This window comes from Umezakia ovalisporum Ak1311 (assembly GCF_029891685.1).
Lineage (GTDB): Bacteria > Cyanobacteriota > Cyanobacteriia > Cyanobacteriales > Nostocaceae > Umezakia > Umezakia ovalisporum.
The window spans coordinates 1-57,671 of the sequence record NZ_JANQDJ010000085.1 but is presented as its reverse complement, the minus strand read 5'-3'; the positions used below and the strand labels follow the sequence as shown (position 1 = coordinate 57,671).

46 protein-coding genes and 1 riboswitch (1 of these 47 running past the window's edge) are annotated in these 57,671 nt (G+C 40.8%); of the genes, 19 read left to right on the top strand and 27 right to left on the bottom strand.

The window, feature by feature from the left end:
- On the top strand, positions 1 to 1,524 hold the 3' portion of the coding sequence (locus NWP25_RS16845) for a DEAD/DEAH box helicase (RefSeq protein WP_280699837.1). The gene continues 51 nt to the left of window position 1, outside the view; 1,524 of the gene's 1,575 nt are visible here — the last part of the coding sequence; its start codon lies beyond the left edge, outside the window; the stop codon is at positions 1,522 to 1,524.
- A gap of 104 nt (positions 1,525 to 1,628) precedes the next feature.
- On the opposite strand, the gene cobJ is transcribed toward NWP25_RS16845, so the two are convergent.
- The 4 genes from cobJ to cobG all read right to left on the bottom strand — a co-directional run bounded on the left by cobJ (position 1,629) and on the right by cobG (position 6,414).
- On the bottom strand, positions 1,629 to 3,347 hold the full coding sequence (cobJ, locus tag NWP25_RS16840) for a precorrin-3B C(17)-methyltransferase (protein ID WP_280650519.1): 1,719 nt from the start codon (positions 3,345 to 3,347) through the stop codon (positions 1,629 to 1,631).
- Positions 3,348 to 3,472: 125 nt separating this feature from the next.
- Positions 3,473 to 4,177 carry a precorrin-2 C(20)-methyltransferase gene (locus NWP25_RS16835; protein ID WP_280650518.1) on the bottom strand — a complete coding sequence of 235 codons (705 nt, stop codon included), beginning with the start codon at positions 4,175 to 4,177 and terminating at the stop codon, positions 3,473 to 3,475.
- Between the two features lie 2 nt (positions 4,178 to 4,179).
- Positions 4,180 to 4,806 (bottom strand): precorrin-8X methylmutase, encoded by a 627-nt coding sequence (locus NWP25_RS16830; RefSeq protein ID WP_280656363.1) that lies wholly within the window; start codon positions 4,804 to 4,806, stop codon positions 4,180 to 4,182.
- A 45-nt stretch (positions 4,807 to 4,851) separates the two neighbouring features.
- Positions 4,852 to 6,414, bottom strand: coding sequence for a precorrin-3B synthase (gene cobG, locus NWP25_RS16825; RefSeq protein ID WP_280699835.1), 1,563 nt, complete (start codon positions 6,412 to 6,414; stop codon positions 4,852 to 4,854).
- Positions 6,401 to 6,511, bottom strand: a riboswitch (adenosylcobalamin-variant (AdoCbl-variant) riboswitch). Its footprint overlaps the gene before it by 14 nt.
- A gap of 454 nt (positions 6,512 to 6,965) precedes the next feature.
- On the opposite strand from cobG, the gene cbiE reads away from it, so the two are divergent.
- The 3 genes from cbiE (at position 6,966) to pgmB (ending at position 13,858) form a co-directional block, all read left to right on the top strand.
- The gene (gene cbiE, locus NWP25_RS16820; protein WP_280650515.1) at positions 6,966 to 8,177 is read left to right on the top strand and encodes a precorrin-6y C5,15-methyltransferase (decarboxylating) subunit CbiE; all 1,212 of its coding nucleotides are present in this window, start codon (positions 6,966 to 6,968) and stop codon (positions 8,175 to 8,177) included.
- A gap of 247 nt (positions 8,178 to 8,424) precedes the next feature.
- Positions 8,425 to 10,881, top strand: a complete 2,457-nt coding sequence (locus NWP25_RS16815) for a sucrose synthase (protein ID WP_280650514.1) — start codon at positions 8,425 to 8,427, stop codon at positions 10,879 to 10,881.
- Positions 10,882 to 10,924: 43 nt separating this feature from the next.
- Entirely contained in the window at positions 10,925 to 13,858 is a 2,934-nt protein-coding gene (gene pgmB, locus NWP25_RS16810; protein WP_280699833.1) for a beta-phosphoglucomutase, read from the top strand.
- A gap of 292 nt (positions 13,859 to 14,150) precedes the next feature.
- Here the strand turns inward: pgmB and crtO are convergent, their stop codons facing one another.
- Positions 14,151 to 15,857: a beta-carotene ketolase CrtO gene (gene crtO, locus NWP25_RS16805; protein WP_280650524.1), complete on the bottom strand. Its 1,707-nt coding sequence runs from the start codon at positions 15,855 to 15,857 to the stop codon at positions 14,151 to 14,153.
- 74 nt (positions 15,858 to 15,931) lie between these two features.
- Positions 15,932 to 17,347, bottom strand: coding sequence for an isochorismate synthase (locus tag NWP25_RS16800; protein ID WP_280650512.1), 1,416 nt, complete (start codon positions 17,345 to 17,347; stop codon positions 15,932 to 15,934).
- Positions 17,348 to 17,703: 356 nt separating this feature from the next.
- On the opposite strand from NWP25_RS16800, the gene menA reads away from it, so the two are divergent.
- The 3 genes from menA to NWP25_RS16785 are packed head-to-tail and all read left to right on the top strand — an operon-like array spanning position 17,704 to position 20,971.
- Entirely contained in the window at positions 17,704 to 18,609 is a 906-nt protein-coding gene (menA, locus tag NWP25_RS16795) for a 2-carboxy-1,4-naphthoquinone phytyltransferase (RefSeq protein WP_280650511.1), read from the top strand.
- Positions 18,610 to 18,632: 23 nt separating this feature from the next.
- Positions 18,633 to 19,601, top strand: coding sequence for an o-succinylbenzoate synthase (locus NWP25_RS16790; protein WP_280650510.1), 969 nt, complete (start codon positions 18,633 to 18,635; stop codon positions 19,599 to 19,601).
- On the top strand, positions 19,592 to 20,971 hold the full coding sequence (locus NWP25_RS16785) for a 2-succinylbenzoate--CoA ligase (RefSeq protein ID WP_280699830.1): 1,380 nt from the start codon (positions 19,592 to 19,594) through the stop codon (positions 20,969 to 20,971). Before NWP25_RS16790 ends, NWP25_RS16785 begins: the two co-directional genes overlap by 10 nt.
- Here the strand turns inward: NWP25_RS16785 and NWP25_RS16780 are convergent.
- From NWP25_RS16780 to NWP25_RS16770, 3 genes are all read right to left on the bottom strand, one after another.
- A complete protein-coding gene (locus NWP25_RS16780) occupies positions 20,954 to 21,400 on the bottom strand; it encodes an acyl-CoA thioesterase (RefSeq protein ID WP_280650508.1) in 447 nt (148 codons plus the stop codon). The genes NWP25_RS16785 and NWP25_RS16780 overlap by 18 nt on opposite strands.
- A gap of 234 nt (positions 21,401 to 21,634) precedes the next feature.
- Positions 21,635 to 22,723 (bottom strand): T3SS effector HopA1 family protein, encoded by a 1,089-nt coding sequence (locus NWP25_RS16775; protein WP_280650507.1) that lies wholly within the window; start codon positions 22,721 to 22,723, stop codon positions 21,635 to 21,637.
- Between the two features lie 51 nt (positions 22,724 to 22,774).
- Positions 22,775 to 24,007 carry a phosphotransferase family protein gene (locus NWP25_RS16770; RefSeq protein ID WP_280699829.1) on the bottom strand — a complete coding sequence of 411 codons (1,233 nt, stop codon included), beginning with the start codon at positions 24,005 to 24,007 and terminating at the stop codon, positions 22,775 to 22,777.
- A 794-nt stretch (positions 24,008 to 24,801) separates the two neighbouring features.
- On the opposite strand from NWP25_RS16770, the gene NWP25_RS16765 reads away from it, so the two are divergent.
- The 3 genes from NWP25_RS16765 (at position 24,802) to NWP25_RS16755 (ending at position 29,075) form a co-directional block, all read left to right on the top strand.
- Complete coding sequence (locus tag NWP25_RS16765) at positions 24,802 to 26,127, top strand: ATP-binding protein (RefSeq protein WP_280699828.1); 1,326 nt, start codon at positions 24,802 to 24,804, stop codon at positions 26,125 to 26,127.
- A 244-nt stretch (positions 26,128 to 26,371) separates the two neighbouring features.
- Entirely contained in the window at positions 26,372 to 27,625 is a 1,254-nt protein-coding gene (locus NWP25_RS16760; RefSeq protein WP_280650504.1) for a tellurite resistance TerB C-terminal domain-containing protein, read from the top strand.
- A gap of 127 nt (positions 27,626 to 27,752) precedes the next feature.
- Positions 27,753 to 29,075 carry an ATP-binding protein gene (locus tag NWP25_RS16755; RefSeq protein WP_280699825.1) on the top strand — a complete coding sequence of 441 codons (1,323 nt, stop codon included), beginning with the start codon at positions 27,753 to 27,755 and terminating at the stop codon, positions 29,073 to 29,075.
- 82 nt (positions 29,076 to 29,157) lie between these two features.
- On the opposite strand, the gene gor is transcribed toward NWP25_RS16755, so the two are convergent.
- Positions 29,158 to 30,513, bottom strand: coding sequence for a glutathione-disulfide reductase (gene gor / locus NWP25_RS16750; RefSeq protein WP_280687480.1), 1,356 nt, complete (start codon positions 30,511 to 30,513; stop codon positions 29,158 to 29,160).
- A gap of 111 nt (positions 30,514 to 30,624) precedes the next feature.
- Positions 30,625 to 31,173, bottom strand: coding sequence for a peroxiredoxin (locus NWP25_RS16745; protein ID WP_280650502.1), 549 nt, complete (start codon positions 31,171 to 31,173; stop codon positions 30,625 to 30,627).
- 173 nt (positions 31,174 to 31,346) lie between these two features.
- Here NWP25_RS16745 and NWP25_RS16740 point away from each other — a divergent pair, with 173 nt between their 5' ends.
- Positions 31,347 to 31,760, top strand: coding sequence for a Fur family transcriptional regulator (locus NWP25_RS16740; RefSeq protein WP_280650501.1), 414 nt, complete (start codon positions 31,347 to 31,349; stop codon positions 31,758 to 31,760).
- A gap of 10 nt (positions 31,761 to 31,770) precedes the next feature.
- On the opposite strand, the gene NWP25_RS16735 is transcribed toward NWP25_RS16740, so the two are convergent.
- From NWP25_RS16735 to hisG, 4 genes are all read right to left on the bottom strand, one after another.
- Positions 31,771 to 34,026 (bottom strand): hybrid sensor histidine kinase/response regulator, encoded by a 2,256-nt coding sequence (locus NWP25_RS16735; RefSeq protein ID WP_280650500.1) that lies wholly within the window; start codon positions 34,024 to 34,026, stop codon positions 31,771 to 31,773.
- A gap of 5 nt (positions 34,027 to 34,031) precedes the next feature.
- Positions 34,032 to 34,457 (bottom strand): response regulator, encoded by a 426-nt coding sequence (locus NWP25_RS16730; protein WP_280650522.1) that lies wholly within the window; start codon positions 34,455 to 34,457, stop codon positions 34,032 to 34,034.
- 17 nt (positions 34,458 to 34,474) lie between these two features.
- A complete protein-coding gene (locus tag NWP25_RS16725) occupies positions 34,475 to 37,027 on the bottom strand; it encodes a GAF domain-containing protein (protein ID WP_280650499.1) in 2,553 nt (850 codons plus the stop codon).
- A 202-nt stretch (positions 37,028 to 37,229) separates the two neighbouring features.
- A complete protein-coding gene (gene hisG, locus NWP25_RS16720; protein WP_280650498.1) occupies positions 37,230 to 37,880 on the bottom strand; it encodes an ATP phosphoribosyltransferase in 651 nt (216 codons plus the stop codon).
- A gap of 57 nt (positions 37,881 to 37,937) precedes the next feature.
- Between hisG and NWP25_RS16715 the strand changes: the two genes are divergently transcribed.
- Positions 37,938 to 38,675, top strand: a complete 738-nt coding sequence (locus NWP25_RS16715) for a response regulator transcription factor (RefSeq protein WP_280650497.1) — start codon at positions 37,938 to 37,940, stop codon at positions 38,673 to 38,675.
- Here the strand turns inward: NWP25_RS16715 and NWP25_RS16710 are convergent.
- A complete protein-coding gene (locus NWP25_RS16710; RefSeq protein WP_280650496.1) occupies positions 38,655 to 39,677 on the bottom strand; it encodes a 1-acyl-sn-glycerol-3-phosphate acyltransferase in 1,023 nt (340 codons plus the stop codon). The genes NWP25_RS16715 and NWP25_RS16710 overlap by 21 nt on opposite strands.
- Positions 39,678 to 40,108: 431 nt before the next feature.
- On the opposite strand from NWP25_RS16710, the gene urtA reads away from it, so the two are divergent.
- The 5 genes from urtA to urtE all read left to right on the top strand — a co-directional run bounded on the left by urtA (position 40,109) and on the right by urtE (position 45,289).
- Positions 40,109 to 41,416: an urea ABC transporter substrate-binding protein gene (urtA, locus tag NWP25_RS16705; protein ID WP_280650495.1), complete on the top strand. Its 1,308-nt coding sequence runs from the start codon at positions 40,109 to 40,111 to the stop codon at positions 41,414 to 41,416.
- A gap of 70 nt (positions 41,417 to 41,486) precedes the next feature.
- Positions 41,487 to 42,641 (top strand): ABC transporter permease subunit, encoded by a 1,155-nt coding sequence (locus NWP25_RS16700; protein ID WP_280650494.1) that lies wholly within the window; start codon positions 41,487 to 41,489, stop codon positions 42,639 to 42,641.
- Between the two features lie 27 nt (positions 42,642 to 42,668).
- On the top strand, positions 42,669 to 43,790 hold the full coding sequence (urtC, locus tag NWP25_RS16695) for an urea ABC transporter permease subunit UrtC (RefSeq protein WP_280650521.1): 1,122 nt from the start codon (positions 42,669 to 42,671) through the stop codon (positions 43,788 to 43,790).
- Positions 43,765 to 44,511 (top strand): urea ABC transporter ATP-binding protein UrtD, encoded by a 747-nt coding sequence (gene urtD / locus NWP25_RS16690; protein ID WP_280656353.1) that lies wholly within the window; start codon positions 43,765 to 43,767, stop codon positions 44,509 to 44,511. Before urtC ends, urtD begins: the two co-directional genes overlap by 26 nt.
- A 79-nt stretch (positions 44,512 to 44,590) precedes the next feature.
- Positions 44,591 to 45,289, top strand: a complete 699-nt coding sequence (gene urtE, locus NWP25_RS16685) for an urea ABC transporter ATP-binding subunit UrtE (RefSeq protein ID WP_280656352.1) — start codon at positions 44,591 to 44,593, stop codon at positions 45,287 to 45,289.
- A gap of 9 nt (positions 45,290 to 45,298) precedes the next feature.
- On the opposite strand, the gene arsB is transcribed toward urtE, so the two are convergent.
- From arsB to NWP25_RS16635, 10 genes are all read right to left on the bottom strand, one after another.
- On the bottom strand, positions 45,299 to 46,444 hold the full coding sequence (gene arsB / locus NWP25_RS16680; protein WP_280649937.1) for an ACR3 family arsenite efflux transporter: 1,146 nt from the start codon (positions 46,442 to 46,444) through the stop codon (positions 45,299 to 45,301).
- A 35-nt stretch (positions 46,445 to 46,479) separates the two neighbouring features.
- Entirely contained in the window at positions 46,480 to 47,742 is a 1,263-nt protein-coding gene (gene arsJ, locus NWP25_RS16675) for an organoarsenical effux MFS transporter ArsJ (protein ID WP_280649938.1), read from the bottom strand.
- A gap of 61 nt (positions 47,743 to 47,803) precedes the next feature.
- Complete coding sequence (locus tag NWP25_RS16670) at positions 47,804 to 48,814, bottom strand: ArsJ-associated glyceraldehyde-3-phosphate dehydrogenase (RefSeq protein WP_280649939.1); 1,011 nt, start codon at positions 48,812 to 48,814, stop codon at positions 47,804 to 47,806.
- Positions 48,815 to 48,899: 85 nt separating this feature from the next.
- Positions 48,900 to 49,961: a PstS family phosphate ABC transporter substrate-binding protein gene (locus NWP25_RS16665; RefSeq protein WP_280649940.1), complete on the bottom strand. Its 1,062-nt coding sequence runs from the start codon at positions 49,959 to 49,961 to the stop codon at positions 48,900 to 48,902.
- Positions 49,962 to 50,079: 118 nt separating this feature from the next.
- Positions 50,080 to 50,409 carry an ArsR/SmtB family transcription factor gene (locus tag NWP25_RS16660; protein ID WP_280649941.1) on the bottom strand — a complete coding sequence of 110 codons (330 nt, stop codon included), beginning with the start codon at positions 50,407 to 50,409 and terminating at the stop codon, positions 50,080 to 50,082.
- A gap of 31 nt (positions 50,410 to 50,440) precedes the next feature.
- Entirely contained in the window at positions 50,441 to 51,652 is a 1,212-nt protein-coding gene (locus NWP25_RS16655; RefSeq protein ID WP_280649942.1) for an aspartate aminotransferase, read from the bottom strand.
- A gap of 2 nt (positions 51,653 to 51,654) precedes the next feature.
- The gene (locus tag NWP25_RS16650) at positions 51,655 to 52,839 is read right to left on the bottom strand and encodes an iron-containing alcohol dehydrogenase family protein (RefSeq protein ID WP_280649943.1); all 1,185 of its coding nucleotides are present in this window, start codon (positions 52,837 to 52,839) and stop codon (positions 51,655 to 51,657) included.
- 341 nt (positions 52,840 to 53,180) lie between these two features.
- Complete coding sequence (locus tag NWP25_RS16645; protein ID WP_280649944.1) at positions 53,181 to 53,705, bottom strand: Ycf51 family protein; 525 nt, start codon at positions 53,703 to 53,705, stop codon at positions 53,181 to 53,183.
- 158 nt (positions 53,706 to 53,863) lie between these two features.
- Positions 53,864 to 55,153, bottom strand: a complete 1,290-nt coding sequence (locus NWP25_RS16640) for an O-antigen ligase family protein (RefSeq protein WP_280649945.1) — start codon at positions 55,151 to 55,153, stop codon at positions 53,864 to 53,866.
- Positions 55,150 to 55,992, bottom strand: a complete 843-nt coding sequence (locus NWP25_RS16635; protein ID WP_280649946.1) for a YaaW family protein — start codon at positions 55,990 to 55,992, stop codon at positions 55,150 to 55,152. Before NWP25_RS16635 ends, NWP25_RS16640 begins: the two co-directional genes overlap by 4 nt.
- A gap of 101 nt (positions 55,993 to 56,093) precedes the next feature.
- Between NWP25_RS16635 and NWP25_RS16630 the strand changes: the two genes are divergently transcribed.
- A complete protein-coding gene (locus NWP25_RS16630; RefSeq protein ID WP_280649947.1) occupies positions 56,094 to 57,104 on the top strand; it encodes an NAD(P)/FAD-dependent oxidoreductase in 1,011 nt (336 codons plus the stop codon).
- Between the two features lie 8 nt (positions 57,105 to 57,112).
- Here NWP25_RS16630 and NWP25_RS16625 read toward each other — a convergent pair whose 3' ends face one another.
- Complete coding sequence (locus NWP25_RS16625; RefSeq protein WP_280656348.1) at positions 57,113 to 57,280, bottom strand: hypothetical protein; 168 nt, start codon at positions 57,278 to 57,280, stop codon at positions 57,113 to 57,115.
- A gap of 69 nt (positions 57,281 to 57,349) precedes the next feature.
- Here NWP25_RS16625 and NWP25_RS16620 point away from each other — a divergent pair.
- Positions 57,350 to 57,671 (top strand): helix-turn-helix domain-containing protein (locus NWP25_RS16620; protein ID WP_280699823.1); only part of this gene is annotated, 322 nt, incomplete at its 3' end.

Genomic DNA, 57,671 nt, shown 5'->3' with positions numbered 1-57,671 from the left:
TATGTTATTCATCACCTGGAATCTATGCTTGTTTCCCTTGATGACCAACAACAGGAGGTTTCTGCTGGTATTCCTGATGGTCCACAACGAATTAGAGGATTAGCTGGAACCGGAAAAACAGTTGCATTTTGTCAACGTGCAGCTAAGATTCACAAAGAACATCCTGACTGGGAAATTGCTTTTGTTTTCTTTACTCGCTCTCTGTATCAACAGATAATTTATGAAAGAATTAGAACATATTACCAGGAACTTTCAGGGGTACAAAAACCCAATTGGGATAATTTAAAGGTATTTCATGCTTGGGGTGCAAGATATAGGGAAGGTTTCTATCGTCATCTGGCTCAAAAATGTAATATTACACCTCTATCTGTTGACGATGTAAACAAGAGGATGGGTCAACCTGTTTCACCAGCAGTGGCTTTTGAATTTATTTGTGATGAGTTAGAAAGACAAATTACTAATTATCCCCAGATGTATGATGCGATTCTAATTGATGAAGGGCAAGATTTGCCACCTTCTTTCTATCGGTTGGCAAGAAATACACTCAAGGAACCTAAACGTCTGTATTGGGCTTATGATGAAGCTCAAGGTATTGGTTCATTGATGGTTCCTGACCCAGAAAAAATATTTGGTAGGAATGAGGATAGATCTTTAGTAGTAAATCTACGTGGACGGGGTAAGAATTTTAATAAGTGTTATCGTACTCCTAAGCAATTATTGATGGTTGCTCAGGCTGTTAATATGGGACTTTTAAGACCCGCAGGTGTTTTACAAGGCGTGAGTAATAAAGAACAATGGGAAAATTTGGGTTATACAATATTAGAGGGCGATTTTAGTGATTCCAGTGTTAAAGCCAAAACCCAAATTAAAATTGAAAGAGTATATGATCAAACCTCCACAAAAGACCCGAAACCTCTAGTAAATATGCATCCTATAGATCAAGATGATTTTCCTTATAAAGATGCAATTGGAGATGTTTTGACAATTAAAAGTTTTAACAATGAGGAAGATGAGCAGAATTGGATCAGTGAGCAAGTGGCAAATGACCTAAAACAAGGATTACAACCCTCAGACATTATTATTACATCTCTGTGCGGCGACCAAGAAAAAAATTATTTTAGCAATATTAAAGACGCTTTAAATAACTTTGGTATTGTGGGTTATGTTGCCGGAGTGGATGACAGTCCTGATGTTTTCCAAAAGGATGACTGTGTAACCATATCTAATATTTATCGAGCTAAGGGTAATGAAGCCTATAAAGTTTATGCTTGTCGATTTCATTGGGCAACGAAGCCCTTAGATTGGAAACAAGAAAGTGAAGTGCATAAACGAAATGAAGCCTTGGTTGCCATCACCCGGGCAAAAGTTTGGTGTGTTGTGACCGGTGTAGAATCACCCATTATTACAGAACTGCGCCAATATCAGGAACAGTTCCCCTATTTAATTTTTCCCGCCTTTAATAAAAACTCTCTTAAACGAGTCACTGACGACGAGGACGAAAAGGATGAATTGATCAATGTTTAAGGAACTGTATTAGCGCGTCCTACACAATATTACTACCCTCAAGATGATATAGTCAAAGTACACAGCTTTTCCTGTCCACTTTAAAAGATTGATCACAGACAGTGTTATTCACTGTATCGCCTTGGTGTATAAACTGAAATAGTCCCATCCCGCCGGTGAATTGTCCGGGTTTGGCTGGAACCAATTAAAATCACAGTCCGCATATCCGCTGCATCTGGTGTTAACTCTTGTAGTTGAATAACTTTGACACCTTCCCCTGGTCTGCCGAGATTTCTAGCTAATACTACTGGTGTATCTGGTGTTCTATATTGCTGTAAAATTTCTCTGGCTGCTGTTAGTTGCCAAGTGCGCTCTTTGGACACAGGATTATAAAAGGCTATGACAAAATCACCTTGAGCAGCCGCAGCAATGCGTTGTTCAATAATTGACCAGGGTTTTAAAATATCAGATAGTGAAATGGCGCAGAAGTCATGTCCCAATGGTGCGCCAATGGCCGCCGCTGCGGCTTGCATGGCGGAAATACCCGGCGCAACATGAATATCTATACTTTCCCATTCCGGTTTAGGGTTTTTATCCCACACCTCAAATACCGCCGCAGCCATTGCATAGATACCAGGGTCACCAGAGGAAACTACAGCGACATATCGCCCTGTTGCTGCCAAATCCAGGGCCATTGTCGCCCTGGTGATTTCCTCCCGGTTGTCTGACTCATGGAGTTGTTTACCCTCAGCCAGAGAGCCAATTAAGTTGATATATGTTTTATAACCCACTAAGTCAGTGGCAGATTTAAGTATTTCTCTCACCTCTGGAGACATCCACTGAGAACCACCCGGCCCAGTACCAATAATCGCTAACCGCCCTCTGGCTTGACCGATGGTGCTGGTATCAATAGGGGCGGGAGCAATGGCAATTCTGACGTGAGGACATGAGGAGGATAATCCAGAGGTGCCGGTGACTAGGAAAGCCATGGCTTGGGCGGGACTATAACCTTGTGAGATGAATTTTTCTAACTGATTTGAGGTAAAAAAGCGAATAGGTACTTTAAAGGCGTTAGCAATGGGTTCTATGGCGGTATTTGCAGCCAAGGTAATATCTGCAAAAATACCCCCTACTGATGCCGGGGCTAGGGCTGCATCTGCTAAAAGCTGTTGTATTAAGCCAACATCAACAGTATCACTGATGGTAACGGCTATAGTTCCTGGGTGATAAACAAGGCGGTCGGGTGCGGGGGTGACTAAGCGTTCTGTAACTTGGATGGTCAAATTACCATCTGGGTCTATGGGTAATTGACTATTACTCAACCAAGGAGCTGTACCTTCTAGCTTAACTTGCGCCCCAGCTAATAAATCTGAGATAAATTTCTTAGCGTCATCTGGGTTAGCTAAATGATATCCAGGCGGGGGAGATAATAAAGCTGTGCAGAAGCGAAGGTCACCTGTGGTGGTAATTGCTGGTTTAACATCCAGGACTTCTGCAATGCGTCGCGCTAAATCATTCACACCATTGAGTCCACCCAACAGGGGAACCACCGCACTTCCATCTTCAGCTACTGCTAACACTGGGGGTTCCTGTTTTTTATCAGAAAGCATGGGCGCTATGGTTCTGATGAGAATACCAGCTGCACAAATCCCAATTAAGGGTGTTCCCTGTGCGAATAATTCCCGTAATGTTTCACCAAAATTCGTGAAAGTAATATCAACCTTAGATGTGCGACCTGCCAAACCGTATAATGTCCCCCCCTGTAATATGCTGATGATTTGGCGGGCTAGTGGGACGCTGTTTTGACTGAGTACCACAATGGCAGGTGCAATCTTGATCATCATTTAATTTAATTAGATGTTTTATATTAAACCACAGATGGAAACAGATAATTTGGTGGTAATAAACCAGTTATCTATTCAGAACTGAGTTTATAAATTCACGCCATGAGCAGAACTTGTTGGTAAATTTATAATCGCTTTTTGGTGGGTATGACAATCATGGAAAAATAAGGTACTTGATTTGGATCAACTTCATCCAGAGGTATAATTCTTTGCTCTGCCATTGTTGCCCGCTCAATATATAATGCCCGTGATGCCAACCCTAACTGATGTAAAATATCTCGCACTTTGGTGAAATGGCGACCTAGTTTCATAATTGCAGCCGCATCAGTTGCTACCAAGTGTGTAACCAATTCTTCTGCTGGCATGGGGGCTGGGAGAACGGTCATAATATCGTTGTAATAAGTGAATGGTACACCCAAGGCTACAGGACAAGCCATGAGTGAGGAAACTCCCGGTACAACTTCCGTTTCGTACTCCTGACACAAACGTACATAAACATACATAAAGGAACCGTAAAAAAACGGGTCTCCTTCACATAGAACCACTACATCACGTCCTGCGGCTAGATGTTCGGCAATGGGTGCAACTTCTTGGTCATAAATAGCACTTGCTGTTTCTGGTTCCAAAGCACGGGGAAGGTGAAACAGCACCTCGATTTGATTACCGAGCAGATATTTGGAGACGATGGCTCGCGCTATGCTGTCTTTATCTACTGCTGACTGATAAGCTACCACAGGAGCAGTCTGTAATATTCTCAGTGCTTTTAATGTCAATAGTTCTGGATCACCAGGACCGACACCAATTCCATAGAGACGGCCTTTAGTTTGCATATTCATTCTTCCTTTGATGCCAGAGCATTAACTGCGGCGGCTGCCATCGCACTGCCACCACGCCGACCGTGTAAAGTTAAAAAGGGTACACCTTTGCTATTTTCTGCCAGTGCTGCTTTTGACTCTGCTGCACCGACGAATCCCACTGGAAAACCTAAAATAACCGCCGGTTTCAGCACTCCTTCTTGGAGCATTTCTAGGAGTCGAAATAATGCTGTAGGTGCATTACCAATTGCTACTACTGCCCCTTCTAAATGCAATCGCCACAATTCTACAGCAGCCGCAGATCTGGTATTACCTAAACGTTTAGCCAAAGCTGGTACTTCCACATCATAGAGGGTGCAAATAACTTTGTTGTTTGCAGGTAGTCTCTTCCTAGTAATACCTTCAGCAACCATTCGGCAATCACACAAAATCGGCGCACCTGCTGCTAGTGCGGCGCGTCCCACCTGCACCACGGTTGATGAATATCCCAATTCATTGACGATATCAATCATTCCACAGGCATGGATCATGCGTACAGCCACATTTGCTACATCTGGCGGCAGCACATCCAAATTAGCTTCTGATCTGATGATTGCAAAGGATTTACTGTAAATTTCGTTAGCGTCTCGGATGTAGTCAGGCATGGGAATATAGGAAATAGTAAATGGTAAGTGGGAACAGAAATAAACCTACTTTATCGGGAAGAATAACAGCTGCAATTGGTTAATCTCATATCGATTAACAAATTCTCCAAAGGATTCATCAGGATTTCGGCATTGAACTTTATACACTTGTAACATCTGCCCTAACAATACAGGGAGTTCGGCCACAGTTACATATTGATATAGTTGACGACCAAATTTTTGGTTGCTGTCACCTTCACCAACATAAATTTGATAGGCTGGTGAGCTTCCAGTTTCTGATTCTAGGCTGACACCAAGCAAGGTAATATCACTATTACTGTGGTGGGCGCAAGATTTTTCGCAGCCGCTAAAGTGAATATGAACAGGGTGATCCAGGCTAACATGAGTTGGCAAATATTTTGCCAATGCCAAAGCATCACCTTTAGTGTCGGTGGCGGAAGCTGCACAACCTTTATTACCAGAACAGGCAACCAATGCACTATTGATATTACTGGAGGAGAAATCTAATTTTAAAGCAGTGATTTCATTCTTAACATTGGCCAGGGAGCGCTGAGGAATGTCGGTGAGGAGTAAATTTTGCCAGGGGGTGAGCCTGAGAGTTCCACTACCGAATTCCGTTGCTAAATCAGCTAAACCCTTCATTTGCTTACTTTCTAGCCTACCTAAAGGTAGAACCACACCGATATAATATAAGCCTGGCTGACGCTGGGGATGAATCCCTATATGTCCATGGTGGGAGTTTAACCTTTGTTCTTGCAGGGGAGGGAAGAATTGTGAAGAACTCGTTGTATTGAACCGTGGATGGAGGGTGAATTTAAAAGGTAGACGTTGTTCAACTTCTTGAAGATAACTTTCACAACTTAAATGATTTAACAACTCACGCAAACGCAGCTTACGTCTACTGTTAATATCAGTATGTTCGAGATAAACATCAGCCAAGGCTGGCAAAACCTGCAAACATTCCTCCGGTGACAATACAACTCCCGTATCAATAGGTGGTTTTCCTTTGACACCAACGCTAAGATACAGACGAAAGTAAACTTGACTGTCAATTAAGACAGCAGCAAACATGATATCGTTGAGGCGATCGCACACAGAGACTGCACCACCACCATCAAAGCAAACACTAAATTTTGCCGATAGTCCTGATAGAGTGGGATGTGCGGCTATGTAATTGTCCCAATCTATAACAAAGGGACGGGTATCGATTAATTCTTGACAATCAACACCAGCAGTGGGGCTGGTCATAATATTACGAATGTGGTCAACGGCAAAATTCCGAGCACCGATACCTATACTTTGTAAATCCTGGAGAACTGTGGGATCCATTCCCGAAGGTAGCTCGCGGATTTGAAGGTTAGCCCGATTGGTGACATCAACATAACCAGGTCCGTAATTCTCTGCTATATCTGCAATCCCACGACACTGTTTACTGGAAAGAATTCCACCTGGTATTCTGATGCGTGATAGTATCCCATCTTGGGCGGGTGTATCATAAAATAATCCAGGACATGAAGCAAAAACAGACAGCAAAACAGTAACTCCTTCCCTGTGCGACGCAGGTAGTAGATAGTAAATATGTCTTGAAGACACTGCTAAGGTTGGCATTCTGACTTGGCAGGTAAAAAGTGAATGTTGTTGTTTGCCTTACCATCACAGCTGCGGCACAGTCCCGGAATTTCACCGGAGTTTCCCAACTCTCAGCTTTAGTAATTTAACATGAACAGCCAGTCATCATAATAAATTTTATATTTTTCATCAAAATAAAAATATTTTCTTAAGTATAATTCACAGACGTTGACAAGTATTCCTAGAAATTCAAGATGATGGTCTAAATACTAAATCTACACCAATGATAGCTCAAGATTCAATATTTGCCATCATTAATATTTTTGAGGTAATCAGTTGGAAATAATTACAGAATTTGATTTTAGTCTGAAAAGATTTTAGAGATTTTGCGGACTAAGAGCGTGAAAAACTCTGTCTTACACCTACAGAATATGAAAACAAGCTAAAAAAATCAGGACTTACGGAACTGGCACAAAATTTCGCTGCATTAAAGGCATTTATAGTTTATCCTTAACTGGAATAAGTATATGAATTAATAGAAATTCTCACATCAAAGGAACTTAGCTAGGGGTTGCGGATATTTACAGTATATGACACAGAAATGGCTATCAGTTGTCGGTATTGGTGAAGATGGTTTGCAGGGTTTAAGTGCCATCGCTCGTTCTTTGTTCCACCGGGCAGAAGTGATCATAGGAGGCCATCGCCACTTAGCCATGTTACCCCCACATGACCAACGGGAGAAAATAACCTGGACATCACCTATTAGTACCTCAATAGCCGAAATTATCCATCGTCGAGGTCAATTAATCTGTGTATTAGCCAGTGGAGACCCGATGTGTTATGGTATCGGTGTCACCTTGACTCAACAAATTCCCCTAGAGGAAATCACGATTATCCCTGCACCTTCAACCTTTAGCCTCGCCTGTGCCAAGCTGGGATGGTCTTTAAGTGAGACAGAAACTTTGTCTTTGTGCGGTCGTCCAGCTTCTGTGTTTCAGAGTTATATCCATCCCAAGGCTAAGTTATTAATTTTGAGCGAGGGAAAAGATACTCCAGCAATTATCGCCGAAATGTTGACAAAACGCGGTTATAGTGGTAGCAAGATTACGGTTTTAGAACATCTCGGCGGCATTCATGAAAGAGTTGTGGAAGGTACAGCAGCATCTTGGAGTGAAATTGAAATTGCTGCTTTGAATGCGATCGCAGTGAATTGTGTTGCTGATTCTGGGACTATACCTTTACCGAGATTAGCAGGATTACCGGATCATGCCTATCATCATGATGGACAATTAACCAAGCAGGAAATTAGGGCGGTTACCTTAGCAAAGTTAGCGCCCACCCCAGGAGAACTACTTTGGGATGTGGGGGCGGGTTGCGGTTCAATTTCCATCGAATGGATGCGTACTCATCAACGTTGTCAGGCCATGGCAATTGAACAAAATTCCTCTAGACTGGGGTACATAGCAGACAACGCCGCAGCCTTAGGAACTCCCCACCTAAAAATTATTAGAGGTAAAGCACCAGCAATCTTGAAAAACTTACCGACACCTGATGCTATTTTCATCGGTGGAGGAGTCACAGCAGCTAATCTTTTTGATGTCTGTTGGACAGCATTGCGGCCAGGGGGGCGGTTAGTAGCTAATGTTGTCACCATAGAAGGTGAGCAAACTTTATTTCAATGGTATGAGCAGGTTGGTGGTAGTTTGACTCGTATTGCTATCCAAAGAGCAGAACCCATTGGCAAATTTTTGGGTTGGCGAGGTATGTCACCTGTGACTCAATGGATGGTGATCAAAAATTGAAACGCAAAAGAGCGGGGAGGAGTTAGTTTGATTAAAAAACTACATCTTCGTAATTTCCCATAGAAGCAACCATGTTCACAACCTTAAGGCATAGACTTTGTTGCTGAGATTTGATTCTCAAGACAGAAGTCAATAGCCTTGGCATTTATCTAGCATACAGAAGTAAAAAAGGAAAATGTACCTCTGGGAACACATTTGTTAAAGAGAAAACATGGGGTCGTGACCTGCTATTTTACTATAATTCGTTATGTATGAACTTTTTCAGACCGCCCTAGGCAGAGAAGAAAAAAACTGTCTAAGTGAATTTATTTTGGAATTAAGTGCTGCGGGCAAAAATTACCTTTTAAGAAATGAGATTTTACATACTTTTAATGAATACTGTCAGAAATCCCAAAAGCCTCCTTACTTTTATCACTCGTCTTCCATCGGCAGGTTAATTCATAACACCCACGAAATAATTTTAGAACAAAAAGGCACTTGGTTCGTTGTTCGCCCGAAGATTGCCAGCCAAGAAATATGGAGATTAAAAGCCGATTGCTCTCGATTTGAAGAGATGACACCCCAAAAGTGGTTGGATGTAAGCGATGGCCTTGTTAACCGCCACCAACCTCACATTCTGGAAATTGATTTTCAACCATTTTCGGAAAAATCGACGAGAATTAATGACCCCAGAAACATTGGTCAAGGTTTAGCTTTTCTAAATCGTTATTTATGTGAACAACTATCTAATGACGCAAATCATTGGCTAGAAATATTATTTCAAGCATTATATGAATTGACTTATGATAAAAAACCACTGCTCATTAGCGATGGCGCAAAGCCCAGGTCCGCAGGTAATAGCATTTCTTCTGGTATAGACCTAAGCCAGCAAATTAAACGAGCGCTGAAATTTTTGCATGAGCGACCTCCTGAAGAACCCTACGCCAATTTTCGCTCTGAATTGCAACAACTTGGTTTTGAACCAGGATGGGGTAACACCTGTGGGCGCATATCAGAAACCTTAGAACTTTTAGAACAACTCATTGACAGTCCCCAACCAGCTATTTTAGAAGCCTTTGTCGCCCGTGTCCCTGCTATTTTCCGCGTTGTACTCGTTTCCATACATGGCTGGGTTGGTCAACAAGATGTTTTAGGTAGAGATGAAACACTGGGTCAGGTGATTTATGTCCTCGAACAAGCCCGCAGTTTAGAAAATAAGCTCCAAGAAGAAATCAAACTTGCTGGTCTTGACTTATTAGGTATAAAGCCCCATGTAATCATTCTCACTCGGCTTATCCCTAACTGCGAAGGTACAGAGTGTAATTTAAAGTTAGAAAAAGTCCAAGATACTGAAAATGCTTGGATATTACGCGTTCCCTTTCGCGAATTCAATCCTGATATTACCAACAATTGGATTTCTAAATATGAAATTTGGCCTTATTTAGAAACCTTTGCTATGGATGCGGAAAAAGAACTATTAGCTCAATTCCAAGGTTGTCCGAATCTGATTGTTGGTAACTACAGCGATGGTAACTTAGTAGCTTCTCTACTTTCCCGCAGATTACAAATAACTCAGTGTAATATAGCCCATTCTTTAGAAAAACCTAAACATTTATTTAGTAATCTATATTGGCAAGACTTAGAAGACCATTATCACTTTTCGGCACAATTCACCGCCGATTTGATTAGCATGAATGCCGCGGACTTTATTATTACCTCATCTTATCAGGAAATTGTCGGCACACCAGACACAATAGGGCAGTACGAGTCCTACAAGTGTTTTACCATGCCTCAGCTATATCATGTAGTTGATGGCATTGATTTATTTAGCCCCAAATTCAACATGGTACCACCGGGAGTAAGTGAAAACGTCTTTTTTCCTTGCAGCGAAAAATATCGGCGAGATGGAGAATTTACCAGAAAAATTCACAATCTAATTTTTAACTGTACACAAAAGGAAATCCTAGGACATTTAGATAGTCCTGACAAGCGACCCATCCTGGCAGTTGCACCCATTACTTTCATCAAAAATTTGACTGGACTGGCTGAATGCTTCGGTAAAAATCAGCTATTACAGGAGCATTCTAACTTGATATTTTTAACTAGTAAACTGTATCCACATGAAGCGAAAAAACCAGAAGAAGCAGCGGAAATTCAAAGATTCCACGACATAATTAATCACTATAATCTCCATGGAAAGATTCGCTGTATTGGAATGCGCCTTCCCAGCCGTGACCTTGGGGAAGCCTACAGAGTAATTGCCGATGCTAGGGGAATTTATGTCCACTTTGCCCGCTTTGAGGCCTTTGGTCGGAGCATTTTGGAAGCAATGATTTCCGGCTTGCCAACTTTCGTTACTAAATTTGGCGGTGCTTTAGAAATTATTGATGAGCTAGAAAATGGATTTCATATTAATCCTACAGACTTAGAGGGAACGGCGCATAAAATTTTACATTTCATTACTAAATGTGATAGTCAGCCGCAATATTGGGAAGAAGTTTCCCAGGCAATGATCCAAAGAATTATGAATAAATATAATTGGCAGCTAAACACGAGTCAAGTACTATTGCTGGCTAAAATATTTAGCTTCTGGAACTTTGCATTGCCGGAAAACAAGGCAGCCAAACATCGCTATATTGAAATGTTATTTTACTTAATTTTTAAATCTAGAGCCGAAAAAATTTTAGAACAACATATGCAGTATTATGTTGCCATAAAAAGTTAAAACATTTTTATAGCTAATTGGGAATTTAACATAGAGATTGACCATGAACAAAAAAAGTCCCAATCACCATTTCATCTATACAGACTCCATACTGATTGAAACTGAACTTGACCCTGATCAGTTGCATTCAAAAGAAACCGTCTTCACCATCGGCAACGGATACTTGGGAACAAGGGGTACTTTTGAGGAAGGCTATATTCGTGCACTGCCGGCTACTTTCATTCACGGTGTCTATGATGATGTCCCTATAGTTTATACAGAACTAGCCAATTGCCCCGATTGGTTACCATTGGCATTAAGTTTCAATGGTCATCACTTTCGTTGCGATTACGGAGAAATATTGGGCTATGAGAGACAACTAGACTTGCGTCAAGGTCTTCTTAGCCGTTCCGTGCGTTGGCGCAGCCCCGGTGGCAAAACCATAGACATTTACTTTGAACGCTTTGCCAGTTTAGCTGACCAGCATATATTAGGGTTGCGCTGTCAGATAACGCCGGTAGATTTTGATGGGACAATTGAAATTCAGGCTAGTATTAACGGCTATCCAGAGAACCAAGGTTTTAATCATTGGGAAGCAATTGACCAGGGTAAAACGGAACAAGGAATTTGGTTACACAGCCGAACTCGGGGATCCCGGATTGATATTGGCATGGCAGCAAGGATGGTAATATCGGGAGTAAAAACAGCCTTAGAAGCGCATACTGCTCCTGGCTACCCCACCTTAAATGCAACTTTTCTCGCTACACCACAGCAGACAGTAACAGTAGAGAAAATTGTTACGGTTTTTACCTCACGGGATACTTTGCAACCAGTGGCAGCAGCTCAAGAAAAACTCGCCTATTTACCAGATTACAGTGCCTTGCTTGAAGCCAGCACTCAAGTATGGGATAAAGTTTGGCAGTACAGTGATATCTTGATTGAGGGGGATAGTAAAGCCGCTTTTGCTGTTCGCTACAATCTTTTTCAGCTGCTAATTGCCGCTCCAAGGCATGATGAGAAAGTCAGCATTCCTGCTAAAACTCTTTCGGGTTTTGGGTATCGTGGTCATGTTTTTTGGGATACAGAAATTTTTATTCTGCCCTTTTTTACCTTCACCCAACCTGCTCTAGCACGTAATTTACTGACTTACCGCTATCACACCTTAAGTGGAGCGCGACGCAAGGCATGGCATTATGGGTATAAAGGGGCGATGTATGCTTGGGAAAGTGCTGTAACAGGTGATGAAGTCACACCACGTTGGTCACTCCCCAGCGATTTTTACGGTGAAGATATCCGGATTTGGTGTCGTGATCACGAAATCCACATCAGTTCAGACATTTCCTATGCCGTCTGGTACTACTGGCAAGCAACTGCTGATGATGAATGGATGCAAAAGTTCGGTGTAGAGATTATTTTAGATACCGCCATCTTTTGGGGTAGTCGAGTTGAATTTAATTTTGAGGAAAATCGTTATGAAATTCGTGGGGTGATAGGAGCAGATGAGTATCACGAATTCGTACACAATAACAGCTTTACAAACCGGATGGTGCAATGGCATTTAGAAAAAGCCATCATAGTTGATGATTGGTTACGTCAAAGCTTCCCAGAACGAGCTAAGGAATTAGAAGATAAACTACAACTCACCCCGGAAACAAAAAGCCACTGGGAAGATATCGCCGCTAAACTCTGGATTCCTCACCACACCTCAACGGGATTAATTGAGCAATTCGAGGGATTTTTCCAATTGCAAGATGTTAATTTAAACGACTATGAACCACGCACGCGCTCGATGCAAGCCATTTTGGGCATCGAAGAAACCAACAAGTTGCAGGTACTCAAGCAGCCAGATGTATTGATGCTGTTGTATTTGATGCGGGAATCAGCAGATTTTCCCTACAATCAAAAATCATTAGAAGCCAATTGGGACTACTACGCACCCCGCACAGATATTACTTATGGTTCATCTCTAGGACCGGCAATTCATGCAATTTTAGCTTCAGATTTAGGCAAATCGGCAGAAGCTTATGAACGTTTTATACAAGCAGCAATGGTGGATCTCGAAGACAGGCGAGGTAACACCGCCGAAGGTATTCACGGGGCTAATGCTGGTGGGATTTGGCAAGCTGTGATTTTTGGTTTTGCTGGTATTCAATTGACGCAAAGTCAACCCACTGCCAATCCCCACTTACCCCAGGGGTGGACACGCCTGAAGTTTAAACTGCACTGGCGCGGTGAATGGCATGATTTTGATCTCCGTCCCAAACAAATTACCCAGAAGAAGAGCGACAAGGAATTTCTTTTATTTTCTCCTTCATCTTTCCAAACATCCTCTAACATCCGAGGGGTAATCTTTGACCTCGATGGTGTGTTAACAGATACAGCAGAATATCACTATCAAGCTTGGCAGAAACTAGCAGATGAAGAGGGTATAGAGTTTAATCGGCAAGCTAATGAAGCTTTACGGGGTATATCTCGTCGGGCTTCCCTGATGCTGATTATTAAGAATAAAAAATATTCTGAAGCAGAAATTCAGGAGATGTTAGAGCGTAAAAATAGATACTACGTGGAAATGATATCCAACATTACACCCCAGGATGTGTTACCAGGTGCGATGGCTTTACTGGATGAGTTAAGAGCAAATAACATTAAAATCGCCATTGGTTCAGCCAGCAAAAATGTGCAGATGGTTGTAGAACGGTTGGGAATTGCTGATAAAGTTGATGCCATGGCAGATGGTTATAGTACACCACAAGCAAAGCCTGCACCGGACATCTTCCTGTGTGCAGCGGACAAACTAGGACTTCCACCAAAGCAATGTGTGGTGATTGAAGATGCTGCTGCGGGGGTAGAAGCTGCTCTAGCCGCTGGTATGTGGGCAATAGGCTTAGGACCATCGGAACGAGTGGGTGCGGCTCATATTGTTTTACCTAGCCTAGCAGGTGTGAGGTGGCTAGAGTTGCAAGACCAATTGAGAGAAACTGATCCACAAAAACAATAAATTGACAAGTTTTTTCCAGGATAAGATTTTATATCTATTCAATTAAAAATATTCCTGAGCAAGCAATTAAGTATATCTTGGATACATTTACCAAAATTTTCAGCTTCACGGATGATGACCATCCAGCAACAGAGGTTCAACCTTTTGAAGGCTATCCTCTTGGCCACAGAAATAATTGAAATCATAGTTAAACATTGTTTTAACCAAGTTTATCGAGTTATCAACAATGTTAAACATTGAAGTCAGGCAAATTTTCTTGCTTCTCAGAGTTACTCTGGGTTGAGAAAAGTTTTTATTTGATAAATGTTGATTTAATAGCATCACCAGCTTCCTTAATTTTCTGCACAATCGGTTCTTGATTATGCAAAAACATACGCGCACAATTGCGTCCTGGAATTCCAGAAATTGAACCACCAGGATGAGTTCCGGCACCAGTAAGATATAAATTCTGAATGGGGGTTTGATAATTAGCTAATTCTGGCAACGGACGAAAACAAAGCATCTGTTCTAAACTCATGTCGATATGGTAGTAGTTACCCTTGTAAGATCCGAGACGTTCTGCTAATTCAGGGGGGCTTTCCACATAACTGGCAATGATTGAATGTTTGAGGTTGGGGGAATACTGAGCCAGTTTATCAATTACTCTGTCTGCAACTTTGTGTTTTAGTTCATCTGTCCAACCAGTACCTTTTAACCCTGTACCTTCTGCACCTGCAATTTGATAAGGGGCAAAAAACTCTATCCAGAGTGTATGCTTTCCTGGTGGTGCCATTGAAGAGTCTAGAGCTGTAGGCATCACGAGATACATGGAGGGGTTTTCGTCAGGAATTTTGCCAAAAGTAATTTGACTATGAGCTTGTTCCACGTGGTTGACAGAATCTGCAATCAGAACCGAACCCATGAGATAATTATCTTGGTGGTTGTGATGTATAAAATGCAATGGTGCGGATAAAGCGCAATCAATTTTGAGGATGGTTTCATTGTTGTTCACAATGCGACGATGTAATCTTGCCCGCAAATTCCCATCAGCACTATCTACATCGCCAGGATCCACTAGTTGCAGAAATAAGCGTTTGGCATCAATACTTGAGATTACCCCTTTTTTGGCTCGATATTCTTGACCACCAGTTACGCACACACCCACAGCTTTACCATTATCTACCAAAACTTTTTCTACTTTTTGTTCGGTGAGGATAACACCACGTTTATGAGTTACCAATTTTACCAAAGCTGCAATTAGTGCGCCACTACCGCCACGGGGTCTAGCCATCCCAGGATGATGACGCAACATCATCATCATTGCCCCAAAGGACATGGCTTTTTGGGAGGGAGGAGAACTGAGTTCTGCTGAGAGTCTGGCTAAAGGCGCTTTGACAAACTCAGAATCAAAATACTCGTTAATATTATCTATGGCGCTAGTAAGTAAGGTACGCAGTAAATCAAGGGTTGTATAAGATCCCCCCAACATGGAAAACAAGTCTTGCAGATGAGTCAGATTATAATTGCCAGCGATATCAACAATTGATTTGGGTGCTGCATTGAAGTAGGGAGTCACTGCTTGGATGAAACGTTGCCAAAAGTCAGCATATTCAGCGTACTTTTGAGCATCACGTTCACTATAACGGGCAATTTCCGCACAAGTCTTTTCTATAGATTTATGAGCTAAAAAATACTTACCATCAGGATGGGGGCAAAAGACCACGGGATCGCAATTCAGGTATTCTAAACCGTACTTATACAGTTCTAATTCTTGGATGACAGGCCCTAGGAAAATAAACAGATGGTTAATAGCGCAAGGGTTAAATTTAAAACCAGGTGCTTGATTAGGCATTAGTTCTTCAGTTGTGGAACCACCACCGGGGAGCCATCGCCTTTCCAATAACAAGACGCTATAACCAGCTTTCAGCAGGTAGCCAGCGCAAACTAACCCATTATGACCAGCGCCAATAATTACAACATCATAGGCTTCCATAACTACATCTAGGGAAGTAAAGTATATTTCCTGATGTTAGAAGCTACCGTAATGATCTAAATCTTTCGTGGGTTATATGATTTTTTTCTTGATAAAGAGATTTAAACCAATGCTTTTAGCAGGGCCTGTAGTTTCAGCTGCACCTCGGCAAACTCTTTATCAGGATCAGAACCCGCGACGATACCAGCACCAGCATACAGTCTAGCGCGATCGCCATCTATTAATGCTGAACGAATACCAACTATAAACTCGCAGTTACCGCTAGCATCTATCCAACCCAAAGGCGCAGCATATAACCCCCTCTCAAAGGTTTCGTAACGACGAATTTCTGCACAAGCAAAATCTCGAGTTGCACCGGCAACGGCTGGGGTAGGATGGAGTTGAGAGACTATCTTTAACGGGTGGATGTTGCCAGGAACCATGGCAGTAATTGGTGTCCATAAATGCTGAATGTTAGATAATTGTCTCAGGCGCGGTGCTAATACCTGGGGTAACAAACCTAGCTTGGTTAGACGTTGAGTAATGAAATCAATTACCAGAGAATGTTCGTGTCTTTCTTTTATACTATTTAATAAGCGATTGGCATGAGCAGCATCTTCTGCAGGTGTTTTACCTCTGGGTGCGGAACCGGCTAAAGCATCAGAGACTAAGTTTTGATTGTGAATACTAATTAATCGTTCTGGACTGGCACCAATAAAGTTTTGCCCTTTACCATTGCTGGTAGAAAAAATATAACAATTCGGATGTATTTGGCGGAGATTGTTTAATGATTGAAATAAATTAAAAAATTTGCTTGACCTCACATCTAAGGCATTTGCTAGCACAATTTTACTTAAATAGCTAGAACGAATTTTTTCTACAGCAGATCCAACTGCAAATTTAAAATCTTCACCATTAGTTACAGATTGTTTGCTAAATTTGGTTGGTAACTTTTCCAAATTTGGAGAAGAATATTCTATGGACTGAATTTGTGAAATTTTCTCATGCAACTCCTGGAGGATATTTTCCAGGTTTACACTGGGTTTGATAATTATATTGTTAACTAATATGCAGTGTTTATTTTTGACGGCTATTTGCCAACGAGGGAGAAAAATTGTAGCAGATGGAAATGGATAATCTATTTGGGAATTTTGATCAAAAAAGCTGAAATAACAAAAAAAGTGAGGTCCGGCGAAACTTGTCTCAGTTGTACCAAAGTTTATTATCTTTTTTTGACAAGATTTGATAAAATCTTCAGCTTGATTAAAACGCTCTTTTCCATCAATTTCTAACTTTGCTACAGTATCAATGGCTGCAATCGCTTCTCCTTTACCCTGATTCTCAAAGTAACAATTTATTTCATTTGGTTGCGTAAGTTTATTTAATATAAGTAAGGGATCTACCCAGTCAATAGCAAGGGAAATACTGACAATGTGCCGAGAATTATTCTTAAGGCAATTTTCCTGAAGGTTTAACAGAAAATAGTATAGTTCTTTGTGGTGGACAAAGAAGTTGCTGCGACATGGTAAAACTGTCATGGATCTAGCAATAGTAAAGTTTTTTTAAGTTAACTTTCTAAAGTGTTATTAAACGTGGTCGTATTTCTACAGGTAACACATTCAGTTGCCACTTCACCAGAGTATGGTTTGCTTTATTTATGGTGCTCCCAGAGGCTGAACAGATATGCCTAGTTTTGCTTTGCAGCTAAGACAATTTACTAACGAGAGGTTAGATAGTAGAGGATGGCGTAAATAGCACAAACATTTCCAGTGGAGCAAAAGGCTATTATATGAGCTTTTTGACTTTTGACTGCCCCCTAGGACTGGTGGTGTCTCTCGAAACTGTAAAATTTTATGTATAAGTAAAGTTACTGTAATCTCATTAATTACGACTGATGACTACAAAGCAGGTTGCAAATCCTCAAATTAAATTATGGATAGCGGCAATTAAACCGCCTATGTACAGTGTTGCTATCATGCCCATTTGGGTAGGAACAGCAGTAGCTTTTGCAGAAACAAGGAATTTTAACTTAGGAATATTTTCTACTTTTATAGCTGCGGCAATTTTAATTTTAGCTTGGGAAAATATTAGTAATGATGTCTTTGATTCAGAAACAGGAATTGACAAAAATAAACATCATTCTTTAGTGAATTTAACAGGGAATAAGCTATTAATATTTTGGTTAGGAAACTTGTGTTTAGCTGCGGGCTTATTGGGAATAATCGCCATTGGTATTTGGCAAAATGACCCCACTGTCATCGGTTTAATTTTGCTGTGCTGCCTATTGGGTTACACGTACCAAGGGCCTCCTTTTCGCTTAGGATATCAGGGGTTAGGGGAAATTATTTGTTTTTTTGCCTTTGGCCCTTTGGCGATGGCAGCAGGATATTACAGCCAAACTCAAAGTTGGTCAACCACTAGTTTGGCAGCCTCGGTGATTGTGGGCATTGCCACCAGCCTAATTTTATTTTGTTCACATTTTCACCAAGTTAAGGATGACATAGCTGCCGGCAAGCGATCGCCTGTTGTCCGTTTGGGTACGGCAAAAGCAGCCCAAGTCCTCTATTGGTTTACTGGGAGTATTTATCCCCTGATTTTGCTATTTGTTTTGTGGGGAATTTTCCCAGTTTGGACTTTAATGAGTTGGCTGAGTTTACCCTATGCTTTCCAGTTATGTCGCCACGTTCAACAAAATCATCATCTACCGGAAAAGGTAAGTAATTGCAAGTTTATTGCGGTTAATTTACATTTTTTCTGTTGTTTGCTCTTGGGTTTAGGGTTTATTTTCGTGGGTGGATAAGATTGAGTGGCAAAGAGTCAGCGATGAAAGGTTATCGGTTTGATTTTTGTCCTTATGAGCGGCGGTTTTTGCAACCACTGGTTACTCGTCACGGAACCTGGCATACCCGTGAGGGTATAATTATTCGTCTCGGTGATGCAAAGGGTAAGTGTGGGTGGGGAGAAATTGCTCCCATGAGTTGGTTTGGTTCGGAAACTCTAGAACAGGCTTTAAATTTTTGTGACCAATTACCAACAGAAATTACAGAAGAAATTATTTTTTCTATCCCCGATCATTTACCTGCTTCTCAATTTGGTTTTGAATCGGCGTTGGTAGCGGTGGGAATTGCTGGATACAAGAGATATTCTTCTCCTCTAACCCACGGCAAATTGCTGACATATAGTGGGTTATTACCAGCTGGAGAGGCAGCGTTAAATCAATGGGAAACCCTGTGGAAGCAGGGATATCGCACGTTTAAATGGAAGATTGGGGTGAATGCAATTGCTCAAGAGCTAGAAATTTTTGACTTATTGACGCGTACTTTACCCACTAGTGCCAAATTGCGATTAGATGCCAATGGTGGACTTAGCTACCAAGAGGCTAACCGATGGCTGGAGATTTGTGAGCATATTCAAGCAAATGTTGAATTTATTGAACAACCATTGCCTGTGGAACAATTTTCGGGAATGTTGAAATTGAGTGCTGATTTTAAGACTGCCATAGCCTTAGATGAATCTGTAGCTACCTTCAAGCAACTTGAGCAGTGCTTTCAACAAGGTTGGCGAGGCATTTTTGTCATTAAACCAGGGATAGCAGGTTCACCCTTTCGTCTGCGGCAATTTTGCCAAAGCCATAAAATTGATGTGGTGTTTTCCTCGGTATTTGAAACGGCAATTGGTAAACAAGCAGCACTCCAACTAGCAGCAGAATTATCTCGAGGAAACAGGGCTGTTGGTTTTGGCATCAACCATTTTTTAGAAAACCCAGAGGAAAATTTATTTAAATGTCCATAGAACAACCTATAGTTTATTTACATAAACTTGCTGCCAGTGATTTTATCATTGGTGACCACAATCATCAATTTCAGCACATAGCTTCTCAATTATATTTAGAACTAAAGCAGAAATTAGCTTTTGGAAATATTCCCAAAATCATCATAGCTGAACGTGAACCAGTGCGATTTCTCGCAGGGTTTATAGCCGCTTGTGCAGCTAGTTGTCCAATCTTTCTATGTAACCCTGACTGGAAAAAACAAGAATGGCAACAAGTTTTAGAATTAGTACAGCCTGATATCATTTGGGGGCTGGGAGAACAAGAAATAAAAATCTCCAACCATTACCTACCTTCGCCTCAATCTTCGATTATGATTCCCACAGGTGGTTCATCGGGAAAGATTAAATTTGCCATGCATACATGGGAAACTCTAATAGCATCTGTAGGAGGTTTTACAGAATATTTTCAGGTAAAGGCAGTGAATTCCTTTTGTGTTTTACCGCTATACCATGTTAGTGGTTTGATGCAATTTATGCGTTCCTTCACTACTGGGGGTAAATTGGCTGTCGTACCATTTAAGGATTTAGTATCTAGTCAAGAATATCATATTGAAACTGCCAATTTTTTTATATCTTTAGTACCCACACAATTACAACGCTTACTAGAAAAGCCAGAATTAACAGAGTGGCTATGCCTATTCAAAACTGTACTTTTAGGGGGTGGGCCAGGGTGGTATGAACTGTTAGCAAAAGCGAGATTTCACTGTATTCGTTTAGCACCAACTTATGGGATGACAGAAACAGCGTCTCAAATTGCTGCACTTAAACCCGATGATTTTTTGAATGGTAAAATTAACAGTGGTCAAATTTTGCCACATGCACAGGTAAATATTCGCAATCAACAAGGTGAAATTTTAAATAGCAATCAAACTGGAAATATAACTATTCAGGGGCAATCATTAGCCCTTGGATACTATCCGCAAACTTGGAAAAATGAAAATTATTTACAAGTAGATGACCTAGGATTTTTAGATTCACAAGGTTATTTAAACATTGTGGGACGTAGCAGCGACAAAATTATCACCGGCGGAGAAAACATCTACCCAACGGAAATTGAAGCAGCAATTAGATCAACTGAAATGGTAATTGATGTTTGTGTTATCGGCTTACCAGATCAACAATGGGGAGAAGCAGTGACAGCTATTTATGTTCCTAAACATCCGCAGAATTGCCACTTAAAACTGCAAGCAGAACTCAAGGAAAAACTCAGCAAATTCAAAATTCCCAAACGCTGGATTTCTGTAACCAAATTACCGCGAAATTCCCAAGGAAAAATCAACCGCCAACAACTGCAAAAAATAGCCACAGAATATCTACAAAATCTCTCTTAACTTTCTTCTCTCCTCCCCCTGTGATTCTCGGCGGTTCGTCTCTAACCACTGGATCATCTCATCAGATAAATTCTGCTTACTTCGACTAATTGCATCAATACAAGCATGTCTAGTAACAGCCTTAGCAACTAGGACATCTTGAACTATGATTTCATAAATAACTTCAAACTTATTCACACCTAGTTTGTGAGGAATTAAACTAATTTCCAATTTGTCCCCACAGAACAAAGGACGGAAAAAGTCCACATTGGCATGAATAATAGGAAAGGCCACAGATGGATGAGTAAAAAAAGATTTGAGATGAATACCCGATGCTTCTAGAGATGCTTCGTAAGCTTCATGACAAATACATAAAACATTAGCAAAATAAATTACTCCAGCAGCATCTGTATCTTGAAGACGAATGGCGCGATTATAAGTAAAGGACATTATTTAATAATTGGTAATTAGAAAAGCTACCTTACAAAGAAGTATTAAATTAATGGTACACAAATGCGAGCAGGATGCCTACCCCACAGGAGTTTTACCATTAATATCTGTAACTGATCTACCTGGAAACTGCTACATATCAATTTCCTATGCTAGCTTGTTTTGTACTGCCATTCAAACCTCTAACCTATGTTAATTAGGAATGATGTTAGGGAAGCTACTCTGAAAGAGAGATTATTTCAAAGGTTGGTATATATCCTCAGAACTGGGGTTGAGGTAAGGACGTTGCAAATCAATCAAATGTTTGGCAAAATGTTTGTCAATAACTTTCATGCGTTCCTCCATTGCATTTTTACCTTTTTGCCAAGCTTCCAACAAGGCATTTGCAACAATTTGACAACGGTTCATCCCAAAAGTTTCCTGTGCGACAAATTTTTGGGTTGGTTCTTCGGCTAAACTTAGTCCTGGTGCTAGAAACTTGGTAAATAAAGGTGTTTCAGCTTGGAAATGAGATTGATACTCTGTATAAATAGCTTGAAGAATTTTGCGAATTGCTGGATAGTCCTGGCATTCAAAATATAGTATCCCTGAATCATAGCGTCGGTATGCCGCAGGATTATAAAGAACCTGGAAAGTAAACGCAATATTAGATGCGTTGAGTTGCTGGGTCAGTCGATTCATGCAAGCGATCGCACCAGATGAAGTGAAGTTAAAATAGATCCTTACCGTGCCCAAATCCGCATCTGGATTACCTTGCTTTCCTTGTCCTACGTTACTTACTGCTAAGTAACAGCCCTTTTGTAATCGATTTTTAGGCATCCAAATAGCCACTGATTCCCCCACCTTGGCAGATTTTTCATTGGATTTGAGATGACAGTCTGGTTCTACATATACTGTCAAACCCCCTTTAGTTACTGCCATACTACCATCCGGTTCGAGACTCAAAACCTGCCAATTTGGGTCAAAATAACCTTTACCGTGATTGCTAGTTTGTAGTTGTTCGTAAAATTCCCAATCAACATCTAAAATAGAATAAGTTTCTAAATGTTGATGTCGCCAGCAATTAGCCGTGGGGATATTAACTGCCAAAGTGCTCTGTAGAGAACCATTATAATAGATGCCGTAAAGGAAATTTCGCAGCAATAAAGTCAGATATTTATGCTGTAAATCCGCAGAGTTTTGTTGAAATCTGTCTGCTACTTTATTGGGTAGCGCAAAAGGTTGATAATGGGGATGGTAAATACAAAAATTCGACTGAATCTCAATATTACTAGCAATATCAACCAAGGTAGTGAGCAATGAATTGGTAGAAGAATCTAGCATTAATTAAACCAGTAAAAATTAAACAAACACCGTGGCAATGGCTTCAACTAGTTAACAACCCCGCAGGCGGGTTTTTTCGTAATAAAGAGGAATCAATTGCTGCTCTTTTTCTACCTGGGGAAGTTTAGGTGTTTTTGCCAAAGGGTTGAGAATTTGTGACTGAGAAACCCCGAAAATACTTAATGCAGAATGTTCGGGCATGGTGAGGAGATTTTTAGCAACCTGAAGCATATAAATGCTAGTGTTGCCAAAGTATTTACGATACTTCATCGTTTCTTGAATTTGATTAATTAGCCCCAATCCCGTGAATTGGATAACTCTGGCAAGAAAGTCACTCCTGTACTCCAAAATAATGGGAAAGGCTTTGAGATAAGCGCGAATTAACCCCAGTAACGAAGGTTGCAGCACCTCTAAAGGTGTCATGGCTAAATGCAGAGATTCTTCTAACTCTATGGCGGGATCTACTACTAAACTGCAAAGCCAAATTCCTAAATAATCGGCGATGAGATTACCCAAATCAAAGGCGGGATCTCCCCAACCACAAGCTTCCCAATCAATCAGTCTCACTAAGCAATTATCTAGGTGATCCCAACGAGAATGAATTAAAATATTATTTAATTTCAGGTCGTTGTGAGTTAAGCAGCAAGGTTGCCATTCATAAGCCAAATCAGCGATCGCTGATTCTAAACTCTCATAACGTTGATAGAGAAGGTAAAACTTTAGCGCCTCAGTGGGAATTCTACCGAATATTTCTGCGCTAATAGAATCTACCCCTTGGGCTGGATTGTAAAAACTATAGCGAAACTGTCCTTGAGGGGCACTACACATAAAGCTACGATATTCTCGGTGCTCAAAGGTAGCACGATGTAGTCCTGCTAATGTAGTACCAATGGCAGTAGCAATTTCTAGGGGGTAAATATCGTTGTAGCGGTAAAATTCACCTAATTCCGAATATTCACTTAAGTAACTACGGACGAGGATAGAATTTTCTTCGTCAAAATGTAGTAATAATGGTGCGATTTCGGCAATATTCCCTAAAACCGGAAACTGTTGTAGCAATTTTTGAAACAACCACTCATTAAAAAAGTCATGCCAAGTTTCATCAGTATGACGTTTTTGTTTAACCAGCAGTTTTTGATTACTTCCTAGACTTACTAGTAAATTGAAATTGTGCTGGCTACTTTTTAGCAAGTGATATTTGCTTGATGCTCCATCTTCTGAGCAACACATACCTGTTTCTTGCAGATACTCGATAACGTTGTGAGAAGACAGTGGTAATAACATGTATTATGTCCTATTCCGTAAAATTATTGATAAAATTACTATTAATCGAGATAAATTTAGCTGTAGCAGTTTCGGTAGACAGCAACAGTTGCTCCAATATATTAATATCCCATCTGTTAGATTAAAACTTGCCATTATGGCAATATAACTTGGATTTTTACTTTAGATTATGCTGATAAACACTAAAAAATCTTGAAATTTATCTACCAAAAAACTGTCAAAAAAAACTACCTGGGGAGGGATATTATCCGATATAAGCATTTCTTCTTCACTGAGGATTTTTACTTTTACTGATACGATGTTGCTAAATGTAGTATGAGCAACAATTCATGTCATTTTCAGTGCATCTGACCATTGACTAATTAGTATTCGCTACGGGTAAAGCAAAATCAATGATTGCTCAACATGGGAAAAATTATATACAGCCTTATTTTTATTTATCATCACCAACTTCAAAAAACCGGATATTTTCCGCAGTCAGTAATTATTTTTTTGAAATATTAATAAGATATGCTGGATGAATGATATTGATGTTACATTTTTCACTACAACAAGCCCAGGAAGGAAAAAGTGAAATGAACGAGGACACACTGGAACTGTGGTTGATTCCATGTTTTGTGTTGTGACAAAACGAATAAAATTTAGTGTAAATGTGCTGTAAAAATAATGAAAAATAGTAGAAATATCTCCGTAAAAACTGTATGAGATAATTATCACCTACCGAAATTTTCATTTTGCTGTCAGGGTCTGTAGACGATTGACCATATACATTTAGCTAAACTACCAAGTTAATTATGCCAAAAGCCAGTAGTTCATCCTATAGCCATAGCCAAGTGCAATTCCTCCAATGTCAAGCAGCATCACTTTTACTCTACCAATCTGTCCTGGAAAGCGAAGTGGGGATGGCATTTCTTGACCTGTTGCAAGCTATACGTTACACTGATGCCGATGCACGAAGTTGCCTCAAAGCTTATGGTAATTATTTTTATGCCTTGACCGCTGGAGAGCAAAATTGGGAGGATTACCTAATTAGTCAAATTCTCGTCTCTGAGAATCCTTTTAGTAAGCTGGCTCAACAGCAAGATTTTGAGAACTTACCCCGTGCTTTAGTAGCCGCAGTAGAGCATGATTTACAGGTATTGCAGAATCTTTATGAGTGTAGCAGTGCTTCTTTGAGCGAGTGGGTACAAACAGTAGCCCATTTGCCCATTTCGCCTGTTGTCTGGTACAGAGAAGCAAATATCAGCATACAGACAAAATTAATAGTGTTGCTACAAAATTTAGATAATTGGGCTGATGCTGTCAAAGATTTAGCAGCTTATTATCGACAGTTCGGTACGGGCTTATTTGCAAAATATCATGCTTTGCGCTGGCAAGAAGGTAAGTTTGTCGGCATCAAGTATCCTGATAGGATTAGGCTAAGTAGTTTAGTGGGTTACGAGTCTCAACAAAAAACTTTGATCAAAAATACAGAGTTCTTATTATCAGGAGGGGTAGCACTGCATGTATTACTTTACGGTAGTCGGGGATCGGGAAAATCTTCTTTGGTAAAAGCTTTGTTAAATGAGTATGGCCAGCGCCATCTCCGCTTGCTGGAAGTGGCAAAATCTGACTTGCATGACTTACCAAAAATAATCGAACATCTGCGGGGAGTACCACAGAAATTTATTATCTTTGTGGATGACCTTTCCTTTGAAGAAGATGATGATGCTTTTAAAGCACTTAAGGTCGTTTTAGAAGGGAATTTAACCGCACGTCCACAAAATGTAGTTGTATATGCTACTTCTAATCGCCGACACTTGATTCGCGAGTATTTTGTAGATAGACCAACTCCCAAAGATAAAGACGAAATCCATGCTTGGGATACAATGCACGAAAAGCTGTCATTTAGCGATCGCTTTGGTATCACCCTGACTTTTGAACCAGCAGATCAGGATACTTACTTAAAAATTGTTCAACATCTGGCAACAGAGGCAAAGCTGAATCTTACCCCGGAAAATTTAGAATATCAAGCATTACAATGGGCAACGCGTCACAATGGTCGTTGTGGACGTACAGCACGGCAGTTTATTGATTTTTTTCGTACAGATTTAGAACAATCTCAGCCAAATACACAGTAATGGGATATCTAATACAATAGTAAGTCAGAAAACAAGCATTTAAAATCGATGATTAGTCTTTCCTATAAACTTTGTTACTTTTGCCTTGTGCCTAGGGATACTGGCTACAAAATTAATTAGCTGGTAACTAAAATCAATTTTTATATCCATATAAATACTTAAAGGTGGCTATTTAGTAGTGATCTGTAGTAATGGCATTAACAAGTACCTATTTTAACAATTCAACTGCGCTAAAAAAAACAATATGCAATCAGCAATGATCAGCAATCGATATATTCTAGGCATAGTTGCCTTTAGTGTGAGTTTTGGCATTAGTCTCGTTCCTAACTGGGATTTGAATCAAGCCTTAATTACAGGTATAGTCACTACACTTGCTACCTATACAGCAGCATTATTTATAGATAAGCGCCAAAGCAATTATGAAATGCTGATTTTAATTTCCCACCGCAAGCGGATTAGAGAAATGGAGGAACTTAAATATCGGATTTTCCGAGAAATTAACCAAATAGAAGAACATCGTAACTTATTATACGCAGAGTCGAAAAAACTAGAAAATCAAATAATAGATTCTCGGAATCAAAGAGATAGTATACATCGAGATTTAGGAATATTTGCTGGACAAAAAAAGCAGTTAGAAACTGAAAGTATTCACCTAACTGCTGAAATAAAAAACCTCGAACAAAGTAAAGCAGAACTGCATCAAGCTTTTTCTATTCTGACAACAGAAAAACGTCGCCTCGAGTTGAACTGTAATACTTATCGTGCTGAAATTGTGCAGATACAAAATCAAATTAGTGAACTTCAGCAAGAAAAACAAGAACTTCAGAGCAATGTCAGTTTGCTAGGTAGACTCAAACCACAATTAGAGGAAAAAATGTATGAACTGCGTATGGAAAACCAAGTACTAGAAACACATAATAAGCAGCAAAAAAATGAACGGGATAATTTAGCAAAAAATCTCAATTACCTAGGAAATAAAATAATAGAAAAACAATCAGAATTACAGGAAATAGAAACACAAGTATCATTGTTGCAACCAGAACGAGACTTGTTACAGAGCCAAGTTTGGGAATTACTCCAACAAACAGAAACATACAATCAAAAAGTCTCCCTTGAAAACTTCAATGAAAGTGCAAATGATTTGTTTCCTTGTGCAGAAATAATTGATTCCTCGGATTCAACAGATACATCTAATATTTTACCTGAAGAATGGAACCAATTCTTAGAACTACTACCTAACCATGAAATTAAGGTGCTGAAAGCCATACTAGAACAAGATAGTCCCCGGCAAATTATTAAGCAAATTGCTGAAGAAAAAATTACCATGCCCAGTCTATTAATTGATTCTATAAATGAACACGCCAATGATACTATTGGAGAATTAATAGTTGAACCGAGTTGGGAAAATCCCCAAGTGTATCCAGAACATTTAGTCAACGTGAGAAAAATGCTGACTGTGTATGAAAATCTCATGGCGAGAAAAACATCGTCCAATTAAATGCTGTTATAGCTTTCTAAAATTATCCGTGCTCAATAAGGTGCTAGTATTGTGGAAATACCAGGATTCTGAAGCAAATTAGGTATATATCCTATACTTCTGCGTTGAAAATTCAGTAGTAAACCACATGGCTAAACTCAAAATCCCTAAAAAAATTTCCACTGCTTTAATTAACTCTCTCGGTGCAGGAGTAGTACCGAGGACAGGAGTTGAACACATCGCAGTGGGAAGGGAAAAAGAAATTCAAAGCCTATGCCAAAATCTTAATGACATCGCACAAGGTGTAGCAGCATTTCGCTTTATAATTGGCAACTATGGCTCAGGTAAAAGCTTTATTCTCCAACTAATCCGCAACCAAGCTATGGAGCAAGGTTTTGTTGTCGCGGATGCTGATTTATCTTCCCAACGCCGATTAGCAGGAACCCAGAATGAAGGTTTAGCAAGTTATCGCGAATTAATGAGCCACCTAGCCACAAAAACTCGTCCTGATGGTGGTGCTTTAGTTTCAATTTTGGAAGGATGGATTAACAAAATTCAACAAGAAGTCGTCAAAGAAACAAACTTACATCCTAATGACCATGGTTTTGATGACCAAATTGAAGCAAAAATTAGGGAAGTAGTTCAATATATCGAAGATTTAGTACATGGTTTTGATTTTGGTAGCGTAATTATTGCTTATTGGCGTGGCTATCGGTTAGATGATGATGATTTAAAAAATGCGTCCCTCCGTTGGCTACGTGGAGAATTTACCACCAAAATTGAAGCCAAAGCAGCGTTAGGAGTGCGGGTAATTATTGATGATGATAGTTGGTATGATTACATCAAGCTATTTGCTAAATTTGTGGCAGAGATTGGTTATAAAGGACTGTTAGTTTTAATTGATGAAGCGGTAAATTTATACCAAATATCAACTACAGTCACCCGTGAAAAGAACTATAACAGACTGCTAACCATGTTTAATGACACTATGCAATGTAAAGCGGAACATCTGGGCATTTTTATTGGTGGAACAACCAAGTTTTTAGAAGATCCCAACCGAGGACTTTTTGCAGACCAAGCTTGGCGAAGACGCACAAAAGAAAGCCGTTTTGTTGTGGAGTCAGGTGTTCAGGAACATTTAGGACCAGTTATCCGGCTTAACCCTTTGAGTGCAGCACAAATTCTCACACTTTTGCAACGCTTAACAGAGATTCATGCACTGAATTTCGGTTATGAACCAGTTTTGAACAATGATGATTTGCAGGAATTTGTGCAAGAAATTGTCACTCGCTTGGGTGCAGAAGCGTTACTCACACCAGGGGAAATTGTCCGGGATTTTCTTAGTGTGCTAAATATTCTCCATCAAAACCCAGCCATGACTTTTACTGGCCTAATTCATGGTTCTACATTTCAGCCTACTGCTATGGGGAAAGATGCTGATGAGGATGATGCAGCAGAGTTTAGTTTGTGAATCAAGTATTGACGGGATTTAAATAAATACCCTCGGATTTTAGTAAATCCAGGGCATTTCTCCACTAATGAGATGATTAACTTCAGCGCATCGTCACAAATTCTTCGGCAGAACTAGGATGAATACCTACTGTGGAATCAAAGTCAGCTTTAGTAGCACCCATCTTAACTGCGATCGCCACTCCTTGTATAATTTCAGCAGCGCTATTTCCCACCATATGGGCTCCTAAAATTTTGTCAGTGCTTTGATCAACTATCAATTTCATCATAGTTTTTTCATCCTTGCCCGCCAATGTATAATACATTGGTCTAAAGCGACTGCGATAAACCTTGATAGCTGGACCATATTTTGCCCTGGCTTCAGCTTCAGTTAAACCAACAGTTGCAGCTTCTGGAGTGGTAAAAATTGCGGTGGGTACATTTTCGTAGCTCATCCTGCGACACTTGTTTCCAAATACGGTATCTGCAAAGGCTCGACCTTCATTGATAGCCACAGGAGTTAAATTAATATTATCTGTACAATCTCCTACTGCATAGATATTTTCTTCAGTAGTTTGACTGTATTTATCAACGATAACTGCACTATTTTTGTTTAGCTGAACCTTGGTATTTTCCAAACCTAATTTCTGCGTGTTAGGTTTGCGCCCTGTAGCCGCCAAACTCACCGCATCAACAATTACCGTCTCCTCAGAATCACCATCCCTGCGAACACTCACCTTTAACGCTGTTTCTGCCTTCTCAATGGCAGTGATTTCGCTATTGTTTAGAATTTTAATACCATGCTTACCCATTCCTTCCTGAATCTCATGGCGTAAATCTTCGTCAAAACCACGCAAAATCTTCTCATTACGAATTACCTGGGTAACTTCGCTTCCCATTCCATTGAGAATGCAAGCAAATTCTGAGCCAATGTATCCTCCGCCCAAAATTACTATACGTTTGGGTTGTTCCTTCAAGTGGAAAATATCATCGGAAGTAAGAGCGTATTCAATCCCGGGAATATCTGGCTTGACTGGATAGCCACCCACGGCAATTAAAATCTTGTCTGCGGTAACCTGACGTTCGCCTACTTGAATGGTGTGGGCATCAATAAATTTACCGTGTCCCTGCAAGATTTCAACTTTGGACTTATCCAGCATAGTTTGATAAATACCATTGAGGCGTGTCACTTCATCATTGACCGCCGTAATCATTTTTTCCCAGTCTAAAGAACTCTTGACTGCACTCCAGCCGTACCCTTGAGCATCTGCAAACAAATCTGGAAAATGGGAAGCATAGACCATTAACTTTTTAGGGACACAGCCACGATTTACGCAGGTTCCGCCTAGTCGGTCAAACTCAGCAACCCCTACCTTGGCTCCATATTCTGCGGCTCTTCTAGCGGTTGCAATACCACCAGATCCTGCGCCAATCACAAATAAGTCGAAATCGTAAGTCATGCGTCCCTCAAGTTTTAGATTTTGAATATGGATATTGGGAAGTCGGGACTGAGGAAAATTTTTCCTCATCCCTAATACCCAATACCTAATTTTCAGTCCCCAGCAATAATATTACACAGCAGCAGGAGTTTTAGCTTCTTTTAGGTAATTTAGCATGGTGTCTGCATCCGACACTTCAAATGGATCGGTAGGGCAGTTATCTTCGTAACCAGGCTCAACAAAAATTTTTTCAATGGTGCAGTCATTTACTACCATTGAGTAACGCCAAGAGCGCAAACCGAAGCCCAGGTTAGATTTATCAACTAACATCCCCATTTTGCGTGTAAATTCAGCATTACCATCGGGAAGTAAAGTCACATTTTTAGCACCTTGTTGCTTACCCCACTGGAACATAACAAAGGCATCATTCACAGATACACAAACCACGTCATCAATTCCCAAGGCTTTGAATTGGTCATAGAGTTCCTCGTAGCGCGGAAGGTGGGAGGTGGAACAAGTGGGGGTAAAAGCTCCAGGTAGTGAAAAGACTACAACACGCTTACCACCGAAAATATCTTGAGTGGTAAGGTCTTGCCAACGGTATGGGTTAGGTCCACCAATAGATTCATCGCGCACACGGGTTTTGAATACAACGTTGGGAACTTTTTCGATAACAGCCATATTTTTGATGAGTTGAGTTTTTGTTTACGATTGTTTTTTATTACTATCTCAGAATAATTCTTATTTAAAATTAATTCAATAGTTATAAATACTTAATTTCTCAAGTTGTTTAAAGTTAATATTTGGTGATTACAATAGAGAAATCGTTAAAATGCAAAATGTAGCAGCAAAATATGCAGCAAGAGGCACACACAATTATTCAAACCTTAAAATCTAAAGGTTTGAGGGTGACTCCTCAGAGGTTCGCAGTTTATGCAAATTTGTTATCTCGGTCTGATCACCCTACAGTTGAGACCATCCTGGGGGACCTCAACAAAGATTTTCCTGTTTCATCTCAGGCGACTATTTATAGTTCTCTGCAAGCTCTCAGGGAAGTGGGTCTTGTACGAGAGGTGTTACTGGAAGAAGGAGTTTGTCGCTATGATGCGAAGGTTGAACCCCATCATCACTTTTGCTGTCGCCAATGTGGTGCGATTGAAGACATTGCGTGGGAAACTTTCCAGTGTATAGATATGAAGACTCTTCGCCCTGGTATACGTGGCGAAAGCTACGAAGTTATTGTTAGGGGTTGGTGCAATTGCTGCTAAATAGCCTGAACTACAGTATTTTCTGTAAAGTCAGTAATAATTCATTGACAGTGTAAGGTTTTGGCAAAAATATCTGAGTACCAGTGTCCATAAGTTCTTCTAACTTGGTTTTAGACATCAAACCACTGGTACCAATGATTTTCACTTGGGGGTTAATTCTTTGCAAAGTCCGAATAGTGGTGATTCCATCCAAGGATGGTAACATCATATCCATGAGTACGGCACTAATTTTGTCTGCGTATTTAGCGTATAGCGCGATGGCCTCAATGCCGTCACTGGCAATTAAGGCCTGGTATTGGTGAGTTTCTAGTGAAGTTCTAGTGACATCTTGAATTGAGGGTTCATCATCCACAACGAGAATTAATTCACCATGTCCTTTAAGAATAGCTAAATCCTGGGGAGGGAGTGTTTCTGTTCCGCCCACAGCTGGTAAGTACACCTTAAAGCTAGTACCATGTCCTACTTCGCTGTACACATTGATAAAACCACCGTGGCTTTTAATGATACCAAGCACAGTGGAAAGTCCTAAGCCTGTACCTTGTCCGACTGGTTTGGTGGTAAAAAATGGATCAAAAATCCTATCTAAGCTTTCCTGTGGAATACCAACTCCAGTATCAGTAACCGTAATCACTACATATAATCCTTCCTTTGCTTCCAGGTTCATCCGAGCATAATTTTCATCGACCACAAGATTCTCACCAGAGATAGTTAAAGTACCCCCATTAGGCATAGCATCACGGGCATTAACACAGAGATTCATCAGTACTTGATGGAGTTGGGTACTATCTCCGGAAACCATCCACAAGTCGCTGGGGATGTCGGTATAAATCTCAATGGATTTGGGTAATGTTTCTTTGAGAATTTTGGTAATTTCTACAATCAGGTGTCTGATCTGCAAAGTAATCCGCTTTCCTTCTACACCTCTAGCAAAGGATAGCACCTGCTTAACTAAATCTGCTCCCCGTTTAGCATTGATTTCCACAATTTCCAACAACCGCCGAGTTCGTTCATCAAGATTAGGGAATTTCATCGGTAGTAATTGGGCTCCTGCCAAAATTGGTGTCAGGATATTATTGAGGTCGTGAGCAATACCACTAGCTAGTGTGCCGATACTTTCCAGGCGTTGAGCGCGAAATAATTGTGATTCTAAACGCTTCTTCTCAGTAATATCTGTATTAACAATCAAAATTGATTTAGGCATTCCGTCCGCGTCGCGTACCAAACTCCAACGACTAGCTACCAAGATTTCTTTCCCAGTTTTAGTGATTTGAGTTAACTCTCCTTGCCAGTTACCTTTAGTCATAACATGCAATAAAGCCTCCTGGAATTCCTGAACAGCTTCACTATTTAAAAGCTCGTCAGCATTTCTGCCCCTAGCCTCGTGAGCTTGCCAACCATAGAGATTTTCTGCACCTTTGTTCCAAAAGAGAATTTGATTTTTTAAATCACAGACACAAATTCCATCAGTGGTGATGTTTAGTAAAGCCGCTTGTTCACGAATTTTTGCTTGAGAAAGCTTACCTTCGCTGATATCAATACTGGCACAAGTTATACCGACAATTTCCTGGGACTCATTCCGCAGTGGTTCAACAGTCAAGTCATAATATCGATTCCCTTGGGGGGTAGTTATAGATACTTCCTCTCGAATACCAATGCCGTTAGTCAGGACACTATGTTTAATAGCCGTCAAACGTTCGGCATCTTTCTGTGGTATCAAATCAAAATCATGTTTACCCAACATCTGCTGACTCGTCCATCCAGACATGGGGTTATAAACCCAAGTGTAATATAAGTTTATATCTTGGTTAAAAACAAAGATGGGGGAATTTTTGAGAGCCACCCGAAAGCGTTCTTCACTTTGGCGCAAGGCATTTTCTGAACGTTGACGCTCAATGGCATAGCGCATGGAACGGACCAGTAAATCGCCAGTTACTTGACCTTTGATTAAGTAATCTTGTGCGCCTTCGTGCATCGCTCGTAGTGCAAGAGTTTCATCATTTAAACCCGTCAACACAATAATCGGAGTTCCTTTTGCCTGATCAGCCGTTCTGATAAAAGTGTCTAGCCCTTGGCTATCGGGCAATGAAAGGTCTAATAGTATGACATCAAAACTGTTTCTTGCTATGGATTTAAGTGCTTCACAAAGCTCCTCAACTGGTTCTAACTCTACTTTAGCTGTAGTTACTTCTTGTAATAACTCTTGTAGTAGAAAAATATCACCAGGGTTATCTTCTACTAACAAGACTTTAATAGATTTTCCTGCCATTTATTTCACTCCGGTGGCAGTTTTACAATTGCAAACCAGAAATTTTCTATGGACTGTACAATTTTAACGAATTGGTCAAAGTCAACTGGCTTAGTGATAAAGCAATTAGCCGAGAGGTTATAAACTTTGAGAATATCTTCCGACCATTGAGAAGTTGTTAAAACAACTATAGGAATTCCTCTGAGATTTTGATCGGCTTTGATTTCTGCCAGTACTTCGCGCCCGTCCTTTTTGGGTAAGTTTAAATCCAGCAGTATAATATCAGGATGAGGGACTTGATTATACTGTTCCTGTTTACGCAAGAATGCCATGGCCTCTACACCATCTTCGACCACGTGCAGATTAACTGCGATTTTACTATCTTCTAGGGCCATTCTGGTCAGGTGGGCATCACTGGCATTATCTTCTACTAACAAAACCTCAATAGGCATAATCGCTGTTTGATTATTCACGATTTTTTCCCTGACTTTTCTGGAATTGTGAAGTAGAAAGTCGATCCTTGACCCGGTTTCGACTCAACCCAGATACCTCCGCCGTGGCGTTCTATAATCTTTTTACAAATCGCCAGTCCAATTCCAGTACCTGGGTACTTAGTTCTACCATGCAAGCGTTGAAAAATGATAAAAATACGTTCAGCATATTGAGATTCTATCCCAATTCCATTGTCGCTGACCGAGAATAGCCATTGGTTGGGGGTTGTAGGGGCTGGGGACTGGGTGGTGGTAAGTTGATCATCTGTGTGTTCTGCTTTGACTGCTCCCACATGAATTTTGAGTGGTAATTCTCCCCGGAATTTGATGGCGTTAGCAATTAAGTTTTGTAATACTTGAGTGAGTTGACTAGGATCAGCCATGACTACAGGTAAAGGATCGTGGGTGATGATGGCCCCGCATTCTTCAATAGCAACTTTGAGATTAGCGATCGCACCTTCAAAAATCTTCTGAAAATCAACTTCGACCATGGGTTTTCCCCTGGTGGTGACACGAGAATAATTCAACAGATCATTGATCAGGTTTTGCATTCGCTCCGCGCCATCTACAGCGTAATTAATAAATAGTTTGGCGTTAGCATCTAGTTTGTCTTTATACTTTCGCTCTAAAAGTTGTAAATAACTCGTTACCATCCGCAAAGGTTCTTGTAAATCATGGGATGCTACATAGGCAAACTGTTCTAGTTCAGCATTGGAACGAGCTAGTTCTTGAGTATGACGGATTTCTTGTTCTAATAATTGTGCTTGGGAAAGAGCAATACCAATCTGGTTGGCGATTTGTTGTAATAAGTCTAACTCAAAGCTATTCCAGTGGCGAGGTGCGGCACACTGATGAGCAATGAGCAAGCCCCAAAGATTCCCCCTCACCATGATCGGTACCACCAGGTTAGCCTTGACACCTAAATTTTGTAGAAATTGGCGATAGCAGTCTTGAATATCAGATTCTTCAATGTCTACAATTGCACTGACCCTACCTTGGCGATATTTTTCCACATAGCCTTGTTCCTGAAAGCAAGGATCGAATATGTCTTGTCCAAGAGCTACAGGCCAAGCAGGTAGCACTGCCTCTTGCACTACTGTTCCCGATCCATCAGCCCAGACTTGAAACATCAATACCCTGTCTGCTTGCAGTAGTTTTTGAACTTCATGGACGGTGGTTTGTAGAATTTCCTCTAGTTGTAAACTTTCCCGAATTTTGAGGGTAATATCCGCAAACAGTTGCGATCGCAAATTTTGCCGCTTGAGTTCCTCTTCTACCCGCTTGCGTTCAGCGATATCGGTGTGGGAACCTAGCATTCGCACCACATCACCGTTTTCGTCCCAAAGTGCCTGTCCGCGATCTAAAATCCATTTATAACCGCCGTCTTTACACAAAATTCGATGTTCGGTGACATAAAACGGTGTTTTTTTAGCAAAGTGATTTTCAAAGGCTTGCAGGACGCTTTTTAAATCATCAGGATGGACTCGTTTTTGCCATTCATCCCAATGATCAGAAATTTCGTGGTCTTCATACCCCAGCATTTCCTTCCAGCGAGTGGAAAAGAACACTTCATTGGTTTTGACATTCCAATCCCAAATACCATCATTATTACCCTGTAAGGCTAATTGCCAACGCTGTTCACTCTGTCGCAGTGCTGCCGCTGTTTGGTGCTTTTCGGTGATATCTTGGAAATACACAGACAAACCATCTCGCGATGGATAGGCGTGAACACTAAACCAGCGCTGGAAAGGTGGATAGAATTCTTCAAATTCCACACTAACTTGTTTGGCAATGGCTCTGTGATACTCACAAGCAAATTTTGTGTCTACCATTGCTGGGAGAACTTCCCAGATATTTTCACCCAATAGCTCATTTTTGCTTTTTTGTAACAGTTGTTCTGCTTGACCATTGATGTATGTAAATCGCCACTCTTGATCTAAAGCAAAAAAGGCATCAGTGATGCTTTCAAGTATGTTATTAATCCTGCTATTTGCTGCTTGCTCATGGGTAATTAATTCTTCACTAATTCGAGATACTTGCGATATGTTACGTCTGAGTTCCAATTGGTTGATTACCAAGCGGCTCAGAGCCACCAGAGCTTCTACTTGTTGTTGGCTCAATTGCCGTGGTACTTTATCAATTACACACAGGGTTCCTAACATATAGCCTTTCATTGTAATTAAAGGTACACCTGCATAGAACCTTACATAGGGATAAGAAGTGACTACGGGATTTGTGGCTAACTTTGGGTCAGCTAAAGCATCGGATACAATGACAACATTTCGTCTTTCTTGGCAAAGGTAAGATAACCCGACATTACGCGGCATTTCGCGGGCATCTACACCGAGTTTTGCTTTAAACCACTGCCGATTTTCATCGATAAAATTTACCAGAGCTATGGGTGTACCACAAATAAAGGCAGCTAGTTGAACCAAATTATCATAAGCTTCTTCTGGCTCAGTGTCCAAAATCTGATACTGGCGCAGAACCTCCAGTCTCGCCGCTTCATAATTATTCGCTTCAGGGTTCATGAGCTTTTATATAAAAATTAAAAAATTAAAAAATTAGCAAGTTAAACTTTCAGCACATAGTTTTAGTTTAACAAGTTAAAAAATGATGGTATTTCTGTGGATACCCTGGTGACATTTGAGGTAATGGCAGTGAAAAATTGCTTTATGTGAGGCACTTGTCGCCACTCCAGAATGATTTAGGCATTCTGGAGCTTTTTTTCAGTTAAACCGTGGCTAAAAAAGAAGCTTGCTGGCGCAATTCTTCGACAAATTTATGTAAATTACCTGTGTTGAGACGATAACTCAGAGGATGAGCAATCAACCGCGCTGTACTTTCATACAAAGTCGTGATTTCAATTAAACCATTTTCACGTAGAGTCCGCCCCGTAGAAACTAAATCTACAATTGCTTCAGACATTCCTGTAATGGGGCCTAGTTCTACGGAACCATACAAGGGTACGATTTCTATGGGTAAATCCAGACTCTGGAAATACTCACGAGCGCAATTGACATACTTAGAAGCAACTCGGCCATGAGGAGGCAAATCCAAGGGTGATTTATAGGCACTAGATGCTTTTACAGCCACGGACATTCGACAATGACCAAACTGTAAATCAACTAAGTGTGCAACTTGAGGTTTTTTCTCCCGCAGCACATCGTAACCAATAATCCCCAACTGTACCTGACCATATTCCACATATACAGGCACATCTTGCCCCCTTACCAACAGTCCTTTTGCTTGCCCACTAGCATCAAGAATTTGCAGTTGGCGAGTTCCAGAATCCAAAAAAGCGCTAAAATCCAATCCTACAGATTGCAACAGGCGGATGCTATTTTTGAGTAGTTCCCCTTTGGGCAATGCAACAGTTAACATTTTATTTTTGGCAGTTCATTTATATTGAGAATATCTTGATTGCTTACCACAAGCAGCATGAGAATTTTATTAGTTGATGATGAAGTTGAACTAACTGAACCCTTAACTCGTGTGTTAACGCGCGAGGGTTACAGTGTGGATATAGCTTACGATGGTGCTACTGGAAGCGAATTTGCCGCCGGAGGTACTTATGATTTACTGATTTTAGATTGGATGCTCCCAGGAAAAACAGGTTTAGAGATTTGTCAGGAATTGCGCCGCCAAGGTAAAGTCACACCCGTACTATTTCTCACAGCCAAAGATACTTTAGATGACCGCGTGGAAGGTTTAGATGCGGGTGCAGATGATTATTTAGTCAAACCTTTTGAATTACGGGAGTTATTAGCGCGAGTTCGTGCTTTGTTACGTCGTGCGGGTTCTCCAAGTTACGAAAATACCACTGGACGGCTGACTGTGGCTGATTTAGAACTTGATTATGAAAATCAAGTGGCTTATCGCCAAGGACGAATTATTGAGTTATCTCAAAAGGAAAGTCAGTTGTTACAATTTTTTATGGAAAATACGGGACATTTGCTAACTCATGCTCAAATTCTACAAAATCTCTGGCCCCAAGATTACGAACAACCCAATAGTAATGTGATAGCGGCATTAATTCGCCTGGTGCGCCGTAAGATTGAGGTGGGAAAAGAAAGTCCATTAATTCATACTGTTTACGGTAAAGGCTATCGTTTCGGGAGTTCTTCTATCGATTCAACGCAAAGCTACGCAAAGTTTTTAGGTCGAATGTTTGAGTAATTTATTTATTTGAATTTGTAGCTCTTCTCGCAGTTTTTGTACTTGTTTATAGGTGACTGAAAGTCTTTTCACTGAATTGACTTTTTGTACAGGTAGGATAAAGTACTTAAGGTGAGTTTTCATTGCCCAAACTCCCATTGAAGGAAATATAATCAACATAATCATCAATGGCGATATGGGAAAGAAGGGTAATTTAAATAGTCGTTGCACTTTCTTGAAATTAATAGTCCAAGGATGTAAAGATTCGCTTCCAATGCACACAACTGGGAGAATGGGAATTTGATAGCGATCGCTCAGTTGCATAAAAGTTACATCAAATTTTTGTAGTTGATAGCGTTGATTCCAACCTTTGAGAGGTCCACGTAATCCTTCCGGTGCGTATAGCAGAGTTTTACCTTGTGCGGTGGCTCGTTCAAAATCACTTCTCTGAGCTCGCACAGCACCTAAAACCTGAGACCATTTAGCTGGTAGCCACCACATTATCCAAGGATGTTCAAATAGTGTTTCATTAGCTAGGGGTTGCACCTCCCATCCTTGGGCTTGACTTAGTAAGTAGCCTAAAGTGATAAAGTCCCAAGGAAAACACATCCCTGCATGATTCATCGCTACAATTACGGGAGTTTGTGGAGGTAGGAGATTAGTTTGTTGTAATTCTCCCTCAAAATAATATTTAACTATGGGAGCCAGAATTTCTTCACGAAAGGCTTTTTGATAGTGAGGATTAAATTCATCAACTTCTTGTCTTGGTGAACGACATCCCAGACGTAACCAACGATTTAGTAGTGCTAAGTAAAATCCACCTGGAAATAAAAACAATCCGTATTCTAACCAATTCCAGCCATCAGGGTCGGAGTGATAGTGCTGCCAGTGGCGGTTAAATAAAACCAGCCAACCAGGAGGATACCACAGACAAAACCAGTCAAACCAGCTAAATCTATAACCTTCACTGGTTGCTTTCTCCTGTTGAGTTTTGAGCCACTTTTTAGCGTGTTGATAAATCACAAGCAATAAGTAGATTACACAACAATGACATATCTTATATATATTTTTTTGATTTGTATCCTACCCCGGGCGTAATATTAACTAGATTTATTCAGATTTATCAGCAAAAAGGCTACATCAGTATAAATTGGTAAAGCGGGTCTGACAAAAATCATGGCCATAGGTAAATGGATTCCGTAAACCAGGAGAAAAAAGGGGAATTTCCGATTCTAAATTCAAAATGCTATTAAATGTTGAGAAATACTCCCACGCTCTCGCATCCTTGTATATTTTCATATTTTGACCAAAGTATTTTGCTTAAAAAAATGGTGTTCTGTATAACTGATAACAAAATAATAGTAAAATAAACCACTAATATCACAAGTTAAAGATTAACTTTGTCAGGTTCCTGTGACTTAACAGATTGATTCGGAGGTACAGTCATCAAGATCATGAGTAGACAATTTAACAGACGGAAGTTTTTAATCTACGGCTCTGCAAGTATCGGCGGTAGCTTTTTACTCAAGGCTTGCGCGAATAACTCTCCCACTGCTACTGAGAGTCCATCTGCTTCTTCTCCCACGGCCACCAGTAGTGGCGACACCATCAAAGTAGGTATTTTGCACTCCCTGAGTGGCACTATGGCTATTAGTGAAAAAAGCGTTGTCGATGCTGAACAATTAGCCATTAAAGAAATTAACTCTGGTGGTGGTGTTTTAGGTAAACAAATTGTCTCCATCGTTGAAGATGGCGCTTCTAACTGGGATACCTTTAGAGAAAAAGCCACGAAACTCATTGAGCAAGACCAAACAGCTGTTATTTTTGGGTGCTGGACTTCTGCTAGCCGCAAGAATGTCAAGCCAGTATTTGAGAGCAAAAACCATATGCTTTGGTATCCAGTACAGTATGAAGGTCAAGAATGCTCCAAAAACATTTTCTATACTGGCGCAGCCCCCAATCAACAAATTGAACCCTCTGTTGATTGGTTATTAAAAAATAAGGGTAAACAATTCTTTTTAGTTGGTTCTGACTACGTTTTTCCACGGACTGCTAACACTATTATTAAAGCCCAACTACAAGCTTTAGGTGGAACAACAGTTGCTGAAGATTATTTACCATTAGGTAACGTTGAAGTTACTCCTATCATCTCAAAGATTAAGCAAGCTTTGCCCAACGGCGGTGTGATTTACAACACCCTAAATGGTGATAGCAACGTTGCTTTCTTCAAACAATTGAAAGGAGCTGGATTGACAGCAGACAAGTATCCTTCTATGTCTGTGAGTATTGCCGAAGAAGAAGTTAAAGCTATTGGTGTTGAATATCTCCAAGGTCACTACGCTGCTTGGAATTATTTTCAAACCGTAGATACGCCTGCTAATAAAAAGTTTGTCGAAGCTTTCAAAAAAGAATATGGTGCAGAGCGGGTAATTAATGACCCAATGGAAGCAGCATACATCGCAGTTTATTTGTGGAAACAAGCAGTAGAAAAAGCTGGTACAACTGATTTAGATAAAGTCCGCGTTGCGGCCTACGGTCAAACCATAGATGCGCCGGAAGGCAAAGTAACAATGAATACCAATAATCACTTATCGAAAATTGTGCGGATTGGTCAAGTCAGACAAGATGGTTTATTTGATATTGTCTATGCTACTCCTGGAGCAGTTGATCCGATTCCTTGGAATCAATTTGTAAAGGAGACTCAGGGCTTTAGTTGTGATTGGTCAGATCCCGCTAAAGGCGGTAAGTACAAACAAGTGTAAGTCATTGGTCATTAGTCATTGGTCATTAGTTATTGGCCATTGACTAATGATTGTTGTTGAGGAGAAATGAGTGTTAACAGGTTTTTTAGAGGCTTTATTTAATGGCATTAGTATTGGAGCAGTATTACTAATTGCTGCATTGGGACTAGCCATTATATTTGGTTTGATGGGCGTTATTAATATGGCGCATGGTGAGTTGATGATGTTTGGCGCTTATGCAACATTTGTTGTCCAAAATGGCTGTAAGCAACTGGGGGGAGTTTGGTTTGAATCTTATATATTTTTGGCTTTGATTGTTGCTTTTTTCTTCACTGCTGTTGTGGGGTTAATTTTAGAACGGGGTGTGATTCGTTATCTCTACGGACGACCCTTAGAAACTCTCTTGGCTACTTGGGGTGTGAGTTTGATTTTTCAGCAGTTTGTTCGCAGCGTAAATTGGTCATTAGTAATTAGCATAGTGCTATTTTCTATGTTATTTTTTGGAGGTTTATGGATTTTAAATTCCCGCAGTAATTTCGCTAAAGTTCGTAATTGGGTTGTGGCGGTGTTGTTGTTATTATCTTTAGGAATAACAATAGTAACGGTCAATTTATTTAGTAATCAGCAAGCGGTAACTCTACCTTGGTTTGGGGCTCAAAATGTAGACGTAACTGCTCCTAGTTGGCTGCAAGAGGGAATATCTTTGGCTGGTGTCCAATTGCCATTTGCTAGGTTATTTATTATTGCTTTGACAATAGTTTGTCTGACGGGAATTTATCTATTTTTACAACGTTCTAACTGGGGTTTAAGGATTCGTGCGGTCACGCAAAACCGGAGTATGAGTGCTTGTTTAGGTGTCCCAACTCAAAAAGTTGATGCTATTACTTTTGCTTTAGGTTCGGGGTTGGCTGGTGTGGCTGGTTGTGCCATCAGTTTACTCGGTTCAGTAGGGCCAAATACTGGGCAAAATTATATCATTGATACCTTTATGGTGGTAGTTGTCGGTGGTGTGGGTAATTTGGCAGGAACTATTTTAGCGGCTTTGGGTATCGGTACGGCTAATTTTTTAATTGGTTCCGGGACTCTGGCTTTTTTGTTTTCTTCCATTCAGCCTCTAGCAGATGTGTTGAATTTCTTTGCCACCACGAGTATGGCGAAGGTGTTAGTATTTGCACTGATTATCGCGTTTTTACAGTGGAAGCCTGCGGGAATTTTTCCTCAGAAGGGTCGTACTGTTGACGTTTAAACCGTAGAGGCGCAGAGGATGCAGAGAATGAGGAACAAAGGAAGACGGTTAATTTTAATTGAAGTTGGGGGAGTGCTGGCGATAGCACTCATCTTGATTTTGATTATGCCAGCAATGCTTTCACCGTTTCGCTTGAATTTACTGGGGCGATTTTTATCCCTGGCTATTGTAGGTTTAGGTCTGGATTTGATTTGGGGTTATACCGGGTTGTTGAGCTTGGGACACGGGATTTTCTTTGGTTTGGGTGGATATGCCATTGCTATGCATCTGAAATTGCAAGTTCCCTCTGGTGAACTGCCGGATTTTATGGGATTGTATGGTGTTACAGAACTTCCTTGGTTTTGGCAACCTTTCTATTCCTTTCCAGTGGCGACAGTGGCTGTGGTGTTGATTCCAGGTTTGCTAGCGGGATTATTGGGATATTTAGTATTTCGTAATCGCCTGAAGGGAGTTTATTTTTCCATACTCACCCAAGCAGCGGTGATTATCTTTTTCAACTTTTTTAATGGTCAACAAAAACTGTTTAATGGCACTAACGGACTGACGGGTTTTCAAACTTTGTTTAGGGCTACTGTCAGTGACCAGCAAACACAATTTATTTTTTACACTCTAACGGTAATTTTTCTCGCAGCAACCTATGGCATTTGTCGTTGGTTGACAAGTGGACGCTTTGGCAGATTACTCATAGCTATTCGAGATGATGAAAATCGAGTGAGATTTTCTGGCTATAATCCTACAGAATTCAAAGTTTTAGTGTTTGCAGTTTCTGGTGCGATTGCTGGTATAGCAGGAGCATTTTACACTCTGCAAAGTGGTTCTGTATCACCGAGATCAATGGATATTGCCTTTTCTATTGAAATGGTCATTTGGGTGGCAGTGGGGGGACGTGCTACTTTAACTGGGGCAATTGTGGGAACTTTGTTAGTCAATTATGCCCGCACTTTTTTAAGTGAACAATTTGCTGAAATTTGGCTATTTTTTCAAGGCGCACTGTTTTTAATTGTTGTTACAGTTCTACCTGACGGCATGATGGGATGGTTACAAAGCCAAAAAATGCCTTTGTTGCAGCGCCATCAAAAAATTGCCACATATCCCTCCTTAGAAAAAGACCCCGAAGTGCAACATGAACGCCAAAATCTTGGAAACTGAAAACGTAACTGTAAGTTTTGATAATTTTAAAGCTATAAACCAACTCAACTTCAGCATGGATGCGGGAGAATTACGGGTAGTAATAGGTCCCAATGGTGCAGGTAAAACTACTTTTCTAGATGTGATCACAGGCAAAGTGCAACCAACCTTTGGGAGAGTTTTATTCAAAGGAAAAAACCTACGCTCTTTACCTGAATATGAAATCGCCCGACTAGGAGTTGGGCGAAAATTCCAAACACCTCGCGTTTATTTAAATTTAACCCCTCGTGAAAACCTAGAAATCACCAGCAACCGTAATAAGAATGTTTTCTCTACTTTATTTAGGGGTTCTCATGCTGGGGAAAGAAACAGTATTAAAGGACTACTAGAAACTGTCGGTTTAACCTCTAAAGCAGACATTGCCGCCGGCTTACTTTCCCACGGAGAAAAGCAACGCTTAGAAATTGGGATGTTAGTCGCCCAGTCACCAGATTTATTACTCGTTGACGAACCAGTTGCAGGCTTAACAGATGAAGAAACCTACAATATCGGCGAACTACTATTAACATTAGCCCAAAGTCATTCAATTTTAGTAATTGAACATGATATGGAATTTGTGCGTCAAATTGCTAAAACAGTCACAGTACTACATGAGGGATCAGTACTATGTGAAGGCAATTTTGCAGAAGTACAAAATGACCCCCGTGTTATCCAAGTGTATCTAGGAGAGGAACAAAAATAGGAGCTAAAAACTTCCTTTCCGTCCCTGGGTCTCTGCGTGAATAAATTCTCCCCCACTGGTATTTTAAATCAAAATGGAAATGCTCAAAATTTCTCAGCTTAACGTTTACTACGGTGAAAGCCATATTTTACGGGATATAGATTTAAGCGTATCACCAGGACAAATGGTGTGCTTAATTGGACGCAATGGCGTAGGCAAAACTACGCTACTCAAAACAATTATGGGCTTAATCTCACCACGCAGTGGCACAATTGACTTCATCGGTGAATTAATTAACAGCAAATCTCCAGATCAAAGAGCAAAAATGGGAATTGGTTATGTCCCCCAAGGAAGAGATATTATTCCTCGTTTGACAGTCAAAGAAAATCTGCTGCTAGGGTTAGAAGCTAGGCAAAAAAAAGTCAAAAAAGCAGAAATTCCCGAAGAAATTTTGAGCTTATTTCCTGTTTTGAAAACCATGTTGTCCCGCATGGGTGGTGATTTAAGTGGTGGACAACAACAACAACTAGCGATCGCTCGTGCTTTAATGGGAGAACCTCAGTTACTCGTATTAGATGAACCCACTGAAGGTATTCAACCCTCAATTATCCTGGAAATTGAAGCCGCAGTCCGTCGCATTGTGGAAACCAAAGGCGTTTGTGTTTTATTAGTAGAACAACACTTACACTTTGTCCGTCAAGCTGATTACTATTACGCCATGCAAAAAGGTAGTATTGTCGCATCCGGCCCCACCCAAGAACTGAGTCAGGATGTGATTCAAAAGTTTTTGGCAGTTTAAGAAGAAATGTTAATGATCAATAAAACGTGGATCTGGTAATGTGGCTTTGCCAGGTTGTCGTGGAAACCAAGCAGCCGTAAGCTTACAAACTTCAACCAGCATCAACATGACTGGAACTTCAATTAAAACTCCTACCACTGTAGCCAGTGCAGCAGCGGAATTTAACCCAAACAACATCACAGCTGTAGCAATGGCAACTTCAAAATGATTGCTAGCTCCAATTAATGCTGCGGGCGCGGCATCTTCATAAGATATATTCAGCTTTAATGCTGCCACGTAACTAATTAAGAAAATGAAATTAGTTTGAATAAATAATGGTACAGCAATTAACAAAATATGCAAGGGATTATTAACAATCAGTTCACCCTTAAACGCAAATAGCAAGACTAAAGTGATTAACAATGCGGTAATAGCCACCGGACTGAGATACTTTAAAAACCGCCGTTCAAACCAGTCTTTACCTTTGTATTTAAAAATCCAATAACGGCTATACATACCGGTGACTAAAGGTAAACCGACATAAATTAGCACTGATAGAACTATGGTTTGCCAGGGTACTGTTAAATCACTGGCTGCTAGTAACCACCTGCCTAAAGGTGCATACAAAAATAGCATGAGCAGAGAATTAACTGCCACCATTACCAAAGTATGTCCTTGGTTCCCGTAGGAAAGATATCCCCACAGCAAAACCATTGCCGTACAGGGAGCAATTCCTAATAAAATTGACCCAGCAATGTAGGAGTTTGCTATTTCTACTTGAGTACCACGAATTAATTCTGTACCTGTAATTAGTGGACGAAATAACCAACCCAAGAAAAACTGAGCAAACACCACCATTGTGAATGGTTTAATTAACCAATTAACCACCAAGGTGAGAATTACAGGTTTGGGAGCGCGGACAGCGTTAACAGCTTGGGTAAAGTCAATTTTCACCATGATGGGATACATCATGAAGAACAGACACACTGCAATGGGAATTGACACTTGATAAATACTAATGACATCCAGTGCTAAAGCCACCCCAGGAAATAACCTTCCTAATAAAATTCCCCCTAAAATGCAGAAAAACACCCAAAGCGTGAGATATCTTTCAAAAAAACTCAAATTACTCCCTGGTTGTACTGACGTTGTATTGGTGTGTTGATTTTTACTCATTGATATTACTTTGAAATAAAGTTGCCTTCATATCGCTATTCACCACCTTCGGCCTTCCAAGGGATTTCTTTGACTGGTTTTGGATCGGGTAGTTTGAGAGAAACTAATCCTGCTGCTAAAACTAACAACATGGATGTCCACAAACAACCGACTAAATTAAAATATTGAAAAACTAACCCTGATAAAACTGTGCCAGCTAATCGACCCCCAGAGTTAGCCATGTAGTAAAAGCCGACATTCAGCGCTACCTTATCGTCATCGGTGAAGGCTAACACTAGGTAGGAATGAACTGCTGAATTAAAAGCAAAGACCACGCCAAATAATAGTAACCCCCCAATAATTGCTATATTGCCAGGTATACCCAATTGTAAAGCCAGAGCAATGGCGGTGGGAACAGCTGTGAGGGTAAATGTCCAAAACTGGATAGTCTTTGATGTGGGGGGCTGACCAGATCCAAATTTCTGCATTAGTGTGGGCGCTAGAAACTGAATAATACCGTAAGCAATCACCCAACAAGCCAAAAATCCACCAACTTGATAGAACGACCAGCCTAAAGTCCCCCGCAAAAAAACTGGCAAGCCGACTACAAACCAGACATCCCGCGAACCGAAGAGAAAAAATCGTGCCGCCGAGAGAATATTAATTTCTTTGCTCTTGGAAAATAGTTGGCTAAACTTGACTTTGGCCTTGATTTTACCCATACCATTGGGCAACATCAACCCAGTAAACATAATTAAGAAAAGTCCCCCAGCCATGATTAACAAAGCATTGACAAAGCCAAAAGCAGTTAACAGCACACTACCAATGAAAAAGCCAACTCCTTTGAGAGCATTTTTGGAGCCTGTTAATACTGCCACCCACTTAAATAGAGATGATTGAGCTTCCTGGGGTACAACCAAGCGAATGGCACTTTTTGAACTCATTTTAGTTAAGTCTTTAGCAATGCCGGAAAATGCCTGAGCCACCATTACATAAAGGACTGCTATCCACTCTGCCCAATTACGATTTAGCCATGATAGCATCAGCAGAGAAAAAACCTGTAAGCCAATGCCAGTATAAAGAGTTACCTTTAAACCGAATTGAGAACCAATCCAACCGCCTAGAAAGTTAGTAACAACGCCAAAGATTTCATAGAACAGAAACAGTGAGGCAATTTGTAGTGGTGTGTAGCCAATACTGTCAAAATACAGCAGTACGAGCATTCGCAAAGCACCGTCGGTGATGGTAAAGCCCCAATAGGCAAGGGTGACAAGAATATAATTTTTCAGATTGGCGCGAGAAGCCGCAGAAGAAGTCATGAATAGTTGGGGAGTAAAGACTAGGTATTAGGGAAGCAGGGAGATGGTAGTTTTTCAATAACTAATAACTTAATGCAACCTTACGGGCGAGTTCAACCATACGATTGGCGTAACCCCATTCGTTGTCATACCAAGCAAGTATTTTGACTTGGGTTTTATCTACCACCATTGTGGAAGGGGCATCAATGATAGAAGAACGAGGATCATCTTTATAATCAATAGATACTAAAGGGCGTTCTTCATAGCCCAAGATGCCTTTGAGTGGTTCTTGTTCAGAAGCTGCTTTTAATAAGCTGTTAATCTCATCTACCGTGGTAGGTCGCAGGAGTTCAAACACACAGTCTGTTAAGGAGGCATTAAGTAATGGCACTCTGACTGCTAAACCATTGAGTTTGCCGTTGAGTTCAGGATAAATTAAGCCAATTGCTGTTGCTGATCCTGTAGTTGTGGGAATTAGAGATAAGCTCGTAGCCCGGGCCCGACGTAAATCTTTATGAGGGGCATCGACAATAGTTTGAGTGTTGGTATTGTCATGGATGGTGGTAATAATTCCATGGTTAATTCCCAAACCTTCATGAATGACTTTGACTACTGGAGCTAAACAGTTGGTAGTACAGGAAGCCGCAGTTAATAAATGATGTTCTTCCGGCTGATAGAGGTGGTCATTAACCCCCATGACTATGTTTAAGGCTTTTTCCTTGACGGGAGCAGCAACGATGACCTTTTTTACGCCTCTTTCAAAATAAGGGTTGAGAGTAGCTGGTGTTCTGAATTTACCCGAGCATTCCAGCACTAAATCAACACCGAAGTTATACCAAGGAACTTCGCCTGGGCTATTATGTTCACTAAAGCTGAGAGATTTGCTGTCAATTGAGATGCTTTCGCCTTCTGCTTCTACTTCTGGTGTCCAACGCCCGTGAACAGAATCAAATTTCAGCAAGTGTGCAGCCGTTACAGCACCGCCTTTAATTTCGTTGATATGGACAAAATCTAATTCTGGCCATCCCCATGCAGCCCGTAAAGCCAGCCTTCCGATTCTACCGAATCCGTTGATTCCTACGCGAATTTTCATCAGTTTTCCTATTTAGCTAATAATTTGTAGAGAGCAGAAGAAGCAGGAGTGAAGTTTTTTACTAACAACCAATATGAGCAATGTTCTAAAACCTGGCTTGTTTGCGGAGTAATTCACCAATGCTCATGTTTAACTGAGATTTTCCTTCAAATACTGTTCCTACTTTGCCTTTGTTAAAGTTGACATAATCGAGGTTATATGCTTCATCCGGCAAGGGTACATAGCCTACAGAAATTGCTGTCTGTGATGCGTTCTTGAAGTAAAATTCCAAGAAGTCTTTCAATCCTGGTTTATTTTGTGCGGACTGGAAATTAGCGTAGATAAATAAAGGTCGAGACAGTGGTTGATATTGAGATTTTTCTACTGTTTCCCTGGATGGCAAAACCATACCTTTACCACTATCTACTGGTAAGGCTTTTAACTTATCTTTATTTTGTTCGTAATAAGCATAACCAAAATAACCCAGGGCATTTGGGTCTTTATTAATACCTGCAACTAAGACATCATCATCTTCGCTGGCTGTGTAGTCTCTACGACTGGCTCTGGATGTACCTACAGTGGCCTCTGTAAAGTAGTCAAATGTGCCAGATTTATCACCAGCGCCGTATAAAGTTAGAGGACGATCTGGCCAAGATGCACGCACTTGGTTCCAACGGGTGATTCTACCTTGTGCAGCAGGTGCCCAAATCTTTTTCAGTTCTGCTACGGTGATGTCTTTTGCCCAGTTGTTTTGGGGATTAATCACCACAGTCAAGGCATCAAAAGCAATGGGTAATTCAAAATATCTGATACCATTTTGGTCACAAGCTGCCATTTCTTCCTTCAAAATTGGTCGAGAGGCGTTACTTATATCTATCTCACCAGCACAAAACTTTTCAAATCCTGTGCTCGTACCAGAGAAGTTAACTGTTATTTGTGCTTTATTTTGTTGTTTTGTTTGTTGAAATGCTTGGGCGATCGCAACTGTTATTGGATAAACTGTACTAGAACCGTCTATTTTAATCTGCGAAATTTTTGTGGAATTACTGACTTCAGTCACATTTACTGACTGGGGAGTTTCACTAGATGTGTTAGATGATGTGGCACAACCGATAGACACAACCAATACACCCAGCGTGAGAGCTAATTTTTTTGCGGTTGCCTTCATTGACTTCACCTCTAGGGGTGATACTACTAAGTTATGTATATATCATTTCAAAAAAAGTTGATATGTCAATCACAATTAAGGTAATGTATACAAAAATTTATCAAAAAAAGTTGATTAATCAGTAAAACTTATCACAACAACGAGCAGGAGAGATTTTTCCTAATCGACCATAATCGGCTAAGTATGTTGTTAGAATACCGAATTGCGACACATTTAAACTGTAATAAATCCAACGTCCTTCTTGACGGGCATTAACTAAGCTAGCTTCTTTGAGGGTTTTGAGGTGAAAAGATAGTTTTGACTGACTAACCCCCAAAGCATCACACAAGTCACACACACACTGTTCCTGCTTTCGCAATAGTTCCAGAACCCCAATTCTGATCGGGTCAGAAAGGGCATGAAAACCGGCAACAATTAAATGAGAATTGGTAGCAGAGGGGGTAGGCATCAGTGACATTTTTTCAAGCTATCTTCTATCTCTATTGTGAACCAGAAACGAGGGTTTGGGGTTGATAGCGGATACCAGCTTGTTTAAATCTGTGCAGAACTTCGCTCAGGCGATCGCAATCTGCAATCAAACTGATCCGCACATAACCTTCACCTGCAACTCCAAAAGCGTTACCGGGGGTGATAACTACGCCAGTTTGCTGCAATACATCCAGGGCAAAATCCGTAGAACCCATACCCACGGGACATTTTACCCAGAGATACATGGTGGCGTTGGTTTTGGGAATATCCCAACCCAATTTTCCTAAACCTTGAATGAGAAAATCGCGGCGGCCACGGTAGCGTTGTTGTACCTCATGCAAATATACATCTGGTAGTTGCAAAGCTGTTTCAGCTGCGGTTTGCAAAGCTGCAAAAATACCGTAGTCCAGGTTTGTTTTCAGAGTTCGTAAACCTTGAATAACATGACGGTTCCCCACCACAAAACCCACGCGCCAACCTGCCATATTGTAGGTTTTTGACAAGGTGTGAAACTCTACGCCAATTTCTTTTGCACCGGGAATTTCTAATAAGCTGGTGGGTTGATAACCATCAAAGGCTAACTCGGCATAACATAAATCATGCACTAGCATAATTTCGTATTTACGGGCAAAAGCCACGATTTCTGTAAAAAATCCACGGGGGGCGGTGGCTGCGGTGGGATTGCTGGGATAATTGAAATAGAGAATTTTTGCTTGTTCAGCCACTGCATCGGGAATAGCGGCTAAATCAATTAACCAGTTATTCTCTGGTTTGAGAATCAAGCTGTGAATTTTCCCCCCAGCAATTAACGGACCGCGAAAATGGGCAGGATAGGCGGGAGAAGGAACAAGAACTAAGTCACCAGGATTAATATAAGCGATGGCAAGATGGGTTAATCCTTCTTTAGAACCCAGTAAAGGTAAAGCCTCACTGTCGGGATCAAGCACCACACTATAGCGGCGATTGTACCAATTAGTGATGGCACGACGAAAACTAGCAGTACCTTCAAAGGGGGGATAACCGTGATTAGCGGGATTTTGCAACGCCGCCATTGCTGCTTCTACTACTGGCTGTGGTGTTGCACCATCAGGGTTTCCCATCCCCAAATCAATTAAATCCAGTCCTTGTTCTCGTGCTTTAGCCTTGAGTTCATCCAGACGGGCAAATACATAAGGCGGTAGCTGTTGTATGCGTTCTGCGGGGGTAATCCAATTCCAGCTCATTCTCAAACCTCTTCACTCATTCCCCTAGTGGACACACGATTTGTCACATCTCTACCATCCGTGGGTGCAGTGGTAGAAACCATTGCGGCCATCAACTGTTCCATAACAACTTTAAAAGGTAGTCGATGGATGTCAGATTGGGGATTTAAAGCAATTTCCGCAGCTGTTTGTAAATCGCCTAGTGTAATATTGCCCAATCCTAGATGTTTTAAATTTTGCGGTAGTCCAATCTCTGCATAAAACTTTAACAATTGTTGCCGTGCTGATGCAGCTAGTTGATTACTTTGTAACATTTCTTCTAAACGTAGTTGCACTAAAATACCATAGGCAACTTTTTCGCCATGTATACTGCCGTGTCCTGAAATGTGAGTTAAACCATTATGTACGGCATGGGCAGCAACTGTGCGACACTGCGCCCCACCTAGTCCACCAATTACCCCAGCGAGTAAAACTGTAGCATCTATCACTTCTTGCCAGACCTTACTGCCTGGTTTTTTCAGCGCGGTAGCTGACTTTTGCAAAAGTATATCTCGTAAAACTCGCGCTTGTTGTACTGCGGAGATAATTAAGGTTTGTTGAGAATTGCCACTGCTTACCGATGCTTCATACCACTTAGCGATCGCATCTCCAATTCCGGCTACTAATGTTCGTTGTGGTGCTGTTTGAATTAAATCATAGTCAAGTATTAATAAATCAGGACAGCGAGACAAAGCCACGTCATAGAGAAAAGCCCCTGACTCAGAATATACATTAGAAAGGGCAGTGGTGGCCGCGCAGGTAGCCCCCGATGTGGGGATTGTTACCACTGGTAACCGCAACTCATGAGCGACTAATTTAGCTGTATCCAAAGCTTTACCGCCACCAAAACCAATAATCACATCAGCTTGATGTTCCTCGGCTGTTTTCTTTAAACCTTGTAAACTAGCTTCACAACAATTTACACCATAGGAAGCCAGAGCCATTTGCCAGTTTTGCTTGGCTAAAACTGGTTGTAAGCACTTTTGGCTAATAGCCAGCGTCGAATTCCCTGCAATGATCAATGGACGAATCCCCAACAGGTTAATTTCTGCGGCTGCTGTTTGCAACACACCAGCACCACGAATTATTTTTGTCGGAGCAACCGTCAGGGTCAATAATGAGCCAGAGGTTTCAGTAAACACAGTTTTAATAGAAAATTGATTGGGCATATAAATCTAGTTTGCCAAAACCTTGATAATTCTTAATCAAATTTTAGAGTTATATCCAGAAATTTCGTTTTCATGAACTTGAACAATGCCCATGAGCCTGAAATTTTGAACTACCGAAATTTTTCAATATCCAGAATTTATATTTTTTATCTTAATCTAACATTAATCTATTTTGTATAGTGAAATACAACAAATAAATGTAATTTTGGTAACAAAAAAATTATTTTTCACCTGTAGTTAAAAAAGTGGGGAGGGCAGAAGAATTTTTGCATAAACTTCGCTATATTGCTGTATTTTCTCCCCGTTGACTCTCTAGAAACCTGTCTGGGACTCAATGACGACTATGAAGCACTAGAATTAGGCAATTGAGCGAATTTTTCCCGGTAAATTTCAATATCCATATCCGTATCTTCACGGCTAGCCAATGTCCGCCTGATTTGACCCAAGTAAAGCGGTACAGAAATCCCTGGTTGGGGATGGATTATGGTACGGGCACGAATAGTGAGTTGATTGTCTCCCCTTGTGCCTAAGCGACCGTAAGAATACAGATTACTAGCCGCTTGCAGCAAAGTTGCTTCTAACTGTGAGGGAGAAATTTGCGGTGATGTAGCAATTACTGTTTGTGTAGAAGCATTATCATAAACTAGAGTATATTTTACTGCTCCGGGAATGACAGTGCGACTTAAGGGAACCAAAGACAAAGAAAATAAACCCGCAGTCAGCACTAGCATAAAGCCAGTTGTACCTACCAGCCGAAAGCGGATACCCCATTTGAGAATAAAAGCCAGGACTGCTAGGGCAGCAAATGCTATGGTGGCAATACCCGACCATTGGGCATACCGAAGAAAGTCAGCTGTTGTAAGCATACAGATTGGCTACTTAGGCGTATTTTAGTTCATGACGGACACACCCATTTTACCGAGTGGTTGCACCAAAGATATATTCGACTTCTGGTGACTGGGGACAAGGTTTTATGGCTAATGGCCACCCATAGGTCAAGGGGTTATTTTTCTGATTCCTTTAGTTATTTCCCGCCTTTGTAATGTGCAACTCCCCAAAGTGCAGAAAATAACAACCACGAAATTGTATTTAGTCTGAAGTCAAAAAGACTAATATCCACAGTATTGAATATCAGCCATTGTAAAACAACAACAATATAACTAAAAAACATCAATTTATCTTCCTGAGCAAGATAGTAGGATTTTTGCAACAATTGCACAGCTGCAAACCACACCCAACCCAGACAGGCAAAAAATAAAATTGCGCTAGGTAAACCAGTTTCAGCTGATAGCATCAAAAATAAGTTGTGCGGATGACCCAAATCAATGTGCATTTTGGCTCTGTAGAGGTCACTGAAACTGCGTAAACCCCAACCTGTCCAGGGTTGCTGCTGAGTTAAAGACCAAGCAAATTTCCATTGGGTGGTTCGCATTAAAGCCACGGGTCTATCGGGATACATTTGATCGTTTAACCGTGCCCAAAAGAAAGCAGGAATAAATCGCCGAAAAAGTTTCGTCCCTGGTGAGGGTGCGAAGGCTGCTAAAAGTACGCTAGTAATTAGACCAATAACACCACACACCAGAAGATGCCAACCTTGGTAAAGAGCGTAAGCTAAACAAGCAACCATAGCCATCGCCCAGCCATTGCGTGAGTTTGTTAAAATCAGCGCAACTAAGCTGATAATTACTGACACAGTTAAAAATATTGTCTGGATTTTCGAGTTGCTAGACAAGGGATTCATGCTTAACGTCCATTGTTCTAGCCACAACCCTAATCCGAGGGTGAAAGTGATGGCTAAATAAGCGGCTAACAGGTTTGCGTGCATGAAAATAGAAGCCATCCGTCCTGGTGGCTCTCCTCCTGGGGCGATGGATAAATCTAATAAAATCCACAAAACTCGCCACTGAAAACTCCAACCCCAAAACATCTGCCCAAAGCCCATAACTACCACTGGGATAGAACCAATGATGAAAATCCCAGTTATTTGCCGCAATTGGGCAGGTGTTTTAATTAGAGTGCTGAGACCAGCAAAAACTACAAAGAATGGTAATAAATTAAACAGACCCAAAAAAGCCTGTGTTTTTTCATGGGCAAGGCTACAACTAATTATTAGTAGTACGCTTAACAGAGCAAATCCCCAGTGAAGTGGACGGTGGATCACTGTACGGTATTGTTTTTGGCAAGTTATTAATGCTGCCAAAAGTATACTGACACCGCCCACAAACGGACTGAAGGGAAAAATCAGCAGTCCAATTTGAGTTAAATTCCAAGGGGTTTGTAGATGAGCATGAGTATGATTAAAAGCTAACTTCAAGCTGGCTCCCAATATTCAGCACGGGTAAGACGAATTTGTGCCAGAGCAAATATAGTGGGGATGATGCGACCATAGTTAGTGGCAATCGCTCTCCATCCCAAATCTGCAAAAAACCAAGTCCACATGACTGGGCCAATGAAAGTAAAAATACTACGTACTGCGCCATAACGAGCCGCATTGATCACCATACCCCGTCGCGCCATTTGTAAAGCTACATAGCCTTTCAATTGGGTAGTAGCTGCTTGAGAACCGGCAATTGCCGCCTGTTTAGCTACTTCATATTTAGCAAACTGGATAGCAAATTGACGTGCTATTTGTTGCAATACTAATGGTTGAATAATAGAAGTAACCGCCAAGACGCTACCACCTTTAAAAATTAATCCCAAGGGATCACGCTGTAATAAAAGTGGTAGCGGTTGTTTAACTTCTGACTGTGACAGTTGACGTTGCATCTGGTGATTTAATTTTTGCTTTTCATATTCTGGTAATTTTTTCCACACCTGTCCTAATAGATGTAAAAATAATTCTGCTTCTAAATCAATGGTTGTCAGTTCCGTAGAATAAGGAATTTTCAAATACTTGTATACTTGAATTAATACTTGACGATAAGTTACCTGACTTGTACGTCCGCGCAATACCGTCATCCCATCTGCTGCTAAAAACCGAAAACGACTTTCTAATGTGTCTAGCCAAGCTTTGTAATTCTGGCTTTGAACCTCAATTGGTTCAGGTGTACCAACATAATCCAGCGGATTAAACTTACGACTAAACAAAATTGCCGTTAAGTCTTGCAATTCTTCTTGTGTTGCTAATTCCAGCGCCGCCCTCAGCTCATCCAATTTCCCTTCCTCCCTTCGTGCAGCCTTTATGTACTTTATTCTACTATTAGCTTTTAGCAGTCATTGGTAACTGCTCTGTACTTGATAATCACGAATAAATTATGACTGATATTGCAATAATTGGTGCTGGTATGGCAGGTTTAGTCTGTGCCCAACGGTTAACTCAAGCTGGATATTCGGTGTTGGTTGTGGAAAAGTCCCGTGGTTTAGGGGGAAGACTCGCCACTCGCCGTTTACATGGAACTTGGGCAGATCATGGAGCCTGTTATTTAAAGCCTAAAGGTGAATTATTCCGAAATTTTGTAAAATCATTAAGCGATCGCCATATTTTAAAAGTCTGGACAGATGAAACTCAACCCAACTTTGCACCGCGTTATGTTGCACCTGGAGGAATGAGTGCCATCGGCAAGTTTCTCGCCCAAGGTTTACAAATCCAACTGAATCAACGTGTCACAGCTATTAACCCTACCACTAACAATAGTTGGTGTCTGACTCTCGAAAGTAACGAAAAATTAACAGCTAAAGCCCTGGTTATAGCGATTCCAGCGCCGCAAGCCGTGACAATCTTAGCACCATTGGCAGAAGATGTATTAGATAAAGCATTTCTAGCCAATTTGAGTTCTGTGGAATTTTCTGCTTGTATCAGTGCGATCGCGGGGTATCCGGCGACATCCCAACCATTACCACATTGGCAAGACCGTAAATTTACAGATGATGCTGTTCTGGGATGGGTGGGTTTAGATAGCAGCAAACGTCCCCATCCTCAGCAACCTGTATTTGTCTTGCAAAGTAGCGCTAATTTTGCCCAAATTCATTTAGAGTCATCAGATTTGCAACCGGTTGCACAGGATATGTTGCAACAAGCCGCCCAAAGTTTAGGGCTTCCCTGGCTAGCAACACCAGAGTGGATGCAGGTACATCGCTGGCGTTACGCTTTTCCTAGCCGTCCTTGGCCCAATCCTGTCTTATCTGGCAAAACTTCCCCACCATTAGTGTGTTGTGGTGATTGGTGTGGTGGTTATCTTGCGGAAGACGCAATGATTTCTGGGCTTGCTGCATCTGTGGAAATTAATCATAACTTGAGCCAGCTACCCCTATCTGATTATGATTAATAACCTCATTATAAGTCTTTCACTGGTAATAATTCATCAATTACGGACTGAAATGATAGCGTTTTGTATTCTTTAATTTTGCGATAAAAAAAGGTAGAACGCAACCGATAGTTAATCCGATGAACCTCTATTAAAAGATTAGTTTTCTCTATGGACATGGTACTTCCTTTTCCCATTTATAGCCTTTTCCAGTCTAATGATGTACAGTGATTAAGATAAGGTTGTGCATCTACTTGATGGTGAAAATGAAAGCATATTCTCTCGACTTTCGCCAAAAAATACTTGATACATACTTGGAAAGTGGAATATCACAACGTCAATTAGCAAAAAGATTCTGTGTAAGTTTAAGTTTTGTGGAGAAATTACTAAAGCAATATAAAGAAACACAAAGCATTGCTCCTAAATTGAGGATAAAACAAACTCCTACAAAGCTCAATTCTGAACAACTTAATATTCTCCAAGAAATAGTTGAAGCCAAGAATGATGCCACATTGGGAGAAATTCGCTTAATTCTTCAAGAAAGAACAGGAGTAACAATTGGTATATCTACAGTAGACCGGATGTTAC

Excerpts from the sequence above, each read along its gene's own strand:
- cobJ (WP_280650519.1), bottom strand. The coding sequence starts at position 3,347 with ATGATGATCAAGATTGCACCTGCCATTGTGGTACTCAGTCAAAACAGC.
- NWP25_RS16835 (WP_280650518.1), bottom strand. The coding sequence starts at position 4,177 with ATGCAAACTAAAGGCCGTCTCTATGGAATTGGTGTCGGTCCTGGTGAT.
- NWP25_RS16830 (WP_280656363.1), bottom strand. The coding sequence starts at position 4,806 with ATGCCTGACTACATCCGAGACGCTAACGAAATTTACAGTAAATCCTTT.
- cobG (WP_280699835.1), bottom strand. The coding sequence starts at position 6,414 with ATGCCAACCTTAGCAGTGTCTTCAAGACATATTTACTATCTACTACCT.
- cbiE (WP_280650515.1), top strand. The coding sequence starts at position 6,966 with ATGACACAGAAATGGCTATCAGTTGTCGGTATTGGTGAAGATGGTTTG.
- NWP25_RS16815 (WP_280650514.1), top strand. The coding sequence starts at position 8,425 with ATGTATGAACTTTTTCAGACCGCCCTAGGCAGAGAAGAAAAAAACTGT.
- pgmB (WP_280699833.1), top strand. The coding sequence starts at position 10,925 with ATGAACAAAAAAAGTCCCAATCACCATTTCATCTATACAGACTCCATA.
- NWP25_RS16800 (WP_280650512.1), bottom strand. The coding sequence starts at position 17,347 with ATGACAGTTTTACCATGTCGCAGCAACTTCTTTGTCCACCACAAAGAA.
- menA (WP_280650511.1), top strand. The coding sequence starts at position 17,704 with ATGACTACAAAGCAGGTTGCAAATCCTCAAATTAAATTATGGATAGCG.
- NWP25_RS16790 (WP_280650510.1), top strand. The coding sequence starts at position 18,633 with ATGAAAGGTTATCGGTTTGATTTTTGTCCTTATGAGCGGCGGTTTTTG.
- NWP25_RS16785 (WP_280699830.1), top strand. The coding sequence starts at position 19,592 with ATGTCCATAGAACAACCTATAGTTTATTTACATAAACTTGCTGCCAGT.
- NWP25_RS16780 (WP_280650508.1), bottom strand. The coding sequence starts at position 21,400 with ATGTCCTTTACTTATAATCGCGCCATTCGTCTTCAAGATACAGATGCT.
- NWP25_RS16775 (WP_280650507.1), bottom strand. The coding sequence starts at position 22,723 with ATGCTAGATTCTTCTACCAATTCATTGCTCACTACCTTGGTTGATATT.
- NWP25_RS16770 (WP_280699829.1), bottom strand. The coding sequence starts at position 24,007 with ATGTTATTACCACTGTCTTCTCACAACGTTATCGAGTATCTGCAAGAA.
- NWP25_RS16765 (WP_280699828.1), top strand. The coding sequence starts at position 24,802 with ATGCCAAAAGCCAGTAGTTCATCCTATAGCCATAGCCAAGTGCAATTC.
- NWP25_RS16760 (WP_280650504.1), top strand. The coding sequence starts at position 26,372 with ATGCAATCAGCAATGATCAGCAATCGATATATTCTAGGCATAGTTGCC.
- NWP25_RS16755 (WP_280699825.1), top strand. The coding sequence starts at position 27,753 with ATGGCTAAACTCAAAATCCCTAAAAAAATTTCCACTGCTTTAATTAAC.
- gor (WP_280687480.1), bottom strand. The coding sequence starts at position 30,513 with ATGACTTACGATTTCGACTTATTTGTGATTGGCGCAGGATCTGGTGGT.
- NWP25_RS16745 (WP_280650502.1), bottom strand. The coding sequence starts at position 31,173 with ATGGCTGTTATCGAAAAAGTTCCCAACGTTGTATTCAAAACCCGTGTG.
- NWP25_RS16740 (WP_280650501.1), top strand. The coding sequence starts at position 31,347 with ATGCAGCAAGAGGCACACACAATTATTCAAACCTTAAAATCTAAAGGT.
- NWP25_RS16735 (WP_280650500.1), bottom strand. The coding sequence starts at position 34,026 with ATGGCAGGAAAATCTATTAAAGTCTTGTTAGTAGAAGATAACCCTGGT.
- NWP25_RS16730 (WP_280650522.1), bottom strand. The coding sequence starts at position 34,457 with ATGCCTATTGAGGTTTTGTTAGTAGAAGATAATGCCAGTGATGCCCAC.
- NWP25_RS16725 (WP_280650499.1), bottom strand. The coding sequence starts at position 37,027 with ATGAACCCTGAAGCGAATAATTATGAAGCGGCGAGACTGGAGGTTCTG.
- hisG (WP_280650498.1), bottom strand. The coding sequence starts at position 37,880 with ATGTTAACTGTTGCATTGCCCAAAGGGGAACTACTCAAAAATAGCATC.
- NWP25_RS16715 (WP_280650497.1), top strand. The coding sequence starts at position 37,938 with ATGAGAATTTTATTAGTTGATGATGAAGTTGAACTAACTGAACCCTTA.
- urtA (WP_280650495.1), top strand. The coding sequence starts at position 40,109 with ATGAGTAGACAATTTAACAGACGGAAGTTTTTAATCTACGGCTCTGCA.
- urtC (WP_280650521.1), top strand. The coding sequence starts at position 42,669 with ATGAGGAACAAAGGAAGACGGTTAATTTTAATTGAAGTTGGGGGAGTG.
- urtD (WP_280656353.1), top strand. The coding sequence starts at position 43,765 with ATGAACGCCAAAATCTTGGAAACTGAAAACGTAACTGTAAGTTTTGAT.
- urtE (WP_280656352.1), top strand. The coding sequence starts at position 44,591 with ATGCTCAAAATTTCTCAGCTTAACGTTTACTACGGTGAAAGCCATATT.
- arsB (WP_280649937.1), bottom strand. The coding sequence starts at position 46,444 with ATGAGTAAAAATCAACACACCAATACAACGTCAGTACAACCAGGGAGT.
- arsJ (WP_280649938.1), bottom strand. The coding sequence starts at position 47,742 with ATGACTTCTTCTGCGGCTTCTCGCGCCAATCTGAAAAATTATATTCTT.
- NWP25_RS16670 (WP_280649939.1), bottom strand. The coding sequence starts at position 48,814 with ATGAAAATTCGCGTAGGAATCAACGGATTCGGTAGAATCGGAAGGCTG.
- NWP25_RS16665 (WP_280649940.1), bottom strand. The coding sequence starts at position 49,961 with ATGAAGGCAACCGCAAAAAAATTAGCTCTCACGCTGGGTGTATTGGTT.
- NWP25_RS16660 (WP_280649941.1), bottom strand. The coding sequence starts at position 50,409 with ATGCCTACCCCCTCTGCTACCAATTCTCATTTAATTGTTGCCGGTTTT.
- NWP25_RS16655 (WP_280649942.1), bottom strand. The coding sequence starts at position 51,652 with ATGAGCTGGAATTGGATTACCCCCGCAGAACGCATACAACAGCTACCG.
- NWP25_RS16650 (WP_280649943.1), bottom strand. The coding sequence starts at position 52,839 with ATGCCCAATCAATTTTCTATTAAAACTGTGTTTACTGAAACCTCTGGC.
- NWP25_RS16645 (WP_280649944.1), bottom strand. The coding sequence starts at position 53,705 with ATGCTTACAACAGCTGACTTTCTTCGGTATGCCCAATGGTCGGGTATT.
- NWP25_RS16630 (WP_280649947.1), top strand. The coding sequence starts at position 56,094 with ATGACTGATATTGCAATAATTGGTGCTGGTATGGCAGGTTTAGTCTGT.
- NWP25_RS16625 (WP_280656348.1), bottom strand. The coding sequence starts at position 57,280 with ATGGGAAAAGGAAGTACCATGTCCATAGAGAAAACTAATCTTTTAATA.